Source organism: Paraglaciecola mesophila KMM 241 (assembly GCF_000315015.1).
Classification (GTDB): Bacteria; Pseudomonadota; Gammaproteobacteria; order Enterobacterales; family Alteromonadaceae; genus Paraglaciecola; species Paraglaciecola mesophila.
Window position 1 is genome coordinate 1 of record NZ_BAEP01000026.1, and the last position, 50,098, is coordinate 50,098.

Annotated in this window: 51 protein-coding genes; 6 read left to right on the forward strand and 45 right to left on the reverse strand. The window is 44.5% G+C overall.

Features of this window, described 5'->3' with window-relative positions:
• Positions 1–6: 6 nt before the first annotated feature.
• The 4 genes from GMES_RS06515 to GMES_RS06530 all read right to left on the reverse strand — a co-directional run bounded on the left by GMES_RS06515 (position 7) and on the right by GMES_RS06530 (position 2,375).
• The gene (locus GMES_RS06515; RefSeq protein WP_226990259.1) at positions 7–405 is read right to left on the reverse strand and encodes a hypothetical protein; all 399 of its coding nucleotides are present in this window, start codon (positions 403–405) and stop codon (positions 7–9) included.
• A 65-nt stretch (positions 406–470) separates the two neighbouring features.
• Complete coding sequence (locus GMES_RS06520; RefSeq protein ID WP_006991825.1) at positions 471–635, reverse strand: hypothetical protein; 165 nt, start codon at positions 633–635, stop codon at positions 471–473.
• Between the two features lie 98 nt (positions 636–733).
• Positions 734–1,369 carry a hypothetical protein gene (locus GMES_RS06525; protein ID WP_006991826.1) on the reverse strand — a complete coding sequence of 212 codons (636 nt, stop codon included), beginning with the start codon at positions 1,367–1,369 and terminating at the stop codon, positions 734–736.
• A 4-nt stretch (positions 1,370–1,373) separates the two neighbouring features.
• A complete protein-coding gene (locus tag GMES_RS06530; RefSeq protein ID WP_006991827.1) occupies positions 1,374–2,375 on the reverse strand; it encodes an ImmA/IrrE family metallo-endopeptidase in 1,002 nt (333 codons plus the stop codon).
• 421 nt (positions 2,376–2,796) lie between these two features.
• Between GMES_RS06530 and GMES_RS06540 the strand changes: the two genes are divergently transcribed.
• Positions 2,797–3,369, forward strand: coding sequence for a sce7726 family protein (locus tag GMES_RS06540; protein WP_006991829.1), 573 nt, complete (start codon positions 2,797–2,799; stop codon positions 3,367–3,369).
• 33 nt (positions 3,370–3,402) lie between these two features.
• On the opposite strand, the gene GMES_RS06545 is transcribed toward GMES_RS06540, so the two are convergent.
• From GMES_RS06545 to GMES_RS06685, 30 genes are all read right to left on the reverse strand, one after another.
• Positions 3,403–4,353, reverse strand: a complete 951-nt coding sequence (locus GMES_RS06545) for a beta family protein (protein WP_006991830.1) — start codon at positions 4,351–4,353, stop codon at positions 3,403–3,405.
• Between the two features lie 156 nt (positions 4,354–4,509).
• Positions 4,510–5,868 carry an NADP-specific glutamate dehydrogenase gene (gene gdhA / locus GMES_RS06550; RefSeq protein ID WP_006991831.1) on the reverse strand — a complete coding sequence of 453 codons (1,359 nt, stop codon included), beginning with the start codon at positions 5,866–5,868 and terminating at the stop codon, positions 4,510–4,512.
• A gap of 75 nt (positions 5,869–5,943) precedes the next feature.
• Positions 5,944–6,312 carry a hypothetical protein gene (locus GMES_RS06555; RefSeq protein WP_006991832.1) on the reverse strand — a complete coding sequence of 123 codons (369 nt, stop codon included), beginning with the start codon at positions 6,310–6,312 and terminating at the stop codon, positions 5,944–5,946.
• Between the two features lie 49 nt (positions 6,313–6,361).
• Positions 6,362–6,814, reverse strand: a complete 453-nt coding sequence (locus GMES_RS06560; protein ID WP_006991833.1) for a hypothetical protein — start codon at positions 6,812–6,814, stop codon at positions 6,362–6,364.
• Between the two features lie 10 nt (positions 6,815–6,824).
• Positions 6,825–7,478, reverse strand: a complete 654-nt coding sequence (locus tag GMES_RS06565; RefSeq protein WP_006991834.1) for a methyltransferase family protein — start codon at positions 7,476–7,478, stop codon at positions 6,825–6,827.
• Positions 7,468–7,791: a DUF2933 domain-containing protein gene (locus GMES_RS06570; protein ID WP_006991835.1), complete on the reverse strand. Its 324-nt coding sequence runs from the start codon at positions 7,789–7,791 to the stop codon at positions 7,468–7,470. Before GMES_RS06570 ends, GMES_RS06565 begins: the two co-directional genes overlap by 11 nt.
• 46 nt (positions 7,792–7,837) lie before the next feature.
• On the reverse strand, positions 7,838–8,194 hold the full coding sequence (locus GMES_RS06575; RefSeq protein WP_006991836.1) for a cupredoxin domain-containing protein: 357 nt from the start codon (positions 8,192–8,194) through the stop codon (positions 7,838–7,840).
• Between the two features lie 9 nt (positions 8,195–8,203).
• Positions 8,204–10,552 carry a heavy metal translocating P-type ATPase gene (locus GMES_RS06580; protein ID WP_006991837.1) on the reverse strand — a complete coding sequence of 783 codons (2,349 nt, stop codon included), beginning with the start codon at positions 10,550–10,552 and terminating at the stop codon, positions 8,204–8,206.
• Between the two features lie 24 nt (positions 10,553–10,576).
• Positions 10,577–10,987 carry a MerR family transcriptional regulator gene (locus tag GMES_RS06585; RefSeq protein ID WP_006991838.1) on the reverse strand — a complete coding sequence of 137 codons (411 nt, stop codon included), beginning with the start codon at positions 10,985–10,987 and terminating at the stop codon, positions 10,577–10,579.
• 118 nt (positions 10,988–11,105) lie between these two features.
• The gene (hypE, locus tag GMES_RS06590; RefSeq protein WP_006991839.1) at positions 11,106–12,158 is read right to left on the reverse strand and encodes a hydrogenase expression/formation protein HypE; all 1,053 of its coding nucleotides are present in this window, start codon (positions 12,156–12,158) and stop codon (positions 11,106–11,108) included.
• Positions 12,158–14,464, reverse strand: coding sequence for a carbamoyltransferase HypF (gene hypF / locus GMES_RS06595; RefSeq protein ID WP_006991840.1), 2,307 nt, complete (start codon positions 14,462–14,464; stop codon positions 12,158–12,160). Before hypF ends, hypE begins: the two co-directional genes overlap by 1 nt.
• A complete protein-coding gene (gene hypD / locus GMES_RS06600) occupies positions 14,464–15,597 on the reverse strand; it encodes a hydrogenase formation protein HypD (RefSeq protein WP_006991841.1) in 1,134 nt (377 codons plus the stop codon). Before hypD ends, hypF begins: the two co-directional genes overlap by 1 nt.
• A 6-nt stretch (positions 15,598–15,603) precedes the next feature.
• Positions 15,604–16,350, reverse strand: coding sequence for a hydrogenase nickel incorporation protein HypB (gene hypB, locus GMES_RS06605; RefSeq protein WP_006991842.1), 747 nt, complete (start codon positions 16,348–16,350; stop codon positions 15,604–15,606).
• Entirely contained in the window at positions 16,340–16,726 is a 387-nt protein-coding gene (locus tag GMES_RS06610) for a hydrogenase maturation nickel metallochaperone HypA/HybF (protein ID WP_039986802.1), read from the reverse strand. Before GMES_RS06610 ends, hypB begins: the two co-directional genes overlap by 11 nt.
• The gene (locus GMES_RS06615; RefSeq protein WP_039986803.1) at positions 16,719–16,946 is read right to left on the reverse strand and encodes a HypC/HybG/HupF family hydrogenase formation chaperone; all 228 of its coding nucleotides are present in this window, start codon (positions 16,944–16,946) and stop codon (positions 16,719–16,721) included. Before GMES_RS06615 ends, GMES_RS06610 begins: the two co-directional genes overlap by 8 nt.
• On the reverse strand, positions 16,946–17,161 hold the full coding sequence (locus GMES_RS22170; protein WP_006991845.1) for a hypothetical protein: 216 nt from the start codon (positions 17,159–17,161) through the stop codon (positions 16,946–16,948). Before GMES_RS22170 ends, GMES_RS06615 begins: the two co-directional genes overlap by 1 nt.
• Positions 17,162–17,179: 18 nt before the next feature.
• Positions 17,180–19,057 (reverse strand): nickel-dependent hydrogenase large subunit, encoded by a 1,878-nt coding sequence (locus tag GMES_RS06620; protein ID WP_006991846.1) that lies wholly within the window; start codon positions 19,055–19,057, stop codon positions 17,180–17,182.
• Positions 19,058–19,074: 17 nt separating this feature from the next.
• Positions 19,075–20,073 (reverse strand): hydrogenase small subunit, encoded by a 999-nt coding sequence (locus GMES_RS06625; RefSeq protein WP_006991847.1) that lies wholly within the window; start codon positions 20,071–20,073, stop codon positions 19,075–19,077.
• 1 nt (position 20,074) lies between these two features.
• Positions 20,075–20,509, reverse strand: a complete 435-nt coding sequence (locus GMES_RS06630; RefSeq protein ID WP_006991848.1) for a hydrogenase expression/formation C-terminal domain-containing protein — start codon at positions 20,507–20,509, stop codon at positions 20,075–20,077.
• A complete protein-coding gene (locus tag GMES_RS06635; protein WP_006991849.1) occupies positions 20,506–21,060 on the reverse strand; it encodes a hydrogenase maturation protease in 555 nt (184 codons plus the stop codon). The genes GMES_RS06630 and GMES_RS06635 overlap by 4 nt, the downstream gene beginning before the upstream one ends.
• A 14-nt stretch (positions 21,061–21,074) precedes the next feature.
• A complete protein-coding gene (locus tag GMES_RS06640; protein WP_039986814.1) occupies positions 21,075–22,298 on the reverse strand; it encodes an Aq_097 family APC-type transporter in 1,224 nt (407 codons plus the stop codon).
• A gap of 12 nt (positions 22,299–22,310) precedes the next feature.
• Positions 22,311–23,105, reverse strand: a complete 795-nt coding sequence (locus tag GMES_RS06645; RefSeq protein ID WP_006991851.1) for a cytochrome c3 family protein — start codon at positions 23,103–23,105, stop codon at positions 22,311–22,313.
• On the reverse strand, positions 23,102–23,860 hold the full coding sequence (locus GMES_RS06650) for a hypothetical protein (RefSeq protein ID WP_006991852.1): 759 nt from the start codon (positions 23,858–23,860) through the stop codon (positions 23,102–23,104). The genes GMES_RS06645 and GMES_RS06650 overlap by 4 nt, the downstream gene beginning before the upstream one ends.
• Positions 23,860–25,794, reverse strand: a complete 1,935-nt coding sequence (locus GMES_RS06655) for a 2Fe-2S iron-sulfur cluster-binding protein (RefSeq protein WP_006991853.1) — start codon at positions 25,792–25,794, stop codon at positions 23,860–23,862. The genes GMES_RS06650 and GMES_RS06655 overlap by 1 nt, the downstream gene beginning before the upstream one ends.
• The gene (locus GMES_RS22430; protein ID WP_006991854.1) at positions 25,791–26,636 is read right to left on the reverse strand and encodes a hypothetical protein; all 846 of its coding nucleotides are present in this window, start codon (positions 26,634–26,636) and stop codon (positions 25,791–25,793) included. The genes GMES_RS06655 and GMES_RS22430 overlap by 4 nt, the downstream gene beginning before the upstream one ends.
• A 28-nt stretch (positions 26,637–26,664) precedes the next feature.
• Positions 26,665–27,021: a hypothetical protein gene (locus tag GMES_RS06665; RefSeq protein ID WP_006991855.1), complete on the reverse strand. Its 357-nt coding sequence runs from the start codon at positions 27,019–27,021 to the stop codon at positions 26,665–26,667.
• Between the two features lie 66 nt (positions 27,022–27,087).
• On the reverse strand, positions 27,088–27,543 hold the full coding sequence (locus GMES_RS06670) for a hypothetical protein (protein ID WP_006991856.1): 456 nt from the start codon (positions 27,541–27,543) through the stop codon (positions 27,088–27,090).
• A gap of 96 nt (positions 27,544–27,639) precedes the next feature.
• Positions 27,640–28,173, reverse strand: a complete 534-nt coding sequence (locus GMES_RS06675; RefSeq protein ID WP_006991857.1) for a c-type cytochrome — start codon at positions 28,171–28,173, stop codon at positions 27,640–27,642.
• Positions 28,174–28,181: 8 nt separating this feature from the next.
• Positions 28,182–29,351: a porin gene (locus GMES_RS06680; RefSeq protein ID WP_226990260.1), complete on the reverse strand. Its 1,170-nt coding sequence runs from the start codon at positions 29,349–29,351 to the stop codon at positions 28,182–28,184.
• Positions 29,352–29,436: 85 nt separating this feature from the next.
• Positions 29,437–29,793: a hypothetical protein gene (locus GMES_RS06685; RefSeq protein WP_006991859.1), complete on the reverse strand. Its 357-nt coding sequence runs from the start codon at positions 29,791–29,793 to the stop codon at positions 29,437–29,439.
• Positions 29,794–30,041: 248 nt separating this feature from the next.
• On the opposite strand from GMES_RS06685, the gene GMES_RS06690 reads away from it, so the two are divergent.
• Together GMES_RS06690 and GMES_RS06695 are read left to right on the forward strand one after the other, a co-directional pair.
• On the forward strand, positions 30,042–32,171 hold the full coding sequence (locus GMES_RS06690) for an SDR family NAD(P)-dependent oxidoreductase (protein WP_006991860.1): 2,130 nt from the start codon (positions 30,042–30,044) through the stop codon (positions 32,169–32,171).
• Between the two features lie 68 nt (positions 32,172–32,239).
• Positions 32,240–33,655, forward strand: coding sequence for a hypothetical protein (locus GMES_RS06695; RefSeq protein WP_006991861.1), 1,416 nt, complete (start codon positions 32,240–32,242; stop codon positions 33,653–33,655).
• Positions 33,656–33,882: 227 nt separating this feature from the next.
• On the opposite strand, the gene GMES_RS06700 is transcribed toward GMES_RS06695, so the two are convergent.
• Genes GMES_RS06700 through GMES_RS06750 form a run of 11 tightly spaced genes read right to left on the reverse strand, consistent with a single transcriptional unit; the run spans position 33,883 to position 46,483 of the window.
• Positions 33,883–34,578: an acetyltransferase domain-containing protein gene (locus tag GMES_RS06700; RefSeq protein ID WP_006991862.1), complete on the reverse strand. Its 696-nt coding sequence runs from the start codon at positions 34,576–34,578 to the stop codon at positions 33,883–33,885.
• Between the two features lie 11 nt (positions 34,579–34,589).
• Entirely contained in the window at positions 34,590–35,075 is a 486-nt protein-coding gene (locus GMES_RS06705; protein WP_006991863.1) for a nuclear transport factor 2 family protein, read from the reverse strand.
• Between the two features lie 26 nt (positions 35,076–35,101).
• A complete protein-coding gene (locus tag GMES_RS06710; protein WP_006991864.1) occupies positions 35,102–35,581 on the reverse strand; it encodes a YybH family protein in 480 nt (159 codons plus the stop codon).
• A gap of 12 nt (positions 35,582–35,593) precedes the next feature.
• On the reverse strand, positions 35,594–36,508 hold the full coding sequence (locus tag GMES_RS06715; RefSeq protein ID WP_006991865.1) for a CopD family protein: 915 nt from the start codon (positions 36,506–36,508) through the stop codon (positions 35,594–35,596).
• 15 nt (positions 36,509–36,523) lie between these two features.
• The gene (locus tag GMES_RS06720; RefSeq protein WP_039986817.1) at positions 36,524–36,925 is read right to left on the reverse strand and encodes a copper resistance CopC family protein; all 402 of its coding nucleotides are present in this window, start codon (positions 36,923–36,925) and stop codon (positions 36,524–36,526) included.
• A gap of 18 nt (positions 36,926–36,943) precedes the next feature.
• Entirely contained in the window at positions 36,944–38,776 is a 1,833-nt protein-coding gene (locus GMES_RS06725) for a 2Fe-2S iron-sulfur cluster-binding protein (RefSeq protein ID WP_006991867.1), read from the reverse strand.
• 1 nt (position 38,777) lies between these two features.
• Complete coding sequence (locus GMES_RS06730; protein WP_006991868.1) at positions 38,778–39,476, reverse strand: hypothetical protein; 699 nt, start codon at positions 39,474–39,476, stop codon at positions 38,778–38,780.
• A gap of 2 nt (positions 39,477–39,478) precedes the next feature.
• Positions 39,479–42,613 carry an efflux RND transporter permease subunit gene (locus GMES_RS06735; protein WP_006991869.1) on the reverse strand — a complete coding sequence of 1,045 codons (3,135 nt, stop codon included), beginning with the start codon at positions 42,611–42,613 and terminating at the stop codon, positions 39,479–39,481.
• Positions 42,610–44,607: an efflux RND transporter periplasmic adaptor subunit gene (locus GMES_RS06740; protein ID WP_006991870.1), complete on the reverse strand. Its 1,998-nt coding sequence runs from the start codon at positions 44,605–44,607 to the stop codon at positions 42,610–42,612. The genes GMES_RS06735 and GMES_RS06740 overlap by 4 nt, the downstream gene beginning before the upstream one ends.
• Positions 44,607–45,968, reverse strand: coding sequence for a TolC family protein (locus tag GMES_RS06745; RefSeq protein WP_006991871.1), 1,362 nt, complete (start codon positions 45,966–45,968; stop codon positions 44,607–44,609). The genes GMES_RS06740 and GMES_RS06745 overlap by 1 nt, the downstream gene beginning before the upstream one ends.
• Positions 45,968–46,483, reverse strand: coding sequence for a DUF411 domain-containing protein (locus tag GMES_RS06750; protein WP_006991872.1), 516 nt, complete (start codon positions 46,481–46,483; stop codon positions 45,968–45,970). The genes GMES_RS06745 and GMES_RS06750 overlap by 1 nt, the downstream gene beginning before the upstream one ends.
• Positions 46,484–47,251: 768 nt before the next feature.
• On the opposite strand from GMES_RS06750, the gene GMES_RS06760 reads away from it, so the two are divergent.
• The 3 genes from GMES_RS06760 to GMES_RS22435 all read left to right on the forward strand — a co-directional run bounded on the left by GMES_RS06760 (position 47,252) and on the right by GMES_RS22435 (position 49,995).
• Positions 47,252–47,929: a heavy metal response regulator transcription factor gene (locus tag GMES_RS06760; RefSeq protein WP_006991873.1), complete on the forward strand. Its 678-nt coding sequence runs from the start codon at positions 47,252–47,254 to the stop codon at positions 47,927–47,929.
• Positions 47,919–49,325, forward strand: a complete 1,407-nt coding sequence (locus GMES_RS06765) for a heavy metal sensor histidine kinase (protein ID WP_006991874.1) — start codon at positions 47,919–47,921, stop codon at positions 49,323–49,325. Before GMES_RS06760 ends, GMES_RS06765 begins: the two co-directional genes overlap by 11 nt.
• Before the next feature lie 448 nt (positions 49,326–49,773).
• Positions 49,774–49,995 carry a hypothetical protein gene (locus GMES_RS22435; RefSeq protein ID WP_153811057.1) on the forward strand — a complete coding sequence of 74 codons (222 nt, stop codon included), beginning with the start codon at positions 49,774–49,776 and terminating at the stop codon, positions 49,993–49,995.
• The last annotated feature ends 103 nt before the right edge of the window (positions 49,996–50,098 follow it).

Genomic DNA, 50,098 nt, shown 5'->3' on the forward strand with positions numbered 1-50,098 from the left:
AATATTTTAACCAACATTTTTAACCTTATTAGTGCAATACCAGAGGACCCAACTACCTAAGGTTACATCAAGGGCACCGCAAAACATTGGCCACCACTGCGGTATATGGTTACCAACGCTTCCAATATGCATGGCAAAATCGTAAAGGCCATGACCTATTAAAAGGACACCAATTGCCAATGTATAGCGAGAATACCAATACAATGTAATGAGTGTGAAGAGCACAAAAACCATCCACTCATGCCATATAAATCGACTTTCTAACACTCCAAATAATGGATAATAACTCGCGATCACAATAGTGAGTGTTGGAAAAAAACTTCGGTCTTTATCGAATTTATTTAACTTCGCCAATCCAATGATTAAAACCGCTACCATAGCCCCTATTGAAGTACTCACTAACACGTTAATCACCCACGTGCCGGTAATAGGAAAATTGCCCCTTCCAGCGGCCAAAACTTGCCACGTTTTTACTCGTCTTTGCTTGTAGAAAACGCTTTTAAAGCTTCTTCCAGAGAATCTTCAAATTTTTCTTTATTGCGACAACCGTCATCATTCTGATTGGAAGGGTTGTCTGCTGGTTTAGCGGCTTGATTTGGCGAGTTTGTGACTTGAAGTAAATCATTGTTAAGCATCGTAGAAACCTTTTTGTTCGCGTTAATTACATTTTAGATATTTATGTGCCAAATACCACACCTGTTAATTTCAGCAAAGAACAGGCCAATGTTTAAAGTTAACACACGTTTTGAGTTAACCCGAATGACAGTAAACTGCATTGAGAACGAATACTCTCAATGTAGCTATTCAGCGCATTGTCAACCGACCCTGTATTACGAAAACAAATATCAATCGCTTTATCGACAAGCGGATGAGCTTGAATACGTGCAATGACTTGCTCTTTATCACCACATATCATGAGTAAACGGATCGCCTCTTCCAATACAAGCACATGGCAACCGTCTAAAGCAAAAACACCGTTACTTTGCATGCGGTTAACCGCTTTTAACGCCCGCTTATCACCTGTGAAAAGGTTTGATGGTTTATTTTCTTGAGCGCCAAACGTGAGTATAAGCTCTCCCCCATCAAGATGAGGAGTGCGAAGTTGTGCAATAACGTTAAGGGCTTGCTCATCGGAGATTGTGACAAGTGAGCTTTGAGAAATAAAATATTCGATGCTTTGCACCTGGGCCGGTACAAGTCCCATTTTTTTTGCTCTTGATGGGGCGTTCACGCCGGCTACAAACGGCAGTGCATCAAGATAGCGGAATACATAATTGTGTTGGGTAAACAGATCGACACACTCACTCAATAATTCATAACGCGCCAATTTAAGGATCACATCGTTATCAGTAAATAGACCAATCGTCACAGCGCTATCCTGTCTGCATGCTCATTAAAAATTCACTGTCTTGCGAACGCACATCAAGCTGCTCCATTGCCTCTATAAATGATGATTGTAATGTCGCTATCGCATTTCCCTTTTCCAAAAAACGCAGCGCTTGCTGAGTTAGAATCCAATCTCGTGTTTCGCGTCCATATGTCAAAGCAAAATGCCCGGCACTGATGCCACTTACCTGACTTGCACGTTTTGCCTTTATAGCAAGTTCAGCAGGTCTATTTAATCGCCCTAGTTCCCTTACCATAGAGACAATGTCGATGTCTTTGCGCAGCAGCCGAAGGGCATAAGCATCAGCTTCGTCTTCCTGCGGATCGGTTTCAACATCCAATGACTCCCCTAATTCGGGTAAAACAGAATCTGTTAAACTGCCATCCTGCGTGAGGTGATCACACAGGATATGACCAAGCTCATGCAATAACACAAAGAGCTGCGTAGAGGGGCTCTTATGTTTATGACCAAGCACGATGGCGTAATGATTATTGGAACGCATAACCATGCCAGCAGGTCGAGCAACATTTGCCGGAAAGCGAGAAACGTGAATGACGGGTATATGACTCGCCCAAAATAAAGGCAATACGTTCGCTAATGTAAGCTCCCCTAGTGTGTCTAATGATTGCTGTAAACGTGATAGGTTAGGTGAGCAATGATTGTATTCGAGCACGGTAATAAGCGTATTTGCTACCGCTTGACACAAATAGGTTGCGTCAGACAATTGTTGAATATCGATATGGGCGCGTTTTTTATACTGAATAGTATATTTAGCGGGCAAAAAAGACACGTTACCGTCGCTGACAGTGACACTTAACCCCAACCGTTGATCAAGCAGCTTAGCAAACTGTAAAAAACCTGAATTGCTTTGCAATAAGGCGTCATCCCACCACGCAGGTAGTACTCTTTTAAGGGTTGCCCGCGTAATGCCAACATCTCGGATCTGTTTGTAAACCGCCGACTTCGACGGAAGCTTGAATGCAGTCATCTCGCCTCCACATGTCATTATTATTGCTCAAGTTTACATGAGTGCGCCGCCAATAGCAGCCTTCCCAATTGTTTTGCGTGGCCGTCGGTACCATTCCATACCTTAGTTAAAACATCCATTAAATATTGATGTGATTTCGGTTCAATATTTTGATATTTTCTATAGTCTATATTTGCATAATTGCATAATTTCATTAAACCTCTAGTAAGTTTCTTTTGTGGCTGAAATAAATTTCTATATACCGTTGATTGGCACATGCCTACTGTTTTTGCAATAGAGATAGATGTATCCAATCCTTTGTCGCAGTATGTTTTTAGAAGGTCTTTTTGTAATTTACTTATGTTCATTAGTTAATTTATTAATGCATAAATGACTATTTATGGTATTATCATTTCTTGACGGAATCAAGTAGGATATTCACATGACAGATCCAGAAATTAGACACCTACTATTTGCTCGGCTTGCAAAGCGAAAGTCATTCTTAGAAAGTCAACTTTGCGAAGAAGTGCCTATTCAAAACGGGCTGACTCGCGCTGATGTTGTATTCTGCGGAAAACGACTTGAGTGCTTTGAGATCAAGAGTCATCGAGATACATTGAAACGCCTGTTTTCTCAAGGATGGCAATATGAGCAGTCTTTCGACAGAGTTACGTTAGTCTGTGCCACAAAGCACTTGAATAAAGCGTTTGGTATTATTCCTAAATGGTGGGGTGTTCTGGAAGTATCAGGCTCAGGTCAATTAGAAACAGTTAGAAATGCCCAAGCCAATCCTTATGTTAATGTAAGCGGAATGGCAGACTTGCTTGAAAACCAAGACGCACGTGAGATATTGCAACAATTTGGGATCACCACAGGCATCAAACGAATGCATCACGAGCAACTGCGTAAGACGATCGCAGAAAACCTGACGCTTTCACAATTGAGAGATGCAACGAAAAATGCATTGACCCAACGGCAGTTGTCTCGATGGCGGCCCAGCGAGCAAGTTGCATAAGAGCGTTAGCGTACGCTTCCCCCGTTTTGGTTATTAACCTTTAAACAACACCTGAGCAAAATGATGATTCATAAATTCAGCCACGTGTCCTGTTGAATTGCCGGGACCAGCTTGTGGCGGTGTCAGCGTTTTGTTGTGCCAGTTTTTATCTGCCCACGAGAATGCTGATCCACGATAGTCAGGGTGTAGTATTAAAAATTCGGCTAGCTCCATAATGGCTTGGGTGTTTTTTCCCTTCTGTCGCAGTACGAGCCAATGGCCATCGAGTGTGTATTTTATCGCAATATGGCCGGAGCGTCTCGTTTCGCCAGAGTCCCATAAAGGACTTAACGTGCCATAGTCTCCATAGTGTAGATCAAACGTAAGTGAATTCGTCACATTATCATATAGCTCTTTGTCCAATCGAGGGATCTCCTCATCGCCAACTATATTTTGTAACGTCGTCGGAAAAGCGCCTGATGAGAATACAATATTGGAAAAGCCTAGATCATGAAACTTTTCGATAACCCTAGCAATATTGGTTGACACCGAGACCATTGTTTCATCAGCTTCGCCAATATCAATGAGTAATAGTGTATTATCAACATCAGCATACGGTGAGAGTATGGTTTCAAGTTCGTCAAACGCGGTATCGTCGAAGATACTGACATCGTCATTAAACGCAACCCTAAAAATCGGATTGGCTTCAAAAGCGGCGATCACGCTACTATGTAAATCAGAAATCTCAAATGGGTCAATAGCAAGGCGCAAACCATGCTGAACAATCGTTTGTTGAATATGCGCCGACACTCGCTTTAAATGAAAACGTGATAAGTCCATTATGCTGCCATCAGGCCACGTGGAAGCAACCGCTGGGATCGCTTTTTCGAATGAAGCTAAAAACTCCACGTTCCAAATAGGGTGAATTTTGTCTTGCCACTCATCTGGTGCATGTGACAACGCTTTGAGCTCTCCTGCTTTTACACGTAGATTGGGGTAATACATCTTGTCTCCTTATACTTATTTCCATTTTCACTTGTTCATATCGCAGCTGTAGAAGCCACTGCATTGCTTCGCTATCGGGGAATGCAAAGGCATTCGTCTAAAGTGTTTCATTCGATAGTGTCGAAACAAGCCTATTTGAAACTGTTACATAAAATATTATCCTATCCCATAAGCCAGCATCGCATCGGCAACTTTTACAAATCCCGCAATATTCGCGCCTTTCACGTAATCAGTTGCGTCATCTTTTGCTCCATATTCAACACATTGTTGGTGAATATGCGCCATAATATGCTGAAGTCTGGAATCAACCTCCTCTCTTGTCCAGGGAAGTCTAAGAGAGTTTTGAGTTTGTTCGAGACCAGATACCGCTACGCCGCCCGCATTTGCAGCCTTTGCAGGAGCAAACAGTATGCTTTTTTCTTGAAAGTATTGCACGGCCTCTAGGGAGCAAGGCATATTGGCGCCCTCTGCGATCAACTGAATTCCGTTATTTACGAGGGCTTTTGCGTCTTCAAGTTCTAATTCATTTTGCGTCGCGCAAGGAAAGGCTAAATCGGCTTTTATCATCCAAGGCCTTTTGCCTTGATAGTAAGTAGCCTGTGAATATTTTTGCGTGTATTCGCTCAATCGTTGCCGCTTGACAAACTTAAGCTCTTTGAGAAACGCGAGCTTCTGGTGATCAATTCCATCAGGATCATAAATAAAGCCGCTTGAGTCAGAAAGCGTCATAACTTTCGCACCTTCGCTCGTCAACTTTTCTGCGCAAAAAATAGCGACATTGCCAGCGCCCGAAATAAGCGTTGTTTTTCCCGCTAGTTTTTCGTTGCGCATATTGAGCATATGTTGGGTGAAATAAACAACACCGTAACCTGTCGCCTCGGTTCTGATAAGGCTGCCGCCATAAGAAAGTCCTTTGCCCGTTAGCGTTCCGACAAATCGATTCTTTAATCGCTTATATTGACCAAATAAATAACTAATTTCCCTTCCACCTACACCGATGTCGCCGGCTGGGATATCTGTATCCTCCCCAATATGGTTTGAAAGCTCAATCATGAGTGATTGGCAAAAGCGCATGATTTCACGATCACTTTTTCCTTTAGGATCGAAATCACTGCCACCTTTTCCTCCCCCCATAGGAAGTCCAGTCAGTGCATTTTTATAGACTTGCTCAAACGCTAAAAACTTCAATACGCTTTGAGTAACATTAGGATGAAATCGCAGCCCGCCTTTATAAGGCCCAATAGCATTATTAAACTGTACTCTCCATGCTCTATTGCAGTGGATGTGCCCCTTATCGTCCTCCCAACACACTCTAAAAATCACAATGCGGTCAGGCTCTGTCATTCTTTGTAGAATATGACCATCATCATATTTTGCGTTAGCCATCACATAGGGCATAACGGAACCTGTGAATTCTTGTACCGCTTGATGGAATTCATGCTCAGCTGGGTTTCTTTCAATTATTCCCAAGTTAAATAACTTAATTCTGTCCGCTTCGTTTTTACTATGTACCACAGTGTTGTCCTGTTTTCGTTTGGTATGGCTGAACGATCAGGCGTGACGTAAGTCTGATCTTTGCTATTGAAACAATTACTTTTTATGGGTTTGCCCAGGTGGAACACGGTGGCAACTCCAGGGTTTGTGTTTTGCATTTTCACGAATGTTTTCGTCAACGAATTGGTAATAGCCTTCTTTCATTTTTGTCCAAAAGTCGTCCGAAATGTCAGCCCCGTTGCCACGAATGATTGTCTCAATGCCATCTAAATTGCAGTGGGTTGCATCGTAGCCTATATGCAGAGTACTTTTGGCGTCCTCAAATGAAACCGCATCGATTCCAAAGGTGCCATCAATGCCAGCAATAATTGCTTCTATGTTATCTTCGGTAATGCCAACCAACTTTAAATGCCGTATGACTAAATTCGCCTCTGATACACCGACTCTGTGATCTAAATCGCTCATCTTTTCCTCCTATAAATCGATTGTTAATTTGTTTATGTTCGTCATTTCTTTAATTATTTAAAACACTATTGGCACCGAGCTGCTGCTTCATTAACGATTGTAAAATTGACATTCTTTGTTCAAGATAAAACAAATGCTCATCTACCGTATTTCCCATGACTACAAAATCGCCCCCTGCTATACCGCTGTCGATAAGAACGAGACTTCGTTGAAGGCCATTTGTGTACGTTTCTTCCAAATGTGCTTTGTGTTGCAGATCCGTTTCACTTTGGAGCCTCTTCTCAATATTCGTTAAATAAATTTCCATCATCTTCATATGCTCAACGATGAGAGTTTGCCTTTCAGAGACGTCGTTGATCCGTTGTATGCGTTGCATTAGTGCATCCATGACACGCTCGTTACTTCGCAGCATATCATCCGCGCTCATCGACGTTTGAGCAGCAGCAAATGTCGCGGGTAACAACCCTCCGACGAACAGTAATGACAGTAGTACTTTGTTCATTTTGTAATCCTTAATTAGTACTTGAAACGTTTGAAATACCCATACGGGGAAACCAACCGGGCGTCGTTTGTTTATAGTGTCTGTAGCTATCACCAAACTCGGATTCAGCTTGCTGCTCTTCTCGTGTGGCGAGTCGAACATAAACAACAATAAGAATTGGAAACATAAGTAAGGTTGGCAGTGTTGGCCATTGCAATAAAAAGCCAAACATGATCAGTATAAATGCAACATATTGAGGATGCCGGCAGCGCGCGTACCATCCTGTAGTGGCTAAACTATGCGACTTTTGCGCGTGGTGAAGGACGCTCCAAGAAGCGGATAATAAAAAGAAACCTAAAATGATGATCACATTGCTTAAGATGTGTAATACATCCCAGTGAGCATCGCCGGATAGCCCCAGCAAGGTATGCCACAAATGACCGTTTTCATGCGCTAAAAAGTCTACCCCTGGATAACTTTCCGCTAACCACCCTGACAAAAAGTATATTGTCAGGGGGAAACCATACATTTCGGTAAATAAGGCCACGATAAAAGCGGAAAAGACACCTAGGCTTCGCCAATCTGTTTTCGACTTCGGCTTGATGAAACTAAACGCAAAGAAAATAAAAATGGCTGAGTTTATGATGACTAGTGCCCAGAGCCCATAATCAGAATCACCGTGCATTATTATTCTCCGTTTTATGTTTTCCTTTACGGGCTTGCTCTAACCCTTCGATATAGCCTTTTCGATATTGCTCATTGTCCTCGGTTTGTTCTTTAAATGTCTTTTCGGTGTGATCATGTGTTTCATGTCCTTTGCCATGACTGCCGTGCATAAAAATGTGCATGACAGGGCACAACAACAAGATCAAGTAAGGTAAATACGGAAACACATGCTCACCATGCTCAACCAGCAAGAAGTAGCTCGCGGCGGTAATAAGGCCTATGGCAGACCAACCACTGGGTGTGCGCCAGAAAGGGACTTTTTGTTTATTCATAATACACCTCGCTTTGGTATCGTTTACGTTAATAAAAAGCGTTTAATCACTTGATCACCAACGTGCCACGATACATTTGCATCTGACAATGAAATGGGTAAACGCCGGCGCTGGAAGCAGGAATAGTGACAGTCACTCGCTTGTTAAGCGCTAATGTTTCATTGATATCCAACTCCGGGATCAATAACGTTTCTGCACAGGGCGTTGCATCTTCTCTGACGAACATAAGCTGAACGGATTGATGCGCCGGCACCGTGATATTGGCAGGCTGATACACGCCGTCTTTTACAAGGACTTCGATACTGCCGTCTTTTATCTGGGTTGATTGAGCTTGGTAAAGCCAAAACCACCAAACAATAAGCCCAATCAGAATAAGCCCTGCTAAATTAATCCATATCATCATTGTGTTCTCCTAGTGCTCTTTCGCTTTAAATAGACGTAATCGGTTAGCATTGGTCACCACCGTTAGTGATGAGAATGCCATCGCTGCACCAGCAATGACTGGGTTAAGCAGTATCCCTAAGAATGGATAAAAGACGCCTGCCGCAAATGGTATTCCGGCGACGTTATAGATAAATGCGCCAAAGAGGTTTTGCTTGATGTTACGTAGTGTTGCTTTGCTCACGGCAATTGCATCCGCTAACCCATGTAGGGAGCCGCGCATCAACGTTATATCCGCACTTTCTATCGCTACATCAGTCCCAGTCCCAATCGCAAAGCCGACGTTGGCATTAGCAAGGGCCGGTGCGTCATTGATCCCATCACCGGTCATACCCACAATTTCGCCTTCACGTTGAAGCTCAAGTATTTTGTTTGCCTTATCTTCCGGCATCACTTCGGCAACGTAATCTGCAATCCCCGCTTTTCGGGCGACGGCTTTTGCGGTCAGTCGATTATCCCCGGTTAACATCACAACTCGTATCCCGTTATGCTGTAGCCGCTTTATCGCATCTATTGAGTCAGATTTTATTGGGTCAGCGACGGCAATTACGGCAACTAATGTAGAATCCATAGCAAAATACATAGGGGTCTTTGCATCCGCTGCTAACCTCTGCGCTTTGTCGATGTAATGATGAAGCTCTATCCCTTGGTCTATCATCAATTTTTCATTTCCAAATAGCAGGCGTTGAGAATTTAGCATGGCTTCAACCCCCTTCCCCGCAATGGACTGAAAATCAGTAACGGAATGGATCGGCACACCTTGCTCCTTTGCAGATTCAACGATCGCCATGGCAAGTGGATGCTCAGAACCAGACTCAAGGCTAGCCGCCAAAGAAAGCACGTCGTTGTGACTATGATCTGAAGCTATAACGACATCTGTTACTTTAGGGGCCCCCTCAGTAATAGTGCCTGTTTTATCTAGAACCATAGTGGTTATTTTTGAGGCAGATTGCAGCGCTTCGCCGTTTCGGATAAGAACCCCCGCTTCAGCCGCTTTTCCCACACCGACCATCACCGACATCGGTGTGGCCAAACCCAACGCGCAAGGGCAGGCAATAATCAGTACTGTGGTCGCAGAAACGATTGCAAAAGCAACTTCAGGAGATGGACCAAAATTCAGCCAGACCAGCGCACTGATCACGGCAATGATCATGACGACCGGTACAAAATAGGCGGAAATCATATCTGCTAATCGACCAATAGGCGGTTTAGAATTTTGTGCGCGTTTTACCATGTTAATAATTTGAGCAAGCGCGGTATCTTTTCCCACGCGCTCTGCTCGAAAGACGATAGAGCCTGATTTGTTGATCGTGCCGGCAACGACCTCATCGTCTTTTCGTTTTTCTATGGGCATGGGTTCACCCGTTAGCATTGATTCATCAATACTTGTCTGGCCCTCGACAACTAAGCCATCAACAGAGATGCGTTCCCCAGGGCGAACCCGGATAAGATCATTTAACAGAACATCTTCAATCGGAATATCTATATCATGCCCATCACGAATGACGCGAGCTGTTTTGGCTTGTAAACCAATCAGTCGTTTAATTGCCTCGGACGTTTTACCGCGTGCTTTTATCTCAAGCGCTAAGCCTAAATTAATGAGACCAATGATCATGGCTGTTGCTTCAAAATAGACATGCCGCGCCATTTCAGGCACATATCCGGGGAAAAACACAACGACCATAGAGTACAACCAGGCTGTTCCTGTCCCCAATGCAATCAAAGTATCCATGTTCGCGGCGTGATTTTTAAAGGAGTTCCAAGCACCTACATAAAAATGCCGACCAGAAAACACCATAACACCCAATGTCATGATCCCTACAATCAACCACACGATCCGCTCAGTGGTCGTGTTGACGCTCATTTCCCCCGTCACCAAGCCATAAAGCATAAGTGGTACACCCAGAGATAATGCAATGACCATGTCTCGCATTAGTTTTTTATAATATGCCCAGTCCGCCTGTTCCTTTTCTTCAATAGCAGCCTCATCTGAATCCGTATTCGCTAATGTTGCGTTATACCCAGCTTGCTCTACCGCCTTAATCAATGCGTGGGAGGATGAACTGCCCAAAACCAACACCGTGCGTTCAGCAAAATTCATCTCAGCGGTGGTAACGCCAGAGACCTCTTTTAAGGCCGCTTCAATTTTAGACACACAACTGGCGCAACTTGCACCTTGGATATTAAGTTGTACCTCACCCGAAGACGCAGAGACTTGCTCAGCATGTGTTTCACTCTTGACCGCCTCATTAGCGGTTGATACTTTGTTGTCACCGCCACAACACGTATGGGCTTTCGCATTGTCTGTTTTTGAATTCATGAGCTACTCCCTCTCTAAATATGGTTATGATTTAAGTGCTGTGAAACCTTCAATCAAATGGCAAATCGTATCGGCCGTTGGATGCTGATCCGGTGTATTTTCCCATTCTGACATGGCTTTACGCATGCGCAGTCTTAGCTTATGCATGTCCTGATATCGCTGTTCAGTTTCTTTCAACCTTTGTTCAATAAGGCGCCGAACCGTCGGGCATGGCGCGTTGGTTTGTGACGACGTGAACAGAATTTCCTTAATATCATTGACAGAGAAACCTAATGAACGCGCGCTTAAAATAAACCGTAGTCGTGTCACATCAGCGGGCCTGTAATACTTGTAACCATTGTGCGATTTACTTGGCACCAAAAACCCAATGCGGGTGTAATACCGTACGCTGTCCGCGCTAATCTCTAGTGCATCTGCAATCTGTTTAACGCGCATTTTAACGCTCCTCTTTTATCAACATCGATATGCGGTTAAGCACGCCTTTAATCCTATGTTCTACTCTCACGTTACTAGGGTAAACCTGTGTGTTGCTCACAGGTCAATACCTATTCTTTCAGCAAATCCTTGGAAGCGGCTCATCTTCGAGTTCATTCATGAAACGTCTTCCTCCCATTGGCGTAACAATGGTCACGCGCCCTTTTGATTCGGTGTTTTTTACTATTACACCAATGTGTTCGGCTTGCTCCCCGTTTCGAATGCTCCGCCAGTGTGCTAGCACCTTACCGCTTATGTCAGGGGCAACAACAGCAACAATGCGTCCCTCACACGCTAAAATAAACGGATCAAAGCCTAATATTTCACACACGCTTGCCACTTCAGGTCGCACCGGAATATTATTTTCAATTAACTCGATGTCGAAGCCTGTTTCATTAGCAACGTCATGGAGTAATACTGACAACCCTCCGCGAGTTGGGTCACGCACAAAACGAACTCCGTCCAAATGCTTGATTGGATCAATAAGAGGAACAACGCTTCCACAATCAGACTTTAGCTGACCTTGCAATCCATAGTCCTCGCGAGCAAGCAGGACACACGCACCGTGATCACCTACCGAACCACTAACCAGCACGTGATCGCCTGCCTTTATCAGACTGGTATCCCAAATAGGCGCATCTTGGCTGTCTCCAACACCCGTTGTATTGATATAAACGCCGCCACCACTGCCTTTCGGGACAACTTTCGTATCACCTGTTACAATGGCGACATTCGTTTCTGCGGCAGCTTGATGCATTCCATTAACGATTTGTTTCAATGTTGAAAGGGAAAAGCCTTCTTCAATAATAAATGCAGTACTGATGTACCGTGGTGTTGCCCCAACGACTGCTAGATCATTGACGGTACCGTAAACACTCAACGCGCCTACATTGCCGCCTGGAAATATTGGGGGGGATACAACGAAGCTATCCGTTGTTATACTCAGATAAGGACCATCAAAAGTTACTGTGGCGGCATCATGAAGCAGATCTAGATCTTTGTTCGCTTTATTTTTAAAAACATGATCAATGAGTCTTTTTGTTAGTGTTCCGCCGTTCCCCTGAGCTAATTGAATAGATTCCGTGCCCAACGGCTCTGATGATGAATGATTGTTGCCCTCTGCGCTTTTCATTATGACCTCCGTGAACAGTATTCGTGGATTTGCCCAACACTTATGGCGGCATCGTTTAATGGCAAACTACTTGGAATAACCACATGAATGTCTGATTGTAAAAACCGTTGTGATATACCGTCACACAAAATGCGATTTTGGAAGACGCCCCCTGCCAATCCAATGTGGTCAAAATTATACTTTTTACGGCAATGTAGGGTTACCTCCCATACCGTTTCAATTAACGAAGCGTGGAAATTTGCGGCACGAGTTTGAGGAGACACTTTGGGATCAAATAGTTCCGGTACCAATGCTCGCCAATCCATTTGAATAAATTCGTCGTTTTTCTGGACCAACGATAACGGCATAACCTTAGAGGGTGTCGACGCAACGCTTTCCAACATCATCGGCGCCTGCCCCTCATAAGAGACTTCGCTCTGTTCACAGCAGGCAAATGCCGCCGCGTCGAACAGTCTTCCCATTGAACTACTAACATGACAATTGAGTTCGTTTTGCCATGCGTTGTAGCTTAATTGTTGTGGATCAAATGGTTTAAAATCAATGCCGGTGAAATTAGTACCCCAAACTAGTGATGCTGCACTTCGCCACGGTTGATTTGGAACCTTGTTGCCGCCTTGCAACTTCATAGGCGCTAATGAGGCAACGCGTTTCCAATTGCCCGACGTCCCCCAAAAAACTTCCCCTCCCCACATCTCGCCATTCTCGCCTAATCCCGTTCCATCCCACACGAAAACCAAGCTTGGTGTCGATATTTCGGCAGCTAATGCCCACGCTGATGCGTGAGCGTGGTGATGTAAAATTTTGCTAGTCGGTAGTGCGCTGCCTTTGGCCCAACGCGAACTGATATAGCCAGGATGGCTATCGCTAAGAATACGCTGTGGATGAACATGATAGAGAGCTTGAAAGTCACTGATACATTTTTCAAAGTGCGCTTGCATTATCGGAGAATCGAGGTCGCCAATATGCGGAGTTACGATAAGTCGATTGTTCCAAGCTATTGCGACTGTATTTTTCTGATTCGCGCCAACAGCAAGCATTGGTTCCTGTACGGTATATGGCAATGATAATTCCATCGGGCTTATACCTCGCCCCAGTCGAATAGGAATGGTGCCTGACTTAAGCGTTCGCATCACAGAATCATCCAGTTTGTGAAAAATATCTCGATTATGGTGCACGAAAATGTCTGCCAACATCGAAAGGTGTTGCTGTGCCGATGACGTCGATGTCACCATCGGTTCACCGTACATATTTCCTGATGTAGCCACCATGGGGCGATTGAATTGCCGCATAATGAGTAAATGCAGTCCGCTGCACGGAAACATTACCCCCAAATCACGAAGCATGGGCGCTACGTTATCTGCAATGGGTACAGTCGATTGCTTTTTTGCAAGTAAAATGGGTCGTATGGGGCTTAGTAAGAGCGCTCTTTGATGACTGTCTACAGCAACGCATTTATCTAACCAATCCTCACTTGTTACGTCTGCACGAGGCTCTGGGAGCATGACCGCGAAAGGTTTGTCTGGTCTATTTTTACGCTGGCGTAAAAGGTCTACCGTTTCAGTGCTTTGTGCGTCACAGAGCAAGTGATAACCGCCTATACTTTTTAACGCGACAATTGCGCCTTGATTCAAATACGCGACAACCGTTGCTACAACATCAACATCGCCTTGCGCGACCACGCGCCCGCCGACAGTTGAACAAAATGCTTCAGGCCCGCATGCGCGACAGCTTATCGGTTGAGCATGAAAGCGCCTATCAGTTGGCGATTGATATTCTTTACGACACAACTCACACATTGGAAATGCTGACATACTCATGTTCTTTCTGTCGTATGGCATTGCTCGCAGCATAGAAAATCGTGGACCACATTCACTGCAAGCGATAAAGCTATAAGTGCCACGCCGGTTAGTATTTGACAGTAGCTCAGCTTTACACGCTCCACACAAATAGACATCTTTGGGGATTGATATCGCCCCGCACGCTATATCATGACCGCTTTCTTTTATCGTGAACGAGTCTACATTACTCAGTTTAACCTTCTTCTTTTCCAGCAAGCATATGGAAACTAGCGACCCAGTGTTCAGTAAGTCGAATACAAATTGTTCAACGTCTGGCTCTGTGCCTTCAGCGTGTATTCGCACACATCCACAGTCGTTTTGTACCCAACCAACAATACTTTTTTCATACGCTAAGCAGTAAACTAACGGTCTGAACCCAACCCCCTGGATGACTCCAGTAATGTTCAACTCATAGGCGATAGTTTTACTCTTATTCATATTGGCAATATATGTGCGGTCAGTCGTCATCACTTCATCTCCACCTTTAGCGTATTCCCCTTCTTGATAACATTTGTTATCGAACGCTCACCAGAGCTATACCAGATTCGGCAAGCCCCCTCATCAGACACCATACATGCGCCTTTAGGGGATGCTGGTTTGCATTCTTGACCAAAAAACGGGCACGCATCAGGTGCCATTTTTCCGAGGATCACTTTTTCACAGGGCGATGTGGTTTCAGGAACGTTTTGATCACATTGCGAAGGGAAATCGACTGGCGCATAATCGTTTGTGGCGTCTAGGTGGGATAGTCTCGAAGCAAAGGAAAATCCAGAACCTGGAATAACACCAATTCCTCGCCAATGTGCGTCAACGATTGTGAACGCTTTATTGATTAGTGCTTTAGCTGCTGCATTGCCGTTTTGCTTTACCACTTCGGGATAGCGGTTACTCAGTGTGACGACTTTATTTGAACAATTACCGATCAGGGTTTGGAGCGACAACAGTAAACTTTCTGGATGAAAACCAGCAATACTGACAGGCAAATTATGATGGTCGATTGCAAACTGCCATTCTTCACTACCCATAATAGTCGCAACGTGGCCTGGCGCAATCAGTGCATCAAAAGTATCCGGTTGACTCTCAAGCACATGGGCAACCGCTGGCCTAGTAAGTCGTCCAGACAATAAAACTCTAAAGTTATTGGGTAAATCATTAAGCAGTGTTGCAGCAATCGGTGCCATAGTCGTTTCAAAACCAACAGCAAAAAACACAATAACCTTACGAGGTTCTTCCAATGCTATAGATACCGCTTCTTGCGGAGAGGATATCGGACGAATATCGGCCCCTTGATTTTTTGCGTCTATCAATGAGCTACAGCCACTTATTTCGTATTCGACTGGGACGCGAAGCATGTCACCAAAACTAACGATAACAACATTTTCGTTGATGGCTAAGTGTATCGCGTATGCAATATCCTCTTCGGGGCAAATACAAACGGGGCACCCTGGCCCAGGTATCAGATGAATATTGTGCTGAAACAACGTTCTAAAGCCAGCGCGCGTAATCGCACGCTCATGGCCACCGCAGACATTAAGAATACGAAACGGTTTTGAAAGCGAGGTATTCTTAATGTCACTTAGCAACGATTCAACACTGTACATAAGATTTTAGACTCCGCTATTTTGCAACGACTGAGACTGATGAACTGTAATGGCGTGCGTAAAATAAGAAAACCAACGCTCTAGATGTTGACTGTTCAATGAAGACACTTCGAGAACGGGCGCATCGTTGCCCACTTTACGAAATGATTCAATCGCGCGAGGTACATTGAATTCATCGTGAAATTGCAAGTAATCGGTCTTAGAAATAAGCATGACATCCGCGGCACGAAACATCACTGGGTACTTTTCAGGCTTATCATCACCTTCTGGCACAGACAGCAAAATAATGTTTAAGTGCTGTCCTAAATCAAAACACGCTGGACAAATCAAATTGCCAACATTCTCTATAAACAAAACGTCTAGTTTTTGTAAGCTAAATCTTCCAAGTACCTTTTGCACCATACTGGCGTCCAAGTGACACCCTTGGCCCGTGGCGATTTGCTCCGCCTGCACGCCATGACGTCTAATTCTATTTGCGTCATTTTCAGTTTCGAGGTCGCCTTCAATCACCGCCATCGCGTATTGCGACTTAAGTGCACGTATCGTTTCTTCAAGTAGCCGGGTTTTTCCACTGCCAGGGGATGACATCAAATTAATCACCAGTACATTATGTGCGTCAAATAAAGCACGGTTTGCTATCGCTTGGCTGTCATTGCCGCTTTTTAAATTTGCGTGTACCTCAACGATATTTGCTGATGGCTTGTCAGTTTTCTCTGATTTTACTTGCGTTTCGCAACCACAGTTACCGCACATGTTTTCTCTCCTTTGATTCTGTAACATTGTCAGGTGCGATAAACTCTATTCGTTGCAAAATAAACTCATCGCCCTCAATGAGATCGGTTTGCCAAGCACCGCAGCTTGCACATAGGATATGATTCACCGAAACTCGGCTGAATTCGCCACACAATTTACAGCGTATCTTGATAGCGCTTGTGTCAATTCTAAGCGTTGCCTGATCGCCAATGGTGTGAGTTCTGCACGCCAAGAACGCATGGTGCAGCAAGTCAGGCTCAACACCTGACAGTGGGCCGACTTTGACGTGAACCAGACTGACAGACTTATCCATGTTTGCTCGCTGGTGAACAGCGACTGTGTCAAGCAAGCTATAGCAAAGACTAATTTCATGCATCGTAAGCAATGACCTGATCGAGCATCTCCCATGTCACCTGCGCTTCATCATAGGTGATCACTTGGAGAGCATAGCCAACATGTACCATCACATAGTCGCCAACTTTGACCTCTAGCCCTTGCACTAAATGTAAACTCACCTCGCGAGAGACACCTTTCGCTTCACAAGTTGCGTTAAAGCCGTTAATTGCAATGACTTTCATGGGGATAGCGAGACACATTACTGTTTTACCCGTTCATAGGGCCTACTTGCTCTAGCTCGATAAATAAACAGCGCAACGGTGACAAGCACGATTGTTGACACCAGCGAGCCCAAAAGTAGTGAATGATCGCCTTGATGACCCGGGTGTGCATAACTAACGGGTGAACCTACCACCAGATAGAAAAAGGCGATTAAAGAAGTAACTGACTTTCTAATACTATTTTTGATTTTCATAATATTCCTCAAGTAAGGTTAACGAACTTTTAGACGCAAACGCTCTTCCCCTGTTTCGTCCATTACGTGCACGGCACATGCTAAGCAGGGGTCAAAACTATGAAGTGTTCGCAAAATCTCTAAAGGTTGGTCAGGATCATGTAGCGTATGTTTATCTTGCAGAGCGGCTTCATAAGCACCTGCCTGTGAGTTGGGATCTCGAGGTCCAGCGTTCCATGTCGTAGGCACGACACATTGGTAATTCTCAATTTTGCCATTTTGCATGACCAACCAATGCCCCAACGCGCCACGAGGCGCTTCCATCACGCCTACCCCCTGGCCTTTAATTGGCCAATTCGTAGGGTCAAAATACAGAGGGTTAAACGTATCGGTATCGCCCTTAGCGATATTATCCAATAGTTGGTCATACCAAGACTGTAGCTGGTTAACTACAATTTTAGTTTCCACTGCTCTGGCGAGTGTCCTACCGAGCGTGGAGAAAAGTGCAGAGGGCTCTAAATCCAAGATAGAAAGAGAGCGATTAACGATGTCTTGCGCGGCGGCATCTTTTTTAGCATACATCATTAGCACGCGAGCCAGCGGTCCCACCTCCATAGCATGGCCTTTCCAACGCGGACTTTTTAACCATGAATATTCAGCCCCTGTATTTAGGTGCTTGTAAGGCGGTTTCGGACCAGTATACTCGAGTGTCGTTTGTCCGTTAAAAGGGTGTAAACCACTTGTGTTCCCTCCACTATATCGATACCAGGAGGAAGAGACGAATTCTTGTATTTCAGAGGGATCATCTAGATCAACGTCATGCACTTTACTCAAGTCTCGACCAAGTATTGCACCTCGTGGAAACAAGAAAGAACCAGGGTCATCCATTGATGTCATGGGTAAGTCTCCATAGGTAAGAAAGTTACCCAGCCCTTCCCCTCGTGTCCCCCACTCTTTGTAATAACCCGCAATCGCCACAATATCAGGGTAATACACCTGATCGACAAAGCTCTTCATTTGCGTGATAGCATCTTGTAGTTGCACTAATCGACGCGTGTTAATGCCTGTTGACGCATTGAGATTAATCGGTGAAGGCACGCCGCCAACGACAAAATTAGGATGAGGGTTTTTCCCTCCAAATATGGTATGAACTTTAACAACATCTCGCTGCCACGTTAGCGCATCTAAATAATGTGCTAATGCCATCAAGTTAACTTCAGGTGGCAGTTTATAGCCAGGATGTCCCCAATAAGCGTTACTGAATATCCCTAGCTGCCCAGACTCAACCAGCGTTTTGACTTTTTGCTTCATGTCTTTGAAATATCCCGGCGATGAACGAGGATAGTCACTCAATTGACCGGCGAGCGCAGCGGTTCTCGTTGGATCTGCATCTAGTGCAGAAACAACGTCAACCCAATCTAGGGCATGCAAGTGATAAAAATGCATCACGTGATCATGCACATATTGGGTTGCAATCATGATGTTTCTGATCAGTTGTGCATTTTGAGGGATAGCCATTTCCGCTTCACTCAGTACGCCTATTGGCGTACGTGACTGTCGGTGCCCTTTTTTACCATGTTGCATCGGTCCTTTTGGCATAGATGTCATGGAGGGCTTTCCAATGGCAACCCCTAATTTTGCGTTTGACCGCCAGGCCTTTCTTATTGCATCTTCGACAGCACGCACCGATGCCATACCATGCACCAGTGTGCAAACGCCACAGATACGTTGCGCAAAAGCCCAAGCGTCACGCGGATCTCTGCCTTGTAAAATCAGTTCAATTCCCCGAACAGACGTGCCCGATGAGAACGCCTGTTTGATGGTATTCCCATCCATTTCAGCTTCTATTCGAAGATGCCCTTCAATTCGAGTGATCGGATCGACGACTAACCGGTTGTTACTTGATGTCTTTTCCATGAGCCTTGCCTATTATCTTATGAGTTTTTCCCAGCATGCTTCTGTGCACCTTTGCCGGGTTTGGATTTGTACCGCTCCCATGGCCCCAGGGCTTGGTAAAAGCTGCCTTTATCCCAGAAATCGGGCTCAGAGCAACCAAGACACGGATGGCCAGATTCGATAGGAAAACTCGTGCCTTGATTCCATTTAACCGTTGCACATGCGTTAAAGGTTTCAGGCCCTTTACAACCAAGTTCGAACAAACACCACCCATTTTTTGCCCCCTCATCATCAAACGATTTTGCAAATTTACGTTGTTCAAAAAACGGGCGTCGATAGCATCTGTCATGGATGGTTTCACCAAAAAAGGCGAGTGGGCGTTGTAATGCATCAAGATCAGGAAAACGCTTAAACGTCAGGTAATGAACCAACACAGCTGTAATCGCGATAGGCAGTGGCGGACAGCCTGAAATGTTTACGATTGGCTTGTCTGTGATGATGTCGCTTACTGCTACTGCCCCCGTCGGATTTGGGTTTGCTTTAGGGATCCCGCCAAAAGACGCGCAGGTACCGATGGCAATAATACCCGCAGCGTCTTTTGCCGATTCACGCAACATATCGACATTACTCATGCCACTGATCGTTGAGTATCCTGGGTTACCCATCGGAACCGAACCATCAACCAACAACAAATATTGCCCTTTGTGCGCCTTCATCGCCGCACGCCTAGCGTCTTCAGCTTGCTCTCCCGCAGCAGCCATTATCGTATGCTGATAGTCCAACGAAATATGATCGAAAATAAGGCTTTCCAATGTGGGAGCATGAGAGCGTAATATTGCTTCGGTACACCCTGTGCACTCTTGAAAGGGCAGCCAAATCACAGAGGGTCTTCTCGCATTGCCAAGGGCAGTCGCCAAATCGGCAACAGCGCTTTGCGGCAATGCCAGTAAAGACGCCGTTGTAGCGCAAAACTTAAGAAATGTGCGTCTTGAGATACCGGACGCTTGTAACTGCTTGTTTAATGTTGGTAGCGCCATTTCAATCCTCCTTAGCCGTTTCATCAGAAGATTGATGAGACAACGAATGGATGTCAGACACTATATTACTGAGCGATAACACCATATCTTCTGGCTGAGATTTTATGATTGGTGGACAGGTACAGATATGAACGTATTTGCCCATGATCTCCACATCTTCGTTATAGTGAATTTCAAGCCAAACGCCTGCGTAGCGTGATTCGATTAGCACCGTATCACCCAGCGCCTGAATATCAGCTTTAACCTCTCCATGCCCAAGAAAGGCTTCTAACTGCGCTTCTTCGCTAGCGCTTAAAGGCAATCGTCGCAGATCAATCGTGGTTTGTTCTTGTCGTTCAATTAACTGAGACAACGCATGACGTATCTGATGCAAAAGCGGCATTACGTTGCCCGTTTTTTCAGCATTGGATGTCATAAAAATGAGTTCTTCGGTCATCGTGCCTCCTTTTGGGTTGCCGGTTTATAGGCCTGAACGTCATCGCTTGATAAGCAAGCAAATGCGATATCGATGATCGATGATAACGCTGCATTTACCTTTGGACTCAAAGAGGTTCCCCACTCTATCGCCTCAGGCTCTACGCCAATTAACGTCACCGCAGAAGGTTTAGAATATAACGTTTGGCTGGTCAACAATGTATCGCGTAACGTGATCTGGTGAACGGAATGGGTCGTCGCTTGCTTAAACTGATCCGCAATTGCCTCGTCCTCAAACACTCTCACCGTACCAGGCGAACAGCGCATGTAGGCCGCGTCGATGACTATCGTATGATCGGAACTCGCGACCCACTCCAAAAGTTCATAGCTCAGTGTCCCAGCGTCAATGCAAGATACATTTGAATAAGACTTTAGCAGGGGTTGCATAGCACGAACCGCGTGCACACCAACGCCATCATCTCGCTGCAATAGATTTCCAACACCAATGATAGCGTAGCGCTTAGCCGCGTTTTTGATTTGGTCAATTGGTGGTGTAGTTTCTACTGATAGCATCGGTATTTTCCTTATTAGCTATGGGGTGCTGGAATTGACCAGCCAATCACAAAGAATAAACAGAGAACGATCACCGATAGACCAAGTAATTTTGTTGACCTAATGCGTTGACCTGTGCTTTGACGCATCACGAGTTTGACCGCGATTATTGTTTGGATCAGGTAATAAAGTGCAAACCCTTTTGAAGCGAGATTAATAATTTCAAATACGTTGGATGACCAAACTAATATACCTGCGATGGCGATGACTAAAACGTAGTAAAATTGCGGGGAGATAGGTAAATGGAAAAGCTCTTTTAAGAGGCCTCCGCCACCGATAGTATCGGCTAATGCTGCACTTAATTGACTTGCCGTGGCGGCAACCAGTAATAAAATCGGCAATACCCATATTGCTTGCCCTAGGGTGTAGCTAATCGTTGTTTCGTTTAATTCCGTGATCGGAAAATCCAGAAAAATAGGACACGTTAGACCGATAAAAACAACATAGAGAAAAATAGCGATCCACTGAGCATAACGACTCGCTTTAATGCGCTGTTCTGGCGTGTAGTTATTCCCCATAAAACGGGTTGTCTCGAACCCTTGCGTTACCATGAGCATGCCTGCGAGCATGCTAACAGTTTCAAAATGGCTCAATGCCTGTATCGCTTCATGTTGAAACCAAGCACTTTGTACTTGTATGTCGTAGGTTGCCAGCGCTGCGAGCACACCTACTATAATAGCCAACTTTATTGTCACGGCGAATAGCTCAATGGTCTCTAGCCCCCTAGCACCACGGAGCCAAGCGACCACCATAATGATGACAAGCAACCCACTGGTAAACAGTTTGATGTACGTCGTATCAGAGATTGATAAACGATCAAAAACAAACGCTGCAAACAAACTAATATAAAACGCCACTGAAATGGCATATGCCGCACCAAGCGCCCATTGACTTGCTTTTTCAAGCGTCACAATACTGCTTTGTTGATTGCTAGCTAGCTCAGGTTCTGCATGGCGTATATTGAAGCGAATAACCGACCCCAGCGCATATGCCAGAATGGACAACAACACTATTCCAAGCAGTGCCCATTTTCCCATTACCGAATGCAGCAGTGGTGCAATGATCAAAAAGCCGCTACCAATAATGGAAGCCAACGGTGTGACTGTTGCCCGCCATTGGACAGATTGTCGTAAGCGAGGCAGAAACAATACTATTGCGATCAGCACCGAGGTTGCGAGCGCAATGGAATTTGTGATCACAGTTTGTACCCCTTAATGGTGTTTATACCATCCGGCACGCTTAATATCGTTCCAGGACGTAGATTGATGACAGGCATAGCATTCCTCAACTTTAGCTTTAGGCTCGCCTGCCACTTTGGCGGAAATCATTTTAAAATGCTGCATATAGTGACTGGGCGGCGCTTCATGACATTGATTGCAATCACGTGATTGACTCGACGGGTGAATAAACTTTGGCAGTGACCATTTGTCTGTGCTGTGACACTGCACGCAATCCTCTCCAAATAGACCTAAATGGCGATCATCGTTGCTGTGACATTGCGTACAATTTAATAAGGCTTCTTTATCACTGACCTCAGGGTGCACAAACAAGGGATCAGGAGTCTGTTTATTCGCTAGTATGTTCTCCAAAAACGCCATGGTGGCAGCGCCCTCGTCAAACGGGACATTTGGGTTGGGGAGCATATTGAAACCAATGTCGACTAACGCTATATGGCTCATGAGCGAAATATTGGCCGATTCACCTTTGTGCTCTACATGGCAACTTGCACATTCTTTGATGTCGGTATGAAATGCAGTGGGTTGACGCGCTACGATATGCGTATCATTTGCATGACACGCCACACATTTGTCACGCTCAACGCCCTTCACCGGCGTGTGACAACTCAAACAATCATCCGCGAGAAAGGCATGTGCCTTACTGAGTGAACCGGGTTCAACCATTTTTCCCCATGGAATTTGTGCGCTATCTTCAGGCATATGAATGAAATGACTGACGCCAAAGCCAGCAGCAACTAAGCCAAGAACGATTATTATCCATTTCATCATAACCAGCGCAGTCCAAAGTAAACTTCACTGAAAATGTGAAAAAACAGGACTACATAAAGTGTCATTGAAATCACGATGTGAAATTTTAACCAACGAGCAAACCACACCTTCGCGGTGTCATGAATGAGAATGCTGTACTCAACATCGGAAATTGTATCAATGATGGACAGAACCTGGCTTTCTTGTTTGAACAATTTGCTTTGTGCTGAAGTAGGCACATTTAACGTGATGTAAGGAATATGTCGTGCGGATGTTTGGGCAAACGTCGAATATCTGACATCACAGACTGCGTCTTTCAACGCCTGTTTTGCGTTAGAAAGCGCAACGTGGAGTTCATTTACTTGGCGTTTTTTCTCTTTCACATTCGATGAAATAAGACCGAGTACATATCGACCCACAAACCCACTGATCACAACGACCATGATAAAGATAACTAGCGAAACTCCAGTAGCACTATCAAAACGATGGGCGCTATGGATCAGCGCTAGAATAGGCCCCAGCACACCAGCATAGATATGTATACGCAGGAGCGTTGGCATAGCGATGTGCTTCGTCACGACTTTCTTAAGTGATTTGTTACGCTTAATGATCATGTATACCAATGGGATAAGCATTAATACCGAAGCGCTTAAACCCACGCCAAATCCAATAAAACTGCCTGGGAATGCTGGGTCTCTATGCCATACAAAACCGAGCCATAGCAGGATCATTAGGACAACCAAGCTGCTTACAATTGTGCGCTCTTGAGAATTCATTAAGCCTCAACCTCCACATCAGATTTAGGGATAGCTTGGCACGCCAGAATATACCCACTGATCTTATCTTCAGGTTCCAGCCCATCATCAACCTCCATATCGACGTCACCACGTAGCAGTTTCACCTTACAACTCCCGCACGAACCCGCTCTGCATGAATTCTCTATATCTACATCGAGTCCATCAGCGACGTCTAATACGGTCTCATCCGGACCCGCGTGGGCTTCGACGTCTGAAAGACTAAACCGTACTTGTCTGTTGTTGCCTGCGTTGGTGTTAGTGGCTAATTGAGGTTTAACGGGGGCGGGCTTTGGTTTAGCAGCCCCAAACGCTTCGGTTTTAATATGCGTGTCAGGCATACCCAATTCGGCTAGCATTTTTTTCGTTGCATCCATCATTGCAGGAGGACCACAAATATGCGCAGTTTTTGAGGCAATATCTGGCACAAATTCGTTTATCATTGCGGATGAGAAGCGGCCTTGGGGACCCATCCAGGATGTACCCTCTGCTTGAGTCATACTGACCAGTACTTTTAACCGAGGGTGACGTGCTTGCAGATATTTTAATTCCTGCTCAAAAATAAAGTCGTTGGACGTTCGCGTACAAAACAGAAAATAAATATCACCGTCCCAGCACGTCGTCGTTAGGTAGCGAACAGCGCTCATCATCGGTGTGATCCCCACTCCCCCAGAAATCAACACAACGCTGTTTGCACCATGACCATTGAAATAAAATTTACCGCCGGGGGCTTTAATTGAAAGCGTATTTCCTACCTCAACCGCATCATGCATATAACGAGAAACCACACCGAACTCCTCTCGTTTTATCGTAACTTCAAAGTAATACTGTTCAGTGGGCGATGATGCAATGGTGTATGAGCGTTTAACTGGCTTTTCAATACCATCGATGGTCAGTGTGAACGTGACAAATTGACCTGGTTCAAAATCAAATGGAATGGTTTGTCCATCTGGGCTGGCTAGACGTAACGTTTTAACATCATGGGTTTCATTAAAAATCGCGGTTACTACCATATCGCCACTAAACGTGCCCTTGCGCGGTGAGGCAGTGGATGACAATGCGGGCTCGCTAATTTGCGCAGGTGCCGAAGTATGTTGCTGGGCAGGCGGAATAGACTCGGCAACAGAGGAAACTTTTGTCGTTGGCGCTGATGTGCTTGCGGCGTCAGTAGACTTAAGCTCTTCGAGCAGCGCGGCAGCTCTGCGCATCTTAAATCCATACACATACACCATAACGATTGTAAATATGAGTAAAACAAGCATCACTGCGGTGTGCAACGGTGTCATACCAAATAGGGTTGAAGTACCTTTTTCGGGAGCACTGGGAAGCAAATTCATTTGTGACTTGAACCAGGTTAATGCCACTCTTCGCGGTTCTTGCCCGTCTTGTATGGCACGTTTCGCGGCAAGACCACTGTCAAAATGTGCTATACCCTCTTTAACTGTTTCAACAGCCATTTGCATTTGGGAATAGTCTTCAGTGGCAGCTGCGCGGGCAAGCCAATCAAAACCTGTAGCGAGTTGCTCACTTCCTTGTTGCATCCTTGCGGTTGCTTTACTCAGAACAGTCTCTCTTTGTTCGGGTGTGGCTGAATGCATGCGCATTAACGTGGGATAGAGATCTTTAGGTTTGGGTGCACCCATTTTCTCCATCATTTTATCCATGCCTTTTGCCATACCGGGTCCCATCATGGCGCCAGCATTGCCCGGCGGTCCTTTACCTTGTGTAGCAGTCGGCAAAACATCCGTATTAGCGTTGACAGTGGGATCATTGTTTGCTTCAGGATGGTGGCTCGCATGCTCACTATCCTCTGGCTGTTGCTGTGCGTAACTGCTCGTCGTTGCGAATAACAGCATAACGTTCAGAATGACGGCGTAACGTAGAAAAAATGATGTGTGTGGCCACCACATGCTCATAACTCACCTGTTTGTTCGGCCATCCACAGGCTATTTATCTTCGCGATCTGAGAGGGCGTTAATACTGATACCGCTTTCCCTACCGATGTAATAAACTGCAACCGTAAGGCGCTGTTTGTGGCTTCTATTTCAGTAATGGTGTCTTTGATATTGTCGTATTGAGGTAGCCCCTTAGCGGTCAATTCCCACAACGATGCTTCTAACGCACTTCGCTGCTGCGTAAGGCTTTGTTGAGTAGACTCCCACTCAGTTTGGATCGTGAGAAGCGTTTGGTACTGACCATCGGTCAATTCGAGTGGCTCTTTGTGGTTTAAGAAAAAAGCTTGCTCTCCAACGTGGTATAAATGCAGCGCTCCACTGACACCGGGTAAGCTTTCATTTGATGGAGAACCAGATATCTGTGTATTATTTTGTTCAGGTGGTGTACCCATCATTGAGCTGTTTTTCATCATCATCTTGCACATCATTCCCATGCACGATTTCCCGCGCATTAGCATCATGCCTTTATTCTTACTCTTTCCCATTTTCATTGTGTTTTTTGCAGAAAGTGGCATTGATGATGTATTGAGTGAAACACTGGTATCACTCGGATTAACACTCTCATTGCTTTTTGGCTGGGTCGCTAATGAATTGTCTAACGAGCGCAAAGCGGTTTGGATTTTAGCGAAGTCATCAACGTTTAACTCAGGCTGAGTATCTTTAGTTTCAGATGAATTGGTTTTTTTGTCTGGCTCCGTACTTTGTGGTACCGCTGAGCACGCGGTTGTGAATAAGACACTCGCTAATACCAGCGTCACAATAGCCGCTATACGGTAGGGTTGGTGATAAATTCTATTATTCACAACGGCATACTCCTAATTGAAATATCAATCAAAAACCACGGTCAAACTCGACCATGTCATAACGCGTAATTTCGCCATCTAGCACTGTGGCTTCCGCGAAGTGCTCATCCTTAGTTTTTCCAAGGCGAATTTTCCCAACGAACTCTCGTGAATAGCCGTCTTCGCCTTCTGAGATCGCTGTAGCGTCGTAGACAGTTCTATAGACATTAAAAACTTGATGTTCCTTCAAACCATCCGTGTCAGATACACATACCACTACTTGCTTATCATCGACTGTAACAACCTGCCCACTCATGATGTAGTCGTGATAAATCTGGCTTGCGCAGCCGCCGAGTAGTCCAACTGACAAGACTACAATTGAAAAAAACTTAATTAATTTATTCATGTGAAATTCCTGCAATTATTGAAATAGGCGAGACAGCAAATCTCCTCCTGCCTCGTAACGTGGTGATTAGTTCTTTTTGTGCTTATGTATAGGTTTAGACTTTTCAGCGGTGTGCCCCATCATTTGGCTCATCATGTCTTCCATCATCGACATACGCTGTTCCATCATTTTCATTTTGTCTTCGGTGGACATATCACTGTGTTTGTGTTTCATTCCCTTCTCGCTTTTCATTCCTTTTCCCGCTTTCATCCCCATCGAGTCGCTTCCTTCCATCATGCCCATCATGTCTTGCATCTTTTGGGCATGCTCATGCAACATGGCTTCGCGCTTCTCCGGATTCGATTCACTCTTAACGGCATCCAATACCGCGCGCATTTCTTCCATATGCGTCTGCATTTTTTGCATCATCTGACCGTCCATCATCGGCATATCCGATTTATCAGTGTGTTGATGTGCAAAAGACGTCGCAATTGGCGCAGCAACTAAAGCACTGGCCAGTAATAGTGAAGTAAGCTTTTTCATAATAATGTTTCCTTGGGTTATGCTCAGTTGAGCGTTTCAGGTTTAAAATTTACGTCTTGTCACCTTAATCCTATGTCTTAGACTCAGGTCAATAGGCTACTTGGACGATAAAAACTCGGCTAAAGCTTCAAGCTCATCATCTGTAATCGGCATTTGCGGCATTGCAGACGACGAGTTATTAAATTGAGGCTCTTTAACTTTGCGCAAAAAGAATGCCCTGCCTTTTTCGCTGATAACATTATCCAGCGATGGACCGAGCGTTCCGCCTGCGCCTTGCACTTGATGACACCCCTGACAGCCATAGCGAGTGAGCACCTCTTTTGGGTCAGCAGCAAGATTGACAACCTCCTTCACGTTCATTGCTTGAGCAGGTGTTGTAGCAATTTCCATAAATTCGAGAATGGCCTGTACTTCGGCACCCGTCAGGTGTGCCTTTTCTCGCATGTGGGGCATAATGACTTTCCATTCACTCATGGAAAATTCTTGAATTGGCCGACTGTTATGACATCGTGCGCAGTTGTTGTTGATCAATTCTGCACCTGACAATGGCTCGGTACTGCTTACGTGAAGCGAGGTCAACAAGGTGGCGAACAAAACAAAAATGGTAACGGTTAATTGGTTTTTCATCATTAGCCCTCCTAAAAGCCATAGCTGAATTGCACAGCGAAACGTTTGTCATCTGGACCATCAACGACATCAGTATCCTCATAACCCACTTTGATAACTGAACGAGGATCTAACCAGTAGTTAACACCGACCATCCAACGTTCAGCTTCTTCTACTTTTTTGGTTTGAGCATGTTCAATGACAATTTCAGTGCTGCCGAGCCCATCAAATACGTGACCTATAAAAAATGTCCCTTGTAAAAACCACCCATTGCGGGAAAACGAATCGATAACATCTTCGTGATCTCTCTCAACAAACGCATCGGTTTCCGTGCGAATGTACTCGCCTCTTAAAATAGCGTGTGTACTGATCAAGTTGATGTCTACACCATTGGCCTTAATGTCTAATTGCCCATTTTCGTCATAGGCCCCTTGATAATAAGAGGTACCGATTTCTATCGACGGGAGCAGCGCTACGGCAATTCGGCCGCCAAAGGCTTTATTGCTATTGTTATCAGAGCTTGTCGCTTCAAACTCGACCTCAGGAAACGCTTCTCCATGTTCATCCTCATCTGCATCAAGATCTATCGACGCGGCGGGTGAAAATAAGCGAGCCAGTGCAATATCATGGTCGTCGTCCACTTCTTCTTCGTCATGCTCCGCTTCTGACCGAGGTCCGTTTGTCATAAAGACATCAAGAAACACTTTGGCTGAGCCCACTTGATAAACTTGTTGAGCTGCAACACCAACATCGCTCAATATAGGCAGCATGGGATCCATTGCTTGGCTAGAGCCATGCGCGCCATATATTCCAGGCGTCCAGATGCTGCGGTTGATCCAACTGGGATGCCAATTGGCACTAAATTGTCCAAATGGCAGTAGAAATTTACCTGCCGTAATGGTCGTGTTGTCGTTTAAAAAGTAGTGAATATCCGCGTATTCAAGTTCAGTTTCCGTTTCTCCATCTGCATTTAATCCAACCTCAAGCTCAGCTTCTACGTGCATCTTGTCATTTAGACTAAATAAGAAAATCGGCACAAAACGCGCCGAAAACGCATCAGTACCAGCCACATCGGCACTTTCGTATTTTACATCACCGTACCCGACAAAGACGAAACGCTCACTCGATTCAGCCGCGTATAGAGGCTGCGAGATCATAAGCCCAGCGGACAAGATGGTTGCCAGTCGTAGTGTTTTTTTCATTCGCATAGCAGTTTCCAGTATGTACTGTCGTGATTACTAACTTAGGTGTGCGGCAACATAAGCGCCGCTCTAATCTTCTTTGGAATTACGTATACATTAGGAATGCAATGGGGGGGCGGTCATCCGGTGGGATTGAGCGTTTTAACGTGACATACACCTCAATGAAACTATCTGTTTCAATTTCCACAGGCATAAGCCAAGGTGATAGGGCGATAATGGCTAACGATACGTTCGAGTTAGCATTGTCCGAGTAAAAGCAATCAGGGCAATAACACGCTTGTAATGATCCGGTATTCGAACGTTCCGTCGTAGCCTCATCGTCCACGTTATGTGTATAAGCGTGTGCATGAAATCCGACGTCTTCAAATGCATGCGCACTTACTGATACAGAATTGATCAGTAATATGGCAATACAAAATAATGATGTCGTAAATTGTTGCACCCAAATTTCCCCTTTGCTTTTTACAAGTTTAATCCTATAAACCACAGCATAAATGTAATTGATTTGGATCAAATCTTCACAACAATCGGATTACAGTATCATTACAATTCTGTAATCAAATCATTAACTTATTTATCCTTAATGCAAAGTTATCTATTCTCGAACTCGGTTAGTTGACCTCATCTAGATTGCTCTAAAGCAATATGTTTGGGGGGGCTTTTTTTGACTGGGTGAATGGATAACAAGAAATGATGAAGGACAAAGTTGCAGTAATTACCGGTGCAGGTTCAGGCATTGGATTGGCATTAACCAATCAGTTTTTATCAATGGATGATCACACGTTTGTAATTGCAATAGGTCGACAGAGCTCTGAATTGAGAGCGCTTTGTGAAAAGTTTAATGCTCGACTTGTCATCAAGCACATCGATTTCAATCACACAGGGGCAACAAAAAGAATCGAACAGGCGCTCGGGAAATACGAACGCATTGATTATTTAGTGCACTGCGCAGGAAGTGTTATACCGCTGAAACGTATCCACTCAATCGACTATGAAGATTGGTGTGCAACACAAAAAGTGAATAGTGATATCCCGTTTTTAATAACAAAATTATGCCTAAACAAGTTCAAGCATAGCCGTGTACTTTTTTTGACAAGCGATCAACCTGTAACGGCTGTTGAAGGTGCATCAGCATACTGCGTGAGTAAAGCAGCTATACAAATGATGTGTGATTGCTTTAGAAAAGAAATTAGTCATGATATCGCGGCTTTTGCCACAGTGGCCCCAGGGAACGTCGATACGCCGATGCAAAAAAAAATACGAGAGGTATCCAGCGACGTGTTGCCGATGTCAGTGCTTTTAAGAGATATGCATAAAGAAAGCAAACTGCTTCCGCCCCACTTAGTGGCCGAATACCTCTGCCAACTACTAACTCGTATCGACGTTAAGACGTTTGGAGCAACACAGTGGAACGTATTACGAAGCGCAGTTAAAGAGCCGCAACGACCATTGAATGCCAATAGCAATATTTTAACGACAGTGGATAAAGCTTCCTTGCAGTATCTACAAGACAAAATTGATGGCGATGTCTGGGCAACTGGAAGCAAGGAGTATACGTTGCGGCGTCGTGTATTCAATCAAGCCATTTCGCATTTTCCGATTGGGATAGTCGTGCCTCAATCAGAAGCTGATATTGTCAAAATAATCGACTATGCAAACAGGCAAAATTTACAGATTTCTATTAAAGGGGCTGGACATGGTGTAACCGGGGCGGCCGTCATTAATGGTGGGATAGTGATTGATATGTCAACCTTTCAAAGTATAGAACTTTGTGCGGATGGCCAATCAGTTAAAGTCGGTGCCGGCGTTAGAAATCGAGATCTGGATAGATTTTTGTCACATCATAATAAAGTGGTGCCTTTGGGTACCTGCCCGGATGTAGGTGTTGTTGGAGCTACATTAGGCGGCGGTATTGGTTTTTTATCACGTAAATATGGTTTAAGTTGTGACAATGTCTTGGCATTTAACTTGATCAGCGCGGACGGCCAGCAAAGGGTTGTCAGCGCCAGCGAGCATACAGATCTTTTTTGGGCATTACGAGGTGGCGGAGGTGCTCAATTTGGGGTGATCACCGACATAACCTTCAGTTTACACCCTGCACCAGACTCTATTGAAGGTGGGATCATTGAATGGCCAATCCACAAGGCAAATGGGATATTGACACACTATAGCGAAACAGTTTTACAGGGACCGAGAACACAATTTCTGTATGCATACATCGCTCGTTCAACCGCGAAACAAGCAAAAATATCAATTATGGGATTTAGTGATGACCCAGACACTAGCCTGCATGATATTACAAGTTGGGAAACGGATGCTGACATATCCATCACGCACAAACAATACATTGAATGCCAATCCAATAATTATGAGCAAGGGCATGCGTTATACTGGCGCAATGGGATCATTGAGGGCGCACTGACACAAGACTTTATTACAACTGTGTTGCAGTGCTTTCAGTCCTGCCCTGACAATGCAGGAGGCATAATGCTGGATCCGTTATGTGGTGCAATACAAGACGTTGGCGCTCACGAAACCGCATTCATCCATCGCAATGCCTCGTTTGTTTGCAGTATCACCGGCGTAACGCCGCCTGATCAGGTCAATAACGAAGTAACAGAATGGGTTGATCAAACCTACGCGCGATTATCCCCATTTTTTAACGGCCATGCCTACCAAAATTACGACATGGGTAAGGACTTTCCATTGATTGGTTACTATGGTCAGCACACACAACGTTTGATTGCGATAAAACAAAAGTTTGATCCTGAACTTAAATTTGCAGGCTCTCTGCAACGACATTTACAAAAAACTGTATAGCTGATGTAATAGCCTACCAGCGAGAGCTTTTCCAACGAATAACCAAGTTATCAATAAGGATATAAGCAGTGTTAAAATGGATGCTATTGTTTACCCTACTCGTCTCGAACAGTTGTTTTGCAGGCACGGACGATTATGTGCATGCTGACTTCTACAGGGGATTAGCAGGCCTTAAGCAACACGTAGACGAAATTAACCGAGATTTGCTGTTATTGGAAAATGCCACGCTATCCAGTGCTGAGGTCAACCGTCGGCTCGCGCGCATTGAACAAGAAATCGATGCTGTAAAAGCGTTATATGATAAAGCCTACTCTATGCCCCGCACACCGTTAAGCGCATCTGAGCTAGCACAAATAAAGCTATCACTGGATATTCTCGATATGCAAGAAATCCGCTCAAGACTGCAGTCCGACATAACGCAACAACATCAAAGTGTAAAATCGGAGACTCTGCTCGCTTCACGTGACTTTACGAACCAAGCAACACGCAATATGGCGACGAGTGCGTTAACACTTGCAGCCATCCTTGTAGCTGTCATTTCAGCCGTTATCGCATGGATGAATCACGTTCAAAGTAATCGAACCAAAGACGTAAAAGAAAAAGCAAAAGATGATTTGGAGAAACTTAAAGATGCAACTGATCAAGACTTAGTTGAATTAAGGGCGGTAACCCAACGTCAAATTTCAGCGATCACCGAACGACACCAACGCGATATTGATAGACTGACAGATGGGCATCAACAAAAAATAGAGCGTTTGGAGCAAATCAATTTAGAGAAAGTTCAAGATGCGGAAAATGCGTTCGATAAGCTAATGAGTGAAACGGAGACACAAAACGGACTGGTTTTTAAAAACTTGGCTATATCAATTTATCTTCGTCGTTTTTTAATTGAGGACGGTTATGATCGTTTCTTTGATGATTTAAGCGTCACGTCAATCGAAGACAGTACAACTGCACGTTGCGATCCGAGTGTTCTTAGAGAAGTCATCGCGATTCAAGAACATGCGATATCGCGCTTTGAGCGGGTCAAGGACAAGCTAGATGACGCACGAATGCTCTATTTTGAAGCATTATTGGATCTGGCGTTTTATGAAGCAGAAATGACACGTTTCGGTGTATTAAATGATCAAGCCTTAGGGCGAATCAGTGACAGTTTAAACAGTTTTGAAGATAATTTAAGTTTCTGGTTAGCTGAAGAGCGCAGTGAGTACCAAGATCCTGAAAGGCTACCGCGTTTTATTTTCCGCGTAATATGCATGGTTGACAGCTTAATTTTCATACGAGTCTGCGAACTTGAAAAAAACATCTTCACAAAAGAAGCAGCGAAAAAGGAGATGTTGTTTCATACAAGACAACTCTTAGCCGAAAAAGGTATGGCTACTGATGACGCTATCAGTGGAGTTCTTGCGGGGGAACAGTGTGCCAGTCTGTGGAAAAAATATATTGAGTTTCAGACAGAACGTCCAAAATTATTCGAACGCTAGCGGTAGTCTGGGTTTGTTGGAACCAAAAGCATAACGGATCTCCTCGTCTGTAATATTGTTGTTGCATTGACAGTCATTACCCTCAAAGTATATCGACAGTACTACTAATACGCAAGCATATGTCGCGTTGTACCCGTTAACGTAACGAACAAGTTCCCAGTAATGACAATATCACAGCTCTGCACTGAAAGTCTTTTTGTGCATGCCACTGGCAATGCTAAATGGCGTTAGCCAACCACTACGTAAATAGCTCCTAAAATGGCAAAAAATATCGGCTGATGTAACACATATACCGCTAAACTATGGCGTCCTAGAAATGTAATTTTTGTTGATAATTTAAGCGAAGCACCGGGGTCTAATCCCTTTTCAAAAAGATGACCTAAGCCAATACCCAACAAAACAACACCTGTCCATGGGAAAAGTGCCACGTAATCGTTGGGCGATGGCGGCAGCCCAAGCTCCCAAAAGTTAAAAGGCCATTTGCTCGTAACCACACCCGTTAGAAATAACACAACAGTAAATACGCCAACAGTGGCCGCAATTGCCGGATAGCGAACAAGCGGCAAGCATAAAATACTGGCAACTGCGACAAAGTGTAAAACACCAAAATAAATCCAATTGTTATGGAAAAAGGTGTAGGTGAAAAGCGATATGATTAACGCCCATATCACTATCCACACAATACGTTTAGCAAAGGATTTGAAATCAACCCGTTGGCGATGCGCAAATACCAACGATGCTCCCACGCTCAGGAAAAAAAGCGTTAAGATGACATAGCGAAATTCTTTCCATCCTTTACCATTTGGCACATTCCAATCAACCCAGCCAAAAAAGCGCAGGTCGTACGCAAAATGAAAAATCACCATCAGTACAATTGCAATGGTACGTATGATGTCTATCGTTACGTTACGAGTACCGGCCATTCTTTATTCGCCTAATGATGGTCATGCGGTCGTTTATCGCGCGTAGAAGAATGTGAATGGATGACTTTCCAACCCGAATTCGTGCGCTTGAACAAGTATGTTTGATACCCGTTTTTATCAAAGGTTTCGCTTGATCTTCGAACTTCACCAGACACATTGATAGTTGTGATCGCCCATGCCATGTCATCATCTATCGAAATATCCATATCCAAAATATCGATGGTAAGGCGCGAGAGTACTTCTTTTTCCGGCTCTACGTGATTTTCGACAAGATCCTTTAATCCCTTATTCTGCCCTCCTGACTCAATGTATCGGGCACCTGTATGATCGAGATAATGCTGATAAAAAGGGCGACCATTGCCAGACTCCCATCCCTTCTCAATTGCTATGATTATTTTTTCAATCGCCGTTTTGTCTGCGTCTACTTGCGCTGCATATACGCCCTGCACGGCACTAGTCAACAGCATTATTAATGTTGCTCGGATGAATAACGTCATTTTTATTTGTCCTATAAAGTAAGTAGTTAGTGGGACCAATGGATGTGACTTATCACCCAATTGCCATCGATACGCTTAAGTACCAGAGTTTCATTGCCTTGTTTATCAATTTGCTTATCTTTGTATAAGCCCACAGTGTGACTTCTTGAAATTGAGACTGCCGTATCCCCATAAACATGAACATAGTGCTCAATGGTTGCGGTTTTAACCGAAGAAGAAAATCGCATATCAGCTTGCAAATGATGCTTGCGATACTCTTCAGCACTGCGTTCTATGCGTGCCCCTTCTAAGATAATGACATTGGGAGATAGCGCGCTCATAACGCTTTCCGCTTGTCCTTTGGCTAACGCTTCGTGAAATGAGAGTACAGTGCGTCCCGCTTCAGTTTGTAAACCACTAAACTTCGTTGCTTTGAGCTCGCTTCCTGTAGATGGCTCATGAGCAAATACACAAAACGAAAGCAACGATGTAGACAAAAGAGCAATTAAAAAATAGTTATTTTTCATGTAGATCCTTAGTTAAGATTGAGGGCCAAGCACCGTAGTCAACACGGCGGTGATCACAAAAATGCATAGCCCAAGGACCATTTCAATTTGGATCGAACGGCGCAAGACCATCGCAGCGTTACCGTGAGTTAACAGCCTGGGAGTTAATTTAAATTTATGCCATGCAGCGAGCAGCAGGATTGCTGTGACAAAGGTCAGCTTTATCAGCAGGCTGAGCCCGTAAGTTTGATTGAGTAAATTACTCACAGTACCGATGAGTTCCCACGCAAGGAGCGCACCAACAAGGAGCAACAAGCACACTAGCCCAATAGCAAGATGGCCAAAATGGCGCATGAGCATATTTAACACTACAGGGGATAGATGCTTACAAGCATCAGATAAGGGCCAAAGTGCGCCTATCCAACTAAGTGCAATGACCACATGCACCGCCAAGGCATAGCCATATAAACTATCCAGTTGTACAGTGTGACCGGAGAGCATAAAAGTATAGCCAACGCTCCCCCATTGAATAATTGCAACAATGAGTGTCACATATGCATTAGGTGTTATTTTGCGAGCGAGTTGCCAATAAACCATCCCACAGAATACTAAGCCGACGATAAACACACACAACCGACTGAGCGCGACGGTTCCTAGTGCAGACTGTGCAACCATATTTTGCATGACAGTATCAAACATGCCGGTGAATCCGCTTTGAGACAGAGCCCCCACTTGGAAAAAGAAATCCAATATCGTCGCCAATAAGCCGATTAACGCCAACAGGGTCATATAGTTCAAAATATATGATTGCCAAAGAAGTCTGGTCTGGGACGGCCTATCCTGAATAAAAGGCATCATAAGAAAGAGCAGAAAACCACCCATTAGCCCCGACAGCCCGAGATAGACCAAAAGCTTACTGGATAGAATTAATGCTTCCCATATTGGCATGTTGAAATATCCTCTTTAGTGGTTCTTGTGTTGGCTGTGGGATTTCTTGTCTTTTTGCATAGACATATTGCCGTGTACCATAAATGTGAATGAGCCCTCCATTTTGTGCCCGTCCTCGCCCAGTAACATCCACTGTGCGGTATAGTTGCCTGGGGACAATACGGGCAATTCATAATCAAATGAGGTACTCGGTTCCATTGTTGGTATAAATCCAAACGAGACAGGTTCACTGTTTTGACTGTTCAAACTTAATTTGGCTAAACGAACGGGCTCCGTAAAAGAAACGGATAACTGCGGTGGTGATGACATTAACATCGCGTTGTTTTTCGGTATTGATGCGTTCATCGATGTGTGCGCAGAAATACTTGTACTCATGAGCACAGTGGTAAGTAAGAGAGTTGATAGTAGTGTTTTCATAAGTAAACCTCGATAGTTTTAAGTAGTGGTAAAGGGTGAAAATGAATCGATTTGTATTGCACGTTCATTGACGGAATAACGGGTTAATAAACTGGACACGTCTTTCATCATGGCGGGATGCCCACAAACAAAAAATAAACAACGGTCGAGAGCACGATGGGCGGATAAAAATGCATCAAGGGGCTTTTGAACATAACCTGTTTGTCCGCACCAAATAGAGGATGTGTTTGACACGATAGGCTGATAGGTGAAATTGGCGTGCTGTGATCCAACCACTTTCAGCCAGCAATGGTTCGCCAGTTCAACGGGGTGTTTCGCGCCGTAAAATAGGGTTATTGGTGCAGTCGCGCGCATCCCAAATATGAGTTCATCAATTAACGCTTTTAAAGGTGCTATTCCTGATCCTCCGCCTATCAAAATGATATCTCGCTTTGATAGATCAACAGGTAAATTAAACCCGCCCTCAGGAGCGCCCAAGTTCACAACAGTGCCAACGTTCAAATTAGCTAGATGAAAAGAACCAATCCCCGGTCTTTGGTTTGGTGAGTGCGCAGGTTGCATCTTTATATTAAATGTAAGAACACCAGAACCATCATTTCGATTAGCAATTGAATAGTGCCTTACGGTCTTTGGATGGAAAAAGGTTTTTGGTTCACAACATGGCCAATAACGCTGAAAACGTTTTGGTAAGTGTTCTGGAAAGGCCAGCGATTGACCTTCCTTTATCGTGAAGTGAACGAAGCTACCAGGTTTAAAATCCAGAGCCTCTGTCCCTTGATATTGAAATCGTAGTTCTTTGATAAAGGGTGTAATGAAGGTGTTTGAAATCAATTCAAAAGATAGTGTAGAACGTTTTGAACATTCAACTAGTTCAACAGCACGATTTAATTCGCTGCGTTGTTGACAAGCTAATCGATAACCTGACGCCAACCTTTCTGGAGACAGTCGGTAATGCTCTGCAACAGAAATGGAAGCCGATGGATTAAGAAGGACGACACATTGGCCGCACGTCCCCCCTCCTCCACACACCGACTCAATAGCAATAGCACTGCGTTGCAAACTATCCAGAAGCGAATCATTCGCGCTAGCTGTAACGCATTGCGTATGACCTTGCGGATCTCGTACCACTAATTTGTGCTTGCTATGGGACCAACCAATCTGCATTTGTTTGTTTTTAATTCGGCTGACTAACCAAGTAATTCCAGTGATGCTCAATAGCACGGTGAGCAACGCAAGCAGCTTGATCCACCAGTGATCAAAAGAGCCGGTCCTCTCATAATCCATAAAATGCAATAGCATCAATACGTTTATCCACTCCTTATTCTCATCTATTACTCCAGCTATTTCGCCCGTAGATGCACGGATATAAATGTGCGTTTTTTCAGTATCAGATAAACGTATATGCCAAACCGATTGCCGCTCTTTGGGTAGGTGCTCTATTGGGGGGAAAACAAGGCGTATGTCTTTAATAGGCGACGTTAAATGGAACTGACTACTGACAAGATCACGAATATCACTTTCTGTTAACTGAATATTCTGTCCAGTCACCGCATCAATGAGTTGATAATGTCTCTCATTGGTATGTCGAGCATATTGCGTCAAGAGCTTGTAAGCCGGATTACCCATAAGACTAATCAGCTCTATCGTTAATGTACCGGGCAAACGTGAAAGCACAGACTCTACTGGTAATAAGTTTACTGGCGAAACACTATTGACGATGGGATCACTGGCGGCTCTGTTGAGCGGCTTGCTATGCTCAGCCTGCCCCAACAAAAATCCGGTAGTAAGCCAAATCATTAATTGTGAAAACACAATTAATGCGAAGTACTTATGAATGATGCGCGCGTACATACTAATCGATGACCTTTCGCGATGCTGACCAAGAGCGCGGAAGCAATATCAAACCAGCGAGACAGGCAAACAACCCTGCGGCAGTCATGCTCACCAATAGTGCGTTACTGATATCCTCACCATCTTGGTAATCCATTATGTGGATGCGCCAAAGCCAATCAAACACGTACCAAGGCGCATGCCGAATGTATTCCACTGTACCCAAGTCTTGGCTGATATAGAGTATGGGTGCAAATAAACCTTTAAATTCGACTCGCCATAATGGACGCCCTCGCGCCCCGACTGCGGTATCTTCATCGGTTTTATGCAGCAATGTGACAGTCTCAACGTCATACGGTTGGTTTACTCGCGATATTGCGATGGCGGCAGCCTGTTTATCTGACAGCGGCTTCACAATGTCTCCGGATAAACCACTGACCAAAATAGATTTACCTCCTTGCATTAATTGATAAACAGGCTCTCCTCTTAAGGTCGTTAATACGATTGATGTCGCGCCTGGAACCCGGCTAAGTGCATCCTCAAAGCCAATATCTAACCTTGGTGATGATGAAAGTTTAGATGGCGCTTTAAGGAAGTGATCGCCATGAATATAGTGAATATCAAACCACACCATATAGAGTCCACTCAACGCCCACAACAGCATCTGCCCGCCGACTACCAACATCAGATAACCATGTAATCGACGAGCAATACGGCTCATGACTACGCGACACTCATTGATTTGAGCTGCTGCTTTCGCCATATCAAATAGATAGCGGGCAGAATAAGTAGCGTTAATAAAATGGCACTCACCATCCCGCCAACCATTGGCGCAGCGATGCGACTCATAACTTCAGACCCCGTACCTGAACCATACAACACAGGTAATAAGCCAAAAATTATGGTTGCTGTCGTCATCATGACGGGTCGAACGCGCAAACCAGCACCATGAAGTACGGCTTCAGTTAGCATGCCAACAGTAGGTTTAATACCCTCTGATTTGCATTTGTCGATTAGCGCTTGATACTCTTGATTTAAATACACCAGCATAATGACACCAATTTCTACAGCGACACCGGCTAACGCAATAAAACCCACCCCTACGGCAACTGAAAAGTTAAACCCCTCTAAGTACATCAGCCAGATACTGCCAACCATTGATAGCGGCAATGTACCCATAATAATGGCCACTTCTATAAAATTGCGAAAGTTGAGATATAACAGGATCACAATAATGGCTAAAGTCAAAGGAACCACGTAGGTTAATTTCTCTTTTGCCCGTAACATATACTCATATTGTCCAGACCATGTTATCGAGTAACCAGCTGGCAACACTAACTGCTCGCTCACTATTTGCTGAGCACTAACGACATATGATCCAATATCAACACCATCAATATCGACATACACCCAACCATTAAGTCGCGCATTCTCACTCTTAATGCCAGGAGGGCCATCTTCAATATACACATCAGCCACATCAGCTAACGCAATCCGTTTACCTTGTGGTGTAACAATGGGCAGTAAAGCCAATGATTCCGGTGACGAACGATAGGACTGTGGATAACGAATATTTACAGGATAGCGCTCTAACCCTTCGACGCTTTGCGTGACATTCATTCCACCGATAGCGCTGGATACCACCTGTTGCACGTCGGCAATGTTCAGACCATATCGCGCTGCCTTTTCGCGCTGAATATCAACTTTGACATAGCGCCCGCCTGCGACACGCTCTGAATAAACCGATGCTGTTCCCTCAACATCTGACAGTATCATTTCAATTTGCTGACCTATTTTTTGGATTTCCATGAGATCCGGACCTCCAATCTTTATCCCAACCGGTGTTTTAATACCAGTAGCCAACATGTCAATCCGTGTTTTGATAGGCATAACCCATGCATTGGTTAGTCCTGGCAAATTGACTACAGAATCAAACTCCTTGATGAGATCTTGTGTGGTCATGCCTTCACGCCACTGATCTTGAGGTTTCAATTGAATAAATGTTTCAATCATTGTAAGGGGCGCCGGGTCTGTCGCAGTATCTGCACGACCAACCTTACCAAATACGGTATCAACTTCGGGCACGGTCTTTATGAGTTTATTGGTTTGTTGCAACAATTCACGCGCTTTACCAATCGAGATCCCGGCATACGTTGTCGGCATGTACATCAAGTCACCTTCATCAAGCGGTGGGATAAACTCGCTACCAATTTTATTGATAGGCCAAAGTCCAATTGCCAACACAATAACCGCAATGAGCATGGTGATTTTTGGGAAACGCAATACCGTTCTTAATGTTGGCATATAGAGAAACGTTAAGAAGCGATTCACGGGGTTTTTATGCTCTGCGAGTACTTTACCGCGTACAAAATACCCCATTAGTACTGGTACAAGTGTAATCGCCAGCGCAGCGGATGCTGCCATCGCGTATGTTTTGGTAAAAGCAAGCGGTGAGAACATCCGCCCTTCTTGTGCTTCCAGCGTGAAAACGGGCACAAAACTTACGGTGATAATGAGCAAGCTGAAAAACAATGCTGGCCCGACTTCAGACGCGGAATCTATGACCACTTGCCAGCGGTTTTCTTTTGTCAGGGGAGTACGTTCCATATGCTTGTGCATGTTTTCTATCATGACTATTGCCCCATCGCTCATTGCGCCAATAGCGATGGCAATTCCTCCCAACGACATAATATTGGCATTGATGCCTTGCATGTACATCACAATGATTGCGGTAATGATACCAACGGGGATACTGATGATTGCAACTAGAGATGAACGTACGTGAAACAAAAACGCAATACACACTAGTGCAACAACAATGAACTCTTCGACGAGCTTAGAAGCTAAGTTATCTACTGCCCTTTCAATCAATGCTGAACGGTCATAAACCGTGATAATTTCAACGCCCTCGGGTAATCCCTTTTTAAGGTCTTCGAGTTTAGCTTTAACACCGTCAATGGTTTTTTGGGCATTTTCTCCAAATCGCATGATAACAATACCGCCAACCGTTTCACCTTCACCATTGAGTTCTGCCACTCCCCTTCGCATTTGAGGACCTAACTGAACATCAGCAATATCTCTAATCAATAACGGCGTACCGTTTTCGTTGACACCCAATGGGATCGTTTCGATATCTTGCTTGCTTGAAATATAACCTGTCGCCCTGACCATATATTCGGCCTCGGCCATTTCGATAACGGATGCACCAACTTCTTGGTTACCTCGTTTAATTGCCATTTGGATATGTGATAGCGGGATCCCATACGCTCGCAACTTTTCAGGATCAACCTTGACTTGATACTGCTTTACCATTCCGCCCAACGCGGATACTTCAGACACTCCCGGTACGGTTTGCAGTTCGTATTTGAGGAACCAATCCTGCAAGCTCCGAAGTTGTGATATGTCGTTTTTACCGGTGCGATCTACGAGTGCATACAAGTACACCCAGCCCACACCAGTCGCGTCAGGACCTAATTGTGGTCGAGCATTTTCAGGTAGATTTGGCGCTACCTGTGACAGGTACTCCAGCACGCGACTTCGAGCCCAGTATAAGTCTGTACTGTCATCAAATATGATGTAAACATATGAATCACCAAAAAAAGAATATCCTCTTACTGTTTTAGCACCGGGCACTGACAGCATTGCAGTTGTCAACGGATACGTAACCTGATCTTCGACCACTTGAGGGGCTTGCCCCGGGTAACTGGTTTTAATGATGACCTGAACATCAGACAAGTCTGGTAACGCATCGATAGGCGTATTTTTTAGCGTGAAAAGGCCGCCACCAACGATAATTAAGGTTGTCAGCAACACGAAAAAACGGTTAGAGACTGACCAGCGAATAATAGCTTCAATCATTCGTGTGCCCCTCCATGGTTGCTATGATCCATAGCAGCATCGTGGTTTTCCGACTCAACGTTTACCATCTTAAAGCTATCTTCGGCGACCTCAAACGTAAAAGTGATCTGATCGCCCACCTTAAATTGCTTGATGTCTATTACATCGTCAATGCTGAAGTCTAGTGTTGCGGCCGGTCTATCCCACTTTGGTATTGCATCGCGTGAGATATTGACCACACGAGCCTCTAAATCGATGGTGTTAATCGTGCCTGTAACCGTTGCCGACTGGGTAGATTCATCATTAGATGATTTCACATGGATGGTTGTGATCAGGTAATCGCTATCGCCAGACTTGGTGATTTCCACATGTAGTGTCATGCCCGCTTCAATCTGTGATAAATCGATATTTTCAGAAATAAAGAAATCCATTGTCATCGCTGGCCATTCCCATTCTTCGATTGCACCGTGATCAAGATTGAGCATATTGTGTGAAGCCATAACCGAATTGACCGATGCCTCTATCCATACACTCTCTCCACTTGCCCCTTGTGTATCAGCTTCATCAATAACATGGACGGTCGTGACTACATACTGACCATCGTTTTCCTTCCTGATTTCAATGTGTGTGAGCATCCCCTCTTTGAGATTTTTTAGGTCTACATGGTTAGCGACCGTGAAATCCATTGTCATCTCTGGCCAATCCCATTCATTGATAGCGCCATGATTGACGGTAATCATATTGTGTGATGGCATAACATCAGTGATAGTGGCTTGCGTAAAAACTGATGAAGGCATTTCATCGGGCCCTTCTATCCGTTTAAAATCTGAACTAATACTGCTCTCTGAATCGAGTAAAAAGTGTGCCGACGTGACAATCTGGTCACCGTCAACAAGTCCTGTTGTAATTTCAGTGAAGTCATCTACTACTCGACCAACGTCCACGGCTATAGACTTGAATTGTCCATCGCCAAAGGCTAAAACGACACGATTTTGCGTACCTGTTCTAATAACAGCTTCTGATGGTACGAGAACATTGGCTGTGTCAAAGTCTGAATGTATCGTCACCTGAGCGAACATATTTGGTTTAAGCGCGTAATCTTCATTTTTGAAACGTAATCGAACGCGCAGGGTACGTGTGCTTTGTTCAAGTGTTGGATAAACGTAATCAACCTCACCTTCCCATTCTTTTCCTGGCAAAAATTCTGACGTCATTGTGACAGGAAGGCCAACAGTGACTTGTGCAGATTGCCTTTCAAAGATTTCAGCATCAACCCACACCTCGTCCAATGCACCAATTGACATAAGCGTAGTGCCTGGTTTGATAAAGAAACCTTCACGGATATTTAAGTTGTCAACAAACCCGGTTTGAGGTGCTGAAAACGTGATTGTTTGACGCACTTTTTTAGTCGACATTAATGACTGGATCGCTTCACTTGGCATCTGTAACGCGTCTAATCGCGAACGTGCAGCAGCAATCAAATCGTCATTACCGCGACGCATTGCTATTAAAAGTTCCTCCTGTGCATTTACCAACTCAGGAGAATAGAGTGAATACAATGGGTCGCCTTTTTTGACGTACTCACCGGTTGCTTTGACGTGCAGTCTATCGACCCACCCTTCGACACGAGGGTGTATGTGTATCAAGGTGTCTTCATTGTATTGGACATACCCCACTGTTCGAATAGGCACATGCAATGAACGGCGTTGCACAGCTGCTGTTCTGACACCCAAATTATTCACGACATTAGGAGATATTTTGATCGTTCCAGGACCTTCGTCACCACCTGTGCTGTCTTCAAATACAGGAATCAGATCCATCCCCATAGGAGACTTACCAGGCTCATCACGGCGATAATTTGGGTCCATAGGGGCTACCCAATAAAGTGGCTGGTTTTCATCACTTTGTGCTGATTCAACGTTCGTTGAACCAGAGGTGAGCAGGAACGTGTAGACCAACGCAGTCATTACACCGCCGATAACTCCCCCTAAAACAATTGCTTTAGTGTTGTTCATTATTGCTCTCCGGATTGAGTCTTGGAAATACCAGCGGGGGTATTGAAGTAGTAATTAAGTCGAATGTTTGTTTTAAAGAGATCCACATCTATATCAAGTGCATCAATACGTGCATTCAAATCTGCGATACGCGCTCGGACAACTTCTGCGAAATCGCCGTCATCATTGGTATAGGCATTCAAAGACGCTTCCGCTTGTTCTCGCATTTGCTTTAACAACTCCTCTTTATATAAAAGTTGCCTGTCAGTCAGGCGCTGGCGTTCAGCATAAAGTGACTGGATTGCTGACATCATTTCTCGCAGCGCGAGAAGCTTGTCGGTTTTTATCGCTTCAGATTGACTAACGGCTGCGGCGACTTCTTGGTCTTGACGGTTTTGAGTAAATATAGGCAAATCAAAACTGACGCCAACGGACAAGAAATCTGCTCGACTAGAGCCCCCGGGGGTGTCATCTCTAAATGCATAGCTGGCATTAACCCCCCATTGTGGTTTGTACTTTTCCCTAGCGAGTTCAACTCCAGTTTTACTTGCTTGTATCCGTTGATTGATGGATAAAATGTAAGGGTGCTCCGCAAGCAGAGTTGCGAGTTCTTGCTGATTTCTATTTTTCACTAGTGTTAACGTGTTTTCAGATACGTCGGTAATGGCCGGTAATGCATTGGGCAACTGAAAAACAGTAAACGCGTTAAAACCAAGTTGGCGCATAGACTGTTCGCTTTTTAGGAGCCATTCCAGAAGTTTTCCGGTTGCTCTTTCTTCCAATGCTTGTAACTTAGTTAACCGATCTTCTAACCGAGTCAATTCAAGCTTTGCTCTAATGATGTCTTGTTGTCTTACACGCCCGACAGCAGAGGCATAATTGGCTTTGGCAATATCGCTAAGTTGCTCAAACAACGCTCTATCTTGATGGATTAATGTTATGCTCTGTTGCGCGCGATAAATTTCCAACCAAATGTCAGATACCTGAACACGGGTGCGAGCGACGCGATCTATACGCATCAGTGGGTGCTCAGCAGCCTGCTCCCGTAATTGACGAGACCGAATATCTAATGAATCGCCTCTTGGGAACATCTGCGAAACTCCGGCCTTAAGCTGCGTCATGGGTTCCTGATCAAATGCAAACCCATCCGTTGGTAAGTTTGCCAGTCCAATATTGACCACCGGATCCGGCAAACTCGAAGCGGCTATGCTACTTGATACAATCGCTTGTTCACGATACTCACTGCCCACGAGCCAAGGGTCGTTATCAATTGCGATTTCAACAGCCTGCTCCAATTTGAGGACTCGTTCAGTTTGGCTTTGAGCTAAACCCGCGTTCAAAAGAGTCATCAGCGCAATTACATAGTATGAAGACCGAGTCATCAAAACTGCTCCTCATAAGTCTTAACTTCAACGTAGGTCGTTGCACTACCATCTTCATTTAATTGCAACACAATGTACGGACGAAATTGGTCGCCGACTTCCATCCCGGGTGACCCAATTGGCATCGCAGGAACACTCAACCCTATCGCCCCTTCAGGTGTACTTTCTAGAAATTGCTGAATGAATTTTGCTGGTACATGTCCTTCAAAAACCAAGCCGTCTGCAGACAATGCCGTATGACACGAACGATAATTGGGTGCTACGCCATATTTATCCTTAATACGAGACATCATGGTGACGTTCGTAACATCCGTTTCAAAACCATGCTCTTTAACGTGTTTCACCCATTTTTGGCAACACTTGCAAGATCGGCTTTTATAAATTTCCAACGAAATTTTTGGGGCATCAGACACTACATCTGAATCATTGTTCACTTGTGTAGCGTCGGAACAGGCTGATAAAAACAGCACAAAAATAGGCGCTATCCACAACGTGCGTCGTGTAATAATTTTCATAATGAATCTCTCATTTTATTTTTTACAAGTCGCTTGTGACTCATTTCGTCGGCCAAGCGATATCATGTCCGAATCGTAAACGGACTTATCCTGCTTAGATGAGAGAGTATTTAGGAGGGCGCTGCAATGCAGCAATGAAGACTTGGTGTAGATTGGAGTTGTGTGACTGAATGCTCAGCGACACGTTTTCTTGAGACGAGTTGTAATGCCGAGAGGGCAATCCGATGTGAAACATAGCCATAGGACAGCAGCAGTCTTGGTTGCAGCAACTGTTCGTATCATCACTTTGAGAATGATCCATCATAGGGTGCGAACTATGATCCATCTCAGCAGTCATCTCGTCATTACATGGCATCTGCGAAAGAGCAAATGATGCCCCCACTTGCACGCCGAGCAGTGCGATAATAATAAACATGTTGACGAAGGCGCTTTTCACGTTTCTGCCATTCCTTGCTGTTTACAAACTATGGTGGTTAATATATGAATAATTGTGACGATTGTAGCACCCAACCCTTTCAATTAGATTACCCTCACATTACAATTTAGTAAGAATCAACCGAAAAGGAATACTTGTTTTTAAAAAGTCATGGATCCGCTGCATAATAAGCGTTCAAGGAGCTAACATCTTCTTCGTACATAGCATAATACTTAATAAACAATGACGAACATTCACCGCCATGAATTCAGTGTTTATTTCGCTTTGAAGAACCTGTTGAAATCAAAAGGAATTAATCGGGTTAGTATAAAATAACGCAGACAGGACTTTACATGAAAATCTTAGTCGTCGAAGACGAAGTAAAAACAGGTGACTATATAAAACAAGGCCTGATCGAGTCTGGCTTTGTGGTTGAATTAATTCGCACAGGCCTCGATGGCCATCATAAAGCAATGATAGGCGAATATGAATTAATTATCTTGGACGTCATGCTCCCTGATATTGATGGTTGGAAAATATTGTCATCGTTGCGCGAAGCTAATAATCATACACCTGTTCTTTTCCTCACGGCCCGCGACCACGTCAACGACCGAGTCAAAGGCCTAGAGCTCGGTGCCGATGATTACTTAGTGAAGCCATTTGCGTTTGCAGAGTTACTTGCAAGGGTGCGCACTCTAATACGCCGCGGCACATCAGTTCCTAACAACACGATACATATAGCCGATTTAGAGCTTGATATCCCCTCACGTATTGCAACTCGCAACGGGCGAACTATCAACCTAACGACCAAGGAGTTTACCTTACTAGAGTTAATGGTAAGGCGGCAAGGTGAAGTGTTACCGCGTTCACTGATTGCCTCACAAGTGTGGGATATGAATTTTGATAGCGACACCAATGTAATCGATGTCGCTATCCGTCGTCTTAGAGCAAAAATCGATGATAACTTCTCACCAAAGCTCATTCAAACTGTCCGCGGAATGGGCTATAAAATGTGTATTCATGAAAATTAAGAACATTTTGAAACGACCAAGTTCTCTCGCCTTTCGCGTTACGGTGATCGTTGGGATTACAATCTTTGTGTGCCTGACATTCATAAGCCTGATGGTGCAACAGTCTATCGCCCAGCATTTTGCCGAGCAAGACGCGGATGAACTCAATGAAGTATTTCTAGCCGTCAAAAAAAAACTCCATGTGGCATACCATGAAGGTGTTTCACCCTCTAGTATATTGTTCCAAGCTGTCTCGGGACATCATGGTGTCTACTTCTTGGTCAAAAATGAAGCCCAAGAGATTATCTTTAGCAGCGAGAGTGCGGCCCTAGAAAAATATCCTGGAGATACTTATGAAATTGAGCATATTTCTCCATCGCATTTAAGCCTCTTTTTCGACGGTGAACACATGCTGCGGGCCACTGGAATAATAGTGCCTATTGACGCCACTCAAATGCAATACCAAGTCATTGTTGCCTCGAACATGGATTTTCATATGAACTATATGGAGGCATTTGAGAAAACACTTTGGGGAATCATTGTACTGTCCGGTGCTATTACTATCTTGGTCGCTCGATTTGCTGTTTACCGTGGACACTCTCCACTAAGACGTCTGAGTCGAAAAATTGGTTCAATTACAGCGGATAAATTGGATATACGATTGGATCCTAATGAAGTGCCAGTGGAACTTGCCAATCTCGTTGGATCTTTTAACGCGATGATAGAAAGGCTTGAAAGTGGGTTTGAGCAGTTGTCGCATTTTTCTGCTGACATAGCGCACGAGCTAAGAACCCCGATCACTAATCTTACGACTCAGGCTCAAGTGATATTAAATAAACCCCGCTCAACGGATGAATACATCGAAATTTTGTATTCAAATCTGGAAGAGTACGAGCGTATGACCAAAATGGTGAGTGATATGTTGTTACTGGCACAAACTGAACATGGTCTAATTAAGCCGAGAGCTGAACTGATTGACTGTGGTAAAGAGATAGGCGAGCTAGTAGAATATTTCGAGCTATTAGCGCACGAAAAACATATAAGTATAATACGCATGGGCAATAACATAAAACTGATGTGCGATAAGTCGATGTTTCGACAAGCATTAAGTAACTTGTTATCGAATGCTATTCGATATGCTCCAGAAAATGCAAATGTGACTGTGTCTATGAAATCACGGGATGGGGAAGCACACATTTCTATTTCAAATCCTAGTAATATAATCCCTGAAACTCAACTTTCCCGCCTATTCGATCGCTTCTATCGCGCAGACCCATCTCGCAAACGCGATGGCCAAGGGGCTGGATTAGGATTGACCATTGCTCGTTCTGTCCTCGAAGTAAATGATGCGTCCATTCGAGTTGAATCAAGCGAACATGAAACAACGTTCACGGTCGTATTTACTTTGAATAGCTGACGCCTCGAATGCACGACAGCGTGAGTTTGAGGCGTCAATCAAATTAGAAAGTATAAACCCCTTTTAAGTAATAAAATCCACTATTAATACCAATTGGTGACGTTGTTGGATACTTTGAACCAGCGACTTCGGTATCATGCAGAAGATATTCATCAGGGAAATTATCCAACCCATCACGAGCGCTTAGTGATACTTTCAACGCATCATTAACATGATAACCAATCTCGGAGTCGACAGTGTATTCTGCCCCCACTTCTTAAATAGGCAAGCCAGCATCAATGTGGTCTCCAAAAATTTCACCATAATAATTGAGCGAGTTAATACTCGCCAATCCCCACTGGTATGGTTTCTATCAGACTGAAGCGGAGTAGCGCCTTTCTAGATTACAATTAGATCAGGAGGTGGTAACGGCGGCCGATCGACCAATCCCGTAAGGCCAAAAGCCCTTGTGACATTTATTACATTGAAAATAAGAAATTTAGGAGCAGCAAACGTGCTAATCATAAAATATGACTGTATAAAGTTATATTTAAATAAATTACATAAAGAACAAGAATATGAAGCGGCTAACGAAGTAGCGAAATCTAACTTTAAAAAACTCTCGAATTCTTTACCGCTTAAGCTAAAGCAAAAGGAAGCCAAAAATAGCAAGGCGAATTACCAAAGCTAAAATGCCGAATTTGAAATAGCTAAGGAAGCTATATTAGTTCATGGACGAGTTATATTCATACAAATAATCGTCTTAACTAAACAAACTTTCGATCAAATCATCT

Bases quoted from the DNA above. Each gene is read 5' to 3' on its own strand.
- GMES_RS06520 (WP_006991825.1), bottom strand. From the start codon at position 635: ATGCTTAACAATGATTTACTTCAAGTCACAAACTCGCCAAATCAAGCC.
- GMES_RS06530 (WP_006991827.1), bottom strand. From the start codon at position 2,375: ATGACTGCATTCAAGCTTCCGTCGAAGTCGGCGGTTTACAAACAGATC.
- GMES_RS06540 (WP_006991829.1), top strand. From the start codon at position 2,797: ATGACAGATCCAGAAATTAGACACCTACTATTTGCTCGGCTTGCAAAG.
- GMES_RS06545 (WP_006991830.1), bottom strand. From the start codon at position 4,353: ATGTATTACCCCAATCTACGTGTAAAAGCAGGAGAGCTCAAAGCGTTG.
- GMES_RS06555 (WP_006991832.1), bottom strand. From the start codon at position 6,312: ATGAGCGATTTAGATCACAGAGTCGGTGTATCAGAGGCGAATTTAGTC.
- GMES_RS06560 (WP_006991833.1), bottom strand. From the start codon at position 6,814: ATGAACAAAGTACTACTGTCATTACTGTTCGTCGGAGGGTTGTTACCC.
- GMES_RS06565 (WP_006991834.1), bottom strand. From the start codon at position 7,478: ATGCACGGTGATTCTGATTATGGGCTCTGGGCACTAGTCATCATAAAC.
- GMES_RS06570 (WP_006991835.1), bottom strand. From the start codon at position 7,791: ATGAATAAACAAAAAGTCCCTTTCTGGCGCACACCCAGTGGTTGGTCT.
- GMES_RS06575 (WP_006991836.1), bottom strand. From the start codon at position 8,194: ATGATGATATGGATTAATTTAGCAGGGCTTATTCTGATTGGGCTTATT.
- GMES_RS06580 (WP_006991837.1), bottom strand. From the start codon at position 10,552: ATGAATTCAAAAACAGACAATGCGAAAGCCCATACGTGTTGTGGCGGT.
- GMES_RS06585 (WP_006991838.1), bottom strand. From the start codon at position 10,987: ATGCGCGTTAAACAGATTGCAGATGCACTAGAGATTAGCGCGGACAGC.
- hypE (WP_006991839.1), bottom strand. From the start codon at position 12,158: ATGAAAAGCGCAGAGGGCAACAATCATTCATCATCAGAGCCGTTGGGC.
- hypF (WP_006991840.1), bottom strand. From the start codon at position 14,464: ATGACGACTGACCGCACATATATTGCCAATATGAATAAGAGTAAAACT.
- hypD (WP_006991841.1), bottom strand. From the start codon at position 15,597: ATGTACAGTGTTGAATCGTTGCTAAGTGACATTAAGAATACCTCGCTT.
- hypB (WP_006991842.1), bottom strand. From the start codon at position 16,350: ATGTGCGGTAACTGTGGTTGCGAAACGCAAGTAAAATCAGAGAAAACT.
- GMES_RS06610 (WP_039986802.1), bottom strand. From the start codon at position 16,726: ATGCATGAAATTAGTCTTTGCTATAGCTTGCTTGACACAGTCGCTGTT.
- GMES_RS06615 (WP_039986803.1), bottom strand. From the start codon at position 16,946: ATGTGTCTCGCTATCCCCATGAAAGTCATTGCAATTAACGGCTTTAAC.
- GMES_RS22170 (WP_006991845.1), bottom strand. From the start codon at position 17,161: ATGAAAATCAAAAATAGTATTAGAAAGTCAGTTACTTCTTTAATCGCC.
- GMES_RS06620 (WP_006991846.1), bottom strand. From the start codon at position 19,057: ATGGAAAAGACATCAAGTAACAACCGGTTAGTCGTCGATCCGATCACT.
- GMES_RS06625 (WP_006991847.1), bottom strand. From the start codon at position 20,073: ATGGCGCTACCAACATTAAACAAGCAGTTACAAGCGTCCGGTATCTCA.
- GMES_RS06630 (WP_006991848.1), bottom strand. From the start codon at position 20,509: ATGACCGAAGAACTCATTTTTATGACATCCAATGCTGAAAAAACGGGC.
- GMES_RS06635 (WP_006991849.1), bottom strand. From the start codon at position 21,060: ATGCTATCAGTAGAAACTACACCACCAATTGACCAAATCAAAAACGCG.
- GMES_RS06645 (WP_006991851.1), bottom strand. From the start codon at position 23,105: ATGATGAAATGGATAATAATCGTTCTTGGCTTAGTTGCTGCTGGCTTT.
- GMES_RS06650 (WP_006991852.1), bottom strand. From the start codon at position 23,860: ATGAATTCTCAAGAGCGCACAATTGTAAGCAGCTTGGTTGTCCTAATG.
- GMES_RS06655 (WP_006991853.1), bottom strand. From the start codon at position 25,794: ATGAGCATGTGGTGGCCACACACATCATTTTTTCTACGTTACGCCGTC.
- GMES_RS06665 (WP_006991855.1), bottom strand. From the start codon at position 27,021: ATGAATAAATTAATTAAGTTTTTTTCAATTGTAGTCTTGTCAGTTGGA.
- GMES_RS06670 (WP_006991856.1), bottom strand. From the start codon at position 27,543: ATGAAAAAGCTTACTTCACTATTACTGGCCAGTGCTTTAGTTGCTGCG.
- GMES_RS06675 (WP_006991857.1), bottom strand. From the start codon at position 28,173: ATGATGAAAAACCAATTAACCGTTACCATTTTTGTTTTGTTCGCCACC.
- GMES_RS06680 (WP_226990260.1), bottom strand. From the start codon at position 29,351: ATGAAAAAAACACTACGACTGGCAACCATCTTGTCCGCTGGGCTTATG.
- GMES_RS06690 (WP_006991860.1), top strand. From the start codon at position 30,042: ATGATGAAGGACAAAGTTGCAGTAATTACCGGTGCAGGTTCAGGCATT.
- GMES_RS06700 (WP_006991862.1), bottom strand. From the start codon at position 34,578: ATGGCCGGTACTCGTAACGTAACGATAGACATCATACGTACCATTGCA.
- GMES_RS06705 (WP_006991863.1), bottom strand. From the start codon at position 35,075: ATGACGTTATTCATCCGAGCAACATTAATAATGCTGTTGACTAGTGCC.
- GMES_RS06710 (WP_006991864.1), bottom strand. From the start codon at position 35,581: ATGAAAAATAACTATTTTTTAATTGCTCTTTTGTCTACATCGTTGCTT.
- GMES_RS06715 (WP_006991865.1), bottom strand. From the start codon at position 36,508: ATGCCAATATGGGAAGCATTAATTCTATCCAGTAAGCTTTTGGTCTAT.
- GMES_RS06720 (WP_039986817.1), bottom strand. From the start codon at position 36,925: ATGAAAACACTACTATCAACTCTCTTACTTACCACTGTGCTCATGAGT.
- GMES_RS06725 (WP_006991867.1), bottom strand. From the start codon at position 38,776: ATGTACGCGCGCATCATTCATAAGTACTTCGCATTAATTGTGTTTTCA.
- GMES_RS06730 (WP_006991868.1), bottom strand. From the start codon at position 39,476: ATGAGCCGTATTGCTCGTCGATTACATGGTTATCTGATGTTGGTAGTC.
- GMES_RS06735 (WP_006991869.1), bottom strand. From the start codon at position 42,613: ATGATTGAAGCTATTATTCGCTGGTCAGTCTCTAACCGTTTTTTCGTG.
- GMES_RS06740 (WP_006991870.1), bottom strand. From the start codon at position 44,607: ATGAACAACACTAAAGCAATTGTTTTAGGGGGAGTTATCGGCGGTGTA.
- GMES_RS06745 (WP_006991871.1), bottom strand. From the start codon at position 45,968: ATGACTCGGTCTTCATACTATGTAATTGCGCTGATGACTCTTTTGAAC.
- GMES_RS06750 (WP_006991872.1), bottom strand. From the start codon at position 46,483: ATGAAAATTATTACACGACGCACGTTGTGGATAGCGCCTATTTTTGTG.
- GMES_RS06760 (WP_006991873.1), top strand. From the start codon at position 47,252: ATGAAAATCTTAGTCGTCGAAGACGAAGTAAAAACAGGTGACTATATA.
- GMES_RS06765 (WP_006991874.1), top strand. From the start codon at position 47,919: ATGAAAATTAAGAACATTTTGAAACGACCAAGTTCTCTCGCCTTTCGC.